Below are 53240 nucleotides of genomic sequence, written 5' to 3'. Positions count from 1 at the left end.
AGGGGGCTGCTGCGCAGCCCTTTCGCGACACAAGGCCGCTCCTACAGGACCGCGCAGGCCTTGAAAGGCTCAGCGCAACCGTCGGTTCCAATCCCCGCCATGATCACGCCAGCATGCCTCCTCGCTGTCGAAGCGCACATGCCAGGCGACATGGTCCAGCTCGACCCCCGCGTCACTCAGCGCCAGGGCCGTCAGCGCGATCATCCGCGCCTTGTCCGCGCCGGCCAGTGCCCGGGCCTTGTCGGTGTCGTCGGTGAACACCCAGGTGATGCGCAGGCTGGCGGGAAAGTCGTCGAGGTCCACCTGGTGGGTGAGCCAGGCGAAACCGACGATCTCGCCCTGGGCGGTGGCGCAGGCCTCGGTCAGGCAGGCGACCATCTCCCGCTCCAGACGTGCCAGGACACGCTTGCCACTGGCCATCAGCCCTTGGCCCTTTCAACCGACAGCGTTTTCAGAAGCGCAATGGCGCAGGCGAATTGCATGGTGGTGTCCTTGGCTCGAAAAAGTGCAGGGCGGTCACTGTAGCGCAGTTGTCCATCGCGCCAGGCACTTAAATTGCGCGTCAAGGCGCAACCGCTCTGGATCAAGGCAAAGACCATGACCACAGGGTTGCAAGTTTCATCTGCGTTCATCTGCGTAGTTGGCCCGCTACCTGCTATATCCAGCCAGCGAACATTGATCGGGTGGTCAGATCGGAGTGCCCGCGGGCAGTCGACCTCGACCACTGGACAGTGGCCTTCAGGCCACGAATTTCAGAGGCTACAGGATGTCAACGGCGCAGCAGATCGACTCACCACAGGCAGACGCGGGTTGGAGCGCGCATCTGCAGTTGCGCTTCGTCCAGCGCGAGGGCGTGACCCGCCTTGGTGCGCGTCGTCACGTCGGACCTCTTTTGGTGCAACGACCGTTCTATCCAGAGGGCGCGCCGTGCCACGTCTATGTCCTGCACCCGCCGGGCGGGATCGTCGCCGGCGACCGTCTGGAACTGGACATCCACCTCGACCCCGGCAGCCACGCCTTGCTGACCATGCCGGGAGCGAGCAAGTTCTATCGCAGCATTGGCCCCACCGCGTACCTGGCCCAGCACTTTCACCTGGCCGCCGACAGCGTGCTGGAGTGGTTGCCTCAGGACAGCATCTTCTTCAATGGTGCCCGCGCCAGCCTCGACAGCCGTTTCACCCTTGAGCCCGGCGCTCGCCTGCTGGCCTGGGAAACCCTGTGCCTGGGCCGCCCGGTGATGGGCGAGCGTTTCGAGCAGGGCGCGCTGGACAGCCGCCTGCGCATCGAACTGCCCGACGACCCCGGCCTGCACGAGCGCCTGCGTATCGACGGTGGGCAACTGGCCAAGGTCGGCGACCACCCGCTACTGGCGACCTTCTGCGCTGCCCCCGCTAACACCACGGTGCTTGAGCAGGTGCGCGAACTGCTCGACCAACTGAAGACCCCGGCCGGCGCCACCTTGCTCGGATCACTGCTGGTGATCCGTCTGCTCGACCACGACAACCAACACCTGCAACGCAACCTGCAGCGCCTCTGGCACCTGCTGCGCCCGGCCGTGCTCGGCCTGGCGCCGTGCCCGCCGCGCATCTGGGCCACCTGAGAGAGCCGCCATGGAGCTGACCCCGCGAGAGAAAGACAAACTGCTGCTGTTCACCGCCGCCTTGCTGGCCGAGCGGCGCCTGGCCCGTGGCTTGAAACTCAACTACCCGGAAGCGGTGGCGCTGATCAGTGCCGCGGTGCTCGAAGGCGCCCGCGATGGTCGCACGGTGGCCGAGCTGATGAGCCTGGGCCGCGAGGTGCTGGTGCGCGAGCAGGTGATGACGGGGGTGCCGGAGATGCTGCACGACGTCCAGATCGAGGCGACCTTCCCCGACGGCACCAAGCTGGTGACCGTGCATGAACCCATTGTTTGAGGAAGCCGGCATGATTCCCGGAGAAGTCCAGGTCGCCAGCGGCGACATCGAGCTCAATGTCGGTCGCGCGACGCTCAGCGTCAGCGTGGCCAACCACGGCGACCGCCCGGTACAGGTGGGCTCGCACTACCACTTCTACGAAGTCAACGACGCCCTGGTGTTCGAGCGCGAGCCGACTCGTGGTTTTCGCCTGGACATTCCGGCAGGCACGGCGGTGCGCTTCGAGCCGGGGCAGGCGCGTACCGTGCAGTTGGTGGCCTACGCCGGCAAGCGCGAGGTGTATGGTTTCCAGGGCAAGGTGATGGGCATGCTGGAGGGCAGGGCATGAGCCGCATTTCCCGGCAGGCCTACGCCGACATGTTCGGTCCCACCGTCGGCGATCGCGTGCGCCTGGCCGATACCGCGCTGTGGGTGGCAGTGGAAAAGGACTTCACGATCTACGGCGAGGAGGTCAAGTTCGGCGGCGGCAAGGTGATCCGCGACGGCATGGGCCAGGGCCAGATGCTCGCAGCCGAGGCCATGGACCTGGTGCTGACCAATGCGCTGATCATCGACCACTGGGGCATCGTCAAGGCCGATATCGGTGTCAAGCACGGGCGTATCGCCGCCATCGGCAAAGCCGGCAACCCCGATGTGCAGCCCGGTGTCACGGTGCCGGTAGGGCCGGGCACCGAGGTCATCGCCGCCGAAGGCAAGATCGTCACCGCCGGCGGCATCGATTCGCATATCCACTTCATCTGCCCGCAGCAGGTGGAAGAGGCGCTGACCAGCGGCGTGACCACCTTCATCGGCGGCGGCACCGGGCCTGCCACCGGCACCAACGCCACCACCTGCACCCCCGGCCCCTGGTACCTGGCGCGCATGCTCCAGGCCGCCGACTGCCTGCCGATCAACATCGGCCTGCTGGGCAAGGGCAATGCCTCGCGGCCCGAGGCCCTGCGCGAGCAGATCGCCGCTGGCGCCGTGGGCCTCAAGCTGCACGAAGACTGGGGCTCGACGCCCGCCGCCATCGACTGCTGCCTGGGGGTGGCCGAGGAGATGGACATCCAGGTGGCGATCCACACCGACACCCTCAACGAGTCGGGCTGCATCGAGGACACCCTGGCCGCCATCGGCGAGCGCACCATTCATACCTTCCATACCGAAGGCGCCGGTGGCGGCCATGCGCCGGACATCATCCGCGCCGCGGGCCAGGCCAACGTGCTGCCGTCCTCGACCAACCCGACGCTGCCCTACACGGTCAACACCGTCGACGAGCACCTGGACATGCTCATGGTCTGCCATCACCTGGACCCGAGCATCGCCGAGGACGTGGCTTTCGCCGAGTCACGCATCCGCCGCGAGACCATCGCCGCCGAGGACATCCTCCACGACATGGGCGCTTTTTCCATGACCTCGTCCGACTCCCAGGCCATGGGCCGGGTTGGCGAAGTGGTGCTGCGCACCTGGCAGGTGGCGCATCAGATGAAGCTGCGCCGAGGTCCGCTGGCCCCGGATGGCGACTACTGCGACAACTTCCGGGTCAAGCGCTACATCGCCAAGTACACGATCAACCCGGCGCTGACCCATGGCATCGCCCACGAGGTCGGCTCGGTGGAAGTGGGCAAGTTGGCCGACCTGGTGCTCTGGGCGCCGGCGTTCTTCGCGGTAAAGCCCGCGCTGGTGCTCAAGGGGGGGATGATTGCCACCGCGCCGATGGGGGACATCAACGGCTCGATTCCCACGCCGCAGCCGGTGCATTACCGGCCCATGTTCGGCGCCCTGGGCGCGGCGCGGCATGCCACGCGCATGACCTTCCTGCCCCAGGCCGCCCTGGACCGTGGCCTGCCCGATGAGCTGAAGCTGCAGAGCCTGATCGGCGTGGCCCATGGCTGCCGGCGGGTGCGCAAGGCCGATATGGTCCACAACACCCTGCAACCGCTGATCGAGGTCGATGCGCAGACCTACCAGGTACGCGCCGACGGCGAGCTGCTGGTGTGTGAGCCGGCCCACGAGCTGCCGCTGGCGCAGCGCTATTTCCTGTTCTGACGGCTTGAAAGTGGGGCGTGGGAGCGGGCTTGTCGGAACGCCGCACCGCCCGGATTACCGGCAGCGCCGGTGCCATTGATCGCGGGGCAAGCCCGCTCCCACGGTGCCTATCGTTGCAAACCTGGTTTTGTTTTTAAGGAGTGAACATGATCGTACTTACCCGCAGGCTCAGCGATGCCGTCACGGTGACCGGCAGTGTCACCCTCGCGGTCGACAGCCGGATCAAGAGCCGCCTGCGCGTCACCCTCGACGATGGCCGCGAGGCCGGGCTGATGCTCGAACGTGGCCACCTGCTGCGCGGTGGTGAGCTGCTCGCCGATGCCGAAGGCGAGCAGGTGATCCGCGTGCTGGCCGCCCCCGAGGCCGTGTCGACGGTGCGTTGCGCCGATCCACATCTGTTGGCCCGTGCCGCCTATCACCTGGGCAATCGCCATGTGCCGTTGCAGATCGAGCCGGGCTTGCTGCGCTACCAGCACGACCACGTGCTCGACGACATGCTGCGCGGCCTGGGGCTGGAGGCGATCACCGAACAGGCACCGTTCGAGCCCGAAGCTGGCGCCTACCAGAGCGCATCCCATTCCCACGGTCACGGCCATCCGTTCGTGCGCCTGCCCGCCCATTCCTGACCTCACCCCTTTGGAGCCTTCGATGAAAAAGACTTTCGCTCTGGTACTGCTGATGGTGGCCTTGCCGGCCTTCGCCCACCCCGGCCATGATGCCAACCCGTTGCAGGATGGCCTGCTGCACCCGCTGACAGGGCTCGACCATCTACTGATGCTGCTCGGCACCGGCGTGCTCGCCGCCCTGACCGGACGCAATCTGGCCTTGCCGCTGGCGACTTTGGCGGCGATGTTCGCTGGGGCTGTGTGCGGCCACCTGTTCGGCGGTGTGGTCGGCATGGAACAGATGATTCTCGGCAGCCTGCTGGTGGCTGCCGCCGCCATGTTGCTGCCGGGTCGCCAGCTGCTGCTGTCGCTGGTCATGCCGGTGTTCGCCCTGTTCCATGGCTGGGCCCACGGCGTGGAGGCCACGCCCAGCGCGTTCTGGCTGTTCAGCGCAGGCTTCGTCACGGTCAGCGGGTTGCTGCTGGCCGTGGGTTTCGGCGTCGGGTGCCTGCTGCGCCGCCATGCCGGCCTGCAGAAAGCCTTCGGCGGTGGCCTGCTGGCCGGTGCCGCGCTGGTGCTGGCCGGCTGATGAGCAGCGACCTGGCGCTGCTGCGCCTGCTGCAACTGGTCAGCCCCGGCCTGCCCGTGGGCGGATTTACCTACTCGCAAGGCCTGGAGTGGGCCGTGGAAGCCGGCTGGGTGAGGGACGCCAAGGGTTTCGCAGCCTGGCAGCGCGAGCAGTTGCACGACACCCTCGGTCATCTCGACTGGCCGTTGCTGGCGCGCCTCTACCGGGCGTGCCAGGTGGGCGATGCCGATGCCTTCGCGCATTGGAGCAGGTTCTTGCTGGCCAATCGCGAGACCGCCGAGCTGCGTCTGGAGGAGCGCCAGCGCGGCAGCGCCCTGGCCCGTTTGCTCGATGGTTGGCAGGTGGGGCAGGCCCCGGCCTGGCGTGCCAGCCTCGAACTCAGCCAACTGGGTGGCATGGCCTGGCTCGCGGCGCACTGGTCGATCCCACTGCGCCAGCTCGCCCTGGGCCACGGTTTTGCCTGGTTGGAAGGGGCGGTAATGGCGGGGGTGAAGCTGGTGCCGTTCGGCCAGCAGGCCGCCCAGACCTTGCTGCGCGACCTGGGCGAGGAGCTGCCCTCCGTGCTTGACCATGCCCTGACGCTCGACGACGACCAGCTCGGTGGCGGCCTGCCGCTGCTGGCCATTGCCTCGTCGCGCCACGAAACCCAATACACCCGTTTGTTCCGTTCCTGAGGACTGCCTCGATGCAAAATTATCAGCAACCCCTGCGTGTCGGCGTCGGAGGCCCGGTCGGTTCTGGCAAGACCGCGCTGCTCGAAGCCCTGTGCAAGGCCATGCGCGATCACTACCAGATCGCAGTGGTGACCAACGACATCTACACCAAGGAAGACCAGCGTATTCTCACCGAGGCCGGTGCCCTGGCGCCGGAGCGCATCGTTGGCGTCGAGACCGGCGGCTGCCCGCACACGGCCATTCGCGAAGACGCTTCGATGAATCTGGCCGCCGTGGAGGAACTGGCAAGTAAGTTCGGTAATCTCGAGGTGATCTTCGTCGAAAGCGGTGGTGATAATCTCAGCGCGACCTTCAGTCCAGAACTGGCGGATCTGACCATCTACGTGATCGATGTGGCGGAGGGCGAAAAGATCCCGCGCAAAGGTGGGCCCGGCATCACCAAGTCGGATTTCCTGGTGATCAACAAGACAGACCTGGCCCCATACGTCGGGGCTTCGCTGGAAGTGATGGAGCGGGACACTCGCAGAATGCGCCCGGAGCGACCGTGGACCTTCAGCAACCTGAAGAAGGGCGACGGGCTGCAGGCGGTCATTGACTTCATCGTCGAGAGGGGCATGTTGGGGGCGCGAAGCTGAACGGGCGTTGGTGTGACATGCCATCGTCTTGATGGCGTTCCTACAAGTCACAGCGCGACTTCTTACCGTTGCGGTGGTTGCGGGCTACAGCTTATGGCCAGGCTCGACGATAAAGTCCGTCGGGTTGCCGCGGGCCTGGTGTCCAGACCACTCGCCTGGCGTACATGTAGACCCAAACCTCACTCAAGGGAATCCGTATGAAATTGATCGCACTCGTCGCTCTTTTGGCAACCACCGGCATGGTCCAGGCTGCGAACATGGAGGCCGCCAAACTGTCCAGTCTTTCCCTCAAGTCCCCATGGTTGACCTGCCCCTAGGGCACGAAAAAAATCGGTGACGATTGCGTGCCCGCCAACATCGACTTCGAGTAATCCAATCCGCAGTCCAAGCCCGTTCATGGCGAACACCATTGCCGTCATGAACGGGCTTCTGTTCGTCTGGAATCAGCAGAGTCTGCATGATTGCCCGCGTCAGCCTGCTTTGCGCAAGGTGCTGGCGACACGGGAGAGTGTTTCCAGGTGATGCATGGGGCTTTTTGTCGAGGTGAATGATTCCCTCGACGGCTAAAGTCTGGCTGGCCGCCGCGGCTTGCCTGCGGCAGCGAGTCCACAACATCACTCAAGGAAACTTACATGAAATGGATTGCATTCTTTTCGGTGCTGGCTGCTGCAGCTCCAGCCCAGTTCGTGCTTGGCAATGAGCACACATTCGAGCCTGCCGTCGATACCGTTTCGCCGTTCGCCCAGGTCGACGCCGGGGTCGGGCAAAGCACGCGATTGGCCGGGGTTGGCCACTATGGCGGGGTGGCTCCGTTCGACTGCCCGCCCGGTACGTTCGCCACGTCGGTTGGGCACTGCCAGCCCTCTTTCGACTTCGATTGAGCACTGTGCGCAGGGCATGCGCTTGACTGAAATCCAACCGTGCGAGGCACGAGCACTGGCGGCGCTGCTGTCAGTGAGTGGGTAACGGCGGCATGGAAGTCAGCGAAACTGGCATTGGGAGAAATGGCGCATCGACTGAGATTGCAAACAGTCTCTTACACGACAGGTTCAATTTTCAGGGTTTGGCACAAGGGTTTGCCTAAGGATCATCGGTTTGGGTTGCAGGTAAAGTCGTTCTGGCTGACGGATCGAACAGTAGGACTTTTCGCCAGCTGCAGTTGAAACCGAATGAACCACGCAAGGAAACCATAATGAAGAAAATTGCCTTGATCGTACTGCTGGCCACCGCAGGCACTTTCCAGATCGCCCATGCCTCGAATCCACCTTCACTGCCTTGCGCGCCGGGCACCTATCCGACTTCGGTTGGTCTTTGCCAGCCAGCCTGGGATTTCGATTGATGGCTAAAGCAGGTCAGAGCGACTGATCTTGTGCCTATCGCCGTGCATGGAGCATCCTCCATGCACGGTTTTCTTGCTGGGGCGCCAAGGGGCCTGGCCATGAAGCCCCAGGTGACGTGAGTGGCGATCATCCAAATGTCTTCGAAACACCGTTGCGCGTGTCAGTCCGCGACCGTCGATCAACGCATGCGTGCGAGCTGGGCGGTACCCTTGTGAAAATATGCTCAAGCCTTAGGTAAATCATCCATCTCGCGAGGGTCCGAACGCTTCGGCATCAAGGTAAAGTGACAGCAAGATCCCAGGGCGTTGCAATATGCGCCAGAGAGGTGCCTGTGGCTTCCTATACCTTGCGTCAACTCAAGTACTTCGTCACCACCGTGGAAGCCGGCAGTGTCGCCGAAGCTTCGCGCCAGCTGTACATCGCTCAACCATCGATCTCCACGGCAATCAAGAGCCTGGAAGAAAGCTTCGGTGTGCAGTTGTTCATCCGTCACCACGCTCAAGGCGTATCACTGACGCCCAGCGGCAAGCGCTTCTACGCCAAGACCCGCGCGTTGCTGCAGATGGCCCACGAGTTCGAGCAGAATGCCCTGGCCGACAACGACACCGTGGCCGGGCAGATCGACATCGGCTGCTTCGAGACCGTGGCGCCACTGTACCTGCCGCGACTGATCGCCGGTTTTCGCGAGCGCTACCCGGGCGTGGACATCCGCCTGCGCGACGGCGAACAGCAGGACCTGATCCAGGGCCTGACCGCCGGCACCTTCGACCTGGTGTTCCTCTACGATCATGACCTCGATGGCACCATCGAGACCGAACCGTTGATGCCCGCGCAGAAACCCTATGTGCTGCTTCCAGAGAAGCACCGTTTCGCCAGCCAGGCCCAGGTGTCGCTGCGCGACCTGTGCCCAGAGCCGATGATCCTGCTCGACGTGGCGCCCAGCCGCACGTACTTCGTCAGCCTGTTCAACGAACTGGGGCTGACCCCGAACATCGTGTTCAGCTCGCCGTCCATCGAGATGGTCCGGGGCATGGTGGGCCAGGGATTCGGTTTCTCGCTGCTGGTCACCCGGCCATTTTCGGAATTCACCTATGATGGGCAGCGCCTGGTGACCGTCGACATCAGCGAACCGGTGGCACTGTCGGGGTTGGCGGCAGCCCACCTGAAGCGGGTGCAACTGACCAAGCCGGCGCAGCTGTTCGTCGAATTCTGCCGAGAGCAGCTGGCGAGCTTTTGACCTTGGCTTGCCGGTGGCCGTCCATTCGTCGCCCCGAGGCCAGGGGCTGTCGAACGATTCAGGTCGCGCCGGGCTCTTCCATCAAGGCGCCAGGGGATCGCGGGTGCTGTCATTGCTTTGGCGAATGGCCTGCTGCCAGGGCATGGGCAATATCAATTGGCATTGCGCCCTTGCACGGCGTAATCACACAGCAGGCCACCCAGTAGTGCGAGGGTCGTACCATGTCATTGATCGGTGTTTCGATGCTTGAAATGCGGCAGATGATCGAGCAAGCCTGCTTGCCTGACCGTTGCGAGGTCAGTTGCCCGGATGGCGAAAACCTTACCATTCGCCTGGGCCGGGGCGAGAGCCTGGACGACTGCCTCACCGTTACCGGGGTGCCAGTCGCCAGTCTCAAGAACTGTCATGACCTGCTGGAGCTGGTGACGCGCATCAAGGCGCAGCGGCACAGCCAGACACTTGAGTTCAAGGCCATCGCCTGAATGCCGCAGGTTTGGTCGGCGCTGCTCACTGCAGCTCCAGCAACAGATTGATTCCGCCATCACCGCATCTGACGTGTTCGCGTACCACGCCTCGATAGCTGCGTCCCTCCCAGACGAAGGCAACACTATGGGCACGCTCCACCTTGGCGGGCAGCGGCGGTTCGATGTGCAGGCGCAGGGCAGGGCGACCTTGCAGGCTAAGGGCAGCCAGCTGAACCTGGCACTCGGCGCGCTGCGCCACCGAACCGAACAGGGTGTCACGAATGAAGTCCAGCTCGAGGCGGGCGCAGGGCGCGCGGCAGGACATCTTCATGGCGGGCTCCTGACGAAAGGACGGAGTATCTCTCGTTGGAAGCCTAAAGCGCGTAAGCGTTCAAATTATTTCAGTCCGATGGCGCGCAGATCATCTTGTCACGGTCTTTGTGGCACAACCGAACTGCCGAAGCTGTTGCCCATGCGCGTCGACGTCGCCGCAGGTGTCGCCAGGCCCATCTGGTTCGGGGCCTTGCGTTGCAGTTGTCGCGCTGGATCGAGCTGCTCGCGCAGGCCTTGCGCTGCTTTCGGATCGCTGCCTTGCAACTGTTGTGTCAGACAGTCGTAGGCCAGTGCCCGGGACTGACCGACCTGCACGTCGATGCAGCCCTGGCCGGCTTCGCTGCGCTCGGCAAGCACTGGCAGGGCGTAGCCCAGCAGCAGGGGCAGGAACGCCAGTGGCAGTCGGCCCATGGTGAGTACTCCTTGCGATGGATCCAGAGGCAAGTCTAGCCCTGGCTGGTTTGTCCCTGGGTGAAGCTTTGGTTGCCGCTGGCTGTCACCACAGCGTCATACATTGGCCCCAGGATGACGTTTCCCCGGCGACGGCGGCCAGCAAGGAGGCCAGTCAATCCGTGCGTGCATTGCTTGTGGTCGGCATGCTGATGCTGGGGTGGCTGGTCGCGCCGCTGTCCTTGCGCGCGCAACCGCTGCTGACCCTGGAGATCCCGGCACAGCCGCTGGATCAGGCGCTGGACAGCTTCGGCCGGCAGAGCGGCCTGGCGGTGCTGGTGGACCAGGCCTTGCTCACCGGGCAGCGTTCCAGCCTGGTGCAAGGACGCTATACCGCGCGCGAAGGCCTGCAGCGATTGTTGCGGGGCACCGGGCTACTGGCCCGCTACAGCGGTAGCGGTGGCTTCACCCTGTTGCCGTTGCGTTTTCCGGTCGCAACACGGCGTAGCCCGGCGACGGGCGTGTCTGCCGGAGGTTACGGGCAGGCGTTGCAAATGGCGGTCGAGCGCGCGTTGTGCACCTCGGCATTGACCCGCCCCGGCAGCTATAGGGCGGCCTTGCAGATCTGGATCGATGCCCGTGGCCAGATCGCGCAGAGCCGCTTGCTGGCATCGACCGGCGATTTCGCCCGTGATGCCGCGGTCATCGAACGCTTGCATGCGGTACGCCTCGAGGGCGCGCCACCGACATCCTTGGCGCAGCCGATCACTTTGCTGCTACGCCCGGTACCTATGGATTGCCCACTTTCGCAAGGAGCTGCGGCGGCATGAACAAACCTCGGGACAGTGCGCTGGTCAAGCTGTTTCTGACGTCCTACGACGCGTTGCGGGTGCGCCTGAGGCGCAGGCTCGGCTCGGATGACCTGGCCAACGATGTGCTGCAGGAAACCTACCTGCGGGTCGATCGCATGGAGGCGGTGCACGATCTGCGCAAGCCCGATGCCTACCTGTACCGCATGGCCCTGAATGTCGCCGCCGATCGCCGCGAGGCCGACGCCCGGTTGCTGACCGGTGGCGAAATAGAGGCGTTGTTGCAGGTCGCCGAAGACCAGGATCCGGCACGTATCGTCGGTGGCCAGCGCGAAATCCAGAATCTGCTGGGCGCGCTTTACGAGCTGCCGGCACGGCGGCGACGGATTTTCATTGCGGCCCGCCTGGAAGAGGCCTCGCACCAGGAGATTTCCCAGCGTTTCGGCATTTCCACGCGCACGGTGGAGAAGGAACTCAAGGCGGCGCTGGGGCATTGCGCGCAGCGCCTGGATAGAAAAGTATTTCAGCGGTTCGGTCCGGGCGCGGGAAAACCGTCTTGATCAATAGTCGACTTTCTCATGTGAATGCCATGCCTCAGATTTCGCCCGATCCCGACTTGCAGCGCCAGGCCCAGGACTGGCTCGTGCGGCTGACTTCCGGTCAGGCCACCCATGCCGACGCTCAGGCCCTGCGACAGTGGTGCGCGCGCAGCCCGGCCCATGCCGAGGCGTTCGCCCAGGCTCGACAGCTCTGGCACCTGTTGGGGCCAGCGGCGCGTCAGGCCCGTCAGGTGGCGCCCATGCCTGTGCTGGGCAGGCGTGCCCTGCTGGGCGGCGCGGTGGCGGCTTCGGCGGCGCTGCTGGTCTGGCGTGGCGGCCTGCTGGAGGATCTTGCCGCGCCCCCCGTGGCATTCGCCACCGAGGCGGGCGAACAGCGCCGCGTCGAGCTGGCGGCGGGCATCGAACTGGAGCTGAACGTACGTACCCAGGTCAGCCGGGAGCGGCACGGCATCGCGCTGTTGGGGGGCGAGATCGAGGTCCAGGCCCGTCAGCCTGTACAGGTGCGTGCCGGGCAAGGGCTGATCAGTGCCGACCTCGCGCGGTTCAACGTGCGTGAAGACGACGAGGGGGTGTGCGTCACCTGCCTGAGCGGTGAACTGCGCATCGCCGCTCTGGGGCAGGTCGAGAACCTGCCGGCCGGGCTTCAGCTGCGTTACGGCGCGCAGCGAGTCAGCGCGCCGGCGGCATTCGATATTGGACAGGTGATGTCCTGGAGAGAGCGCATGCTGGTGTTTCGCGATGCGCCACTGGCCCAGGTGATCGATGAGATCAATCGCTATCGCCCTGGACGCCTGATTCTGCTCAACCCGTCACTGGGGCGCCGCCGGGTGCAGGCCCGGTTCAGTTTCGAGCAACTGGCCCAGGCCGCCGAACTGATCCGCAGCGCTTATGGCGCTCGTTGCCTCGAGCTGCCAGGCGGTGTGGTGCTGGTCAGTTGAACGGCCCCAGCACCTGACGATAGCGCTCTTCACCTTGACTGCCACGCCAGCCCAGACGTATCTCCAGACCTGCGGGAGCGTCGTGCGCCTGGCTGTCCGGTCCTTGCCAGCCCTTGTCGGGTTGCCAGCGGCGCAGGCTGAAAGTCGTCACGTTGTCCAATACGGCCACGGCCATCTCGGGGGCCGGTAGTGGATAGCGCTCGCGCAGCGGCGCGGCGGCACGATACAGGGTGCCTGCGCGCACGTACCAGCGGACCCGCTGCAGGCCGCTACCGGGGATGGCTCCCGCACGAACCAGTTCCAGGCGGTCGGCGCGGGCACGAATCGCTGGCAGTGCCGGCTTGCCCGGTGGCTCGCGACCGGGCAGGGGTGGTTCCAGCAGTTCCACGGTGGCGCGCAGGGCCAGGTCGCGCTCCAACTGCTGGAATACCCGCAGCACCGCCTGGTGCGCTTCGCTGGCCTGGCGTACATGGCGGTCGGCGCGGCTGACGCTGTCGAGCCCGCGCCAGGCGATCAGGCTGACCACCGCCATCAGCAGGATCGCGATCATCACTTCGATCAGGGTGAAGCCGCGTTGCCGGTTCATGGCTGGCTAACCCGGAATTTCCCGGCGCCGTCGCTGGCCAGGCGCACCAGCACCGGGCCGCTGCGCAGGCGCACGGTCAGCGGGGCGCCGATCCATTCGCCGTCCAGCCATACCGCCCCGCGGGGCTCGACCTGGACCTTGACGGTGTCGGCCTGCCAGCGGCGGTGCTTGAGCGGACCTTCGTCGACCAGCCGGCCATCGGCGCGCACGAAACCGTAGCCGTCGTGGTCGACTTGCCAGCGCAGGGGCTGGCCATCGGCCTGGGCCTCGCTGCGCGCCAACTCCAGCATGAGTGCCAGGCGCTCGCCATCGGCCCGCAGGTGTTTGCCAGGGTCGGGGCGGATGCTCAGGCTGATGGCGGCGCTGGCGATACCCACGATCACCAGCACCACCATCAGTTCGATCAGGGTGAAACCGCGTTGTCCGTTCACGGGGCTGCTCCTTGTCCTGACTGGCAGCTTGCCCGACGAAGATGATCGCGATGTGAAACAAAACCGTGAGAATTACCCGGTATGTTGGCTGGCAGGTACACAAGGAGCCCCTGAACATGCCCATCGCCCGTTTCGATCTTGCCCTGGGCCCGCTGCTGCAGGCGTCGGGCGCGCTGCTTGCGCTCGCCGGGCTGGCGACCTGGGCCATCGTGCTGCTGCAACCGGCGCAGGTGATGGCCGTGGCGCAGCCGAGCGTGGCCCAGGCGCCGGAAGAAACCCCGGCGGGTCGCTGGTTCGCGAACATCCCGCTGCAGGTGGACATCAAGGTCAGCGGGGTGATGGCCGGCAGCCAGGGCGCGGTGGCCATCGTCAGCCTCGACGGTGGCCCGGCCCGGGCGGTGCGTGATGGCGAGGAACTGGCCCGGGGCGTGCGTCTGGTCGCCATCGAGGCCAGCGGGTTGTTGATCGAGCGCGGCGGCCAGCGTAGCCGCGTGGAAGTGCCTGTGCTGGCACGCACGCCGTTTCCGGGTGAAGCGCCTCAGCCTTCGGCGAACTGACGCAGACGCTCGCCATCGAGGCGATAGCGAACCCACTCGTCCTGCGGCTCGGCGCCCAGCGAACGGTAGAAGCCGATGGCCGGCTCGTTCCAGTCCAGCACGCTCCACTCCAGGCGCCCGCAGTCGTTTTCCAGTGCCTCCCGGGCGATATGTCGCAGCAGCTTGCGCCCAGCGCCGTCGCCGCGTTGTTGCGGGCTCACGTACAGGTCTTCGAGGTAGATGCCGTTGCGTCCCAGCCAGGTGGAATAGCTGTAGAAATACACGGCAAAGCCGATGGCTTGGCCCTCACGCTCGCAGATCAGGCTATGCACGGTGCTGCCTTCATCGAACAGGCTGTGCTCGATATCGGCGAGGGTCGCCACCACTTCATGACGGGCGCGTTCGTAGTCGGCCAGCTCGGTGACGAAGGCGAGGATCTGTGCGGCGTCGCTGCGTACTGCGGGGCGGATGGTCACACTCATGGGGGCTTCCTTGTGATTGGGCTGGAGGCGATGGTAGCGGCAATGCCCTGGCTTGCCGATATGTAAAGCATGTTTGACATTGCAGGGTAGTGCCTCTAGTGTAAAGCACCCTTTACATGGAGGTCGTTACCATGCTGCACAAGCGTTATCGCAACCTGTTCATCGCGTCGATGCTCGCCTATTGCGCCTGCGTGCTGCTCAGCAGCCACTTCCTGCAGGCGATGTCCACGGGCGTGCTCAAGGTGGCTCTGGCGCTGCTGCCGGTGCCGGCCTTGCTGGTCATGGCCTGGGCTTGCATCGGTCAGTTGCGCCAACTGGACGAGATGATGCGCCGGATCCAGCTCGAAGCCCTGGGCCTGGCGTTCGTCATCACCGCATTGCTGACCTTCAGCTATGGTTTCCTGGAGACGGCGGGCTTCCCGCGCCTGTCGATGTTCATGGTCTGGCCGCTGATGGGCCTGCTGTGGATGATGGGAACCTGGGTGGGCGTAAGGCGTTATCGATGAACAACCATATGCGCGCCCTGCGCGCCGAGATGGGCTGGTCGCAGGCCGAGCTGGCCGAGCGCCTGGGGGTGTCGCGGCAGACGGTCAATGCCATCGAGACGGGGCGCTACGACCCCAGCCTGCCGCTGGCATTCACCATCGCCCGGGTGTTCGAGCGCGCGATCGAGGCGATCTTCGATCCAGACGAACCGGTTCAGTAGAGTGTATCTGTGCAATTTAGGTCAACTGTACCGGTCGCTGGCAACCAGGCTCCGCTAGTGTGGCGACACGACAATCCTAAAATGGAACCGCCGCCATGCTTGCCTCGCTCGACCTGCTCAGCGCCTTCGTGCTGTTTGCCTTCGTTTCGTCCATCACGCCCGGTCCTAACAACACCATGCTGCTGGCATCCGGGGTGAATTTCGGCGTGCGACGCAGCATTCCCCATGCCTTGGGCATCAGCGTCGGCTTCATGGTGATGGTGCTGGCGGTGGGCTTGGGGCTGGGCGAGGTGTTCAAGGCCTGGCCTGCGCTGTACAGCATCCTACGCTATGTGGGCGCGGCGTATCTGCTGTACCTGGCGTGGAAGATCGCCACCTCCGGGCCGATGTCGGGCGACGCCGTTGGCAGTCGCAAGCCTTTGGGCTTCTGGGGCGCGGCGGCGTTCCAATGGGTCAACCCAAAGGCCTGGGTGATGGCGGTGGGCGCGATCACCACCTATACCCCGGCCCAGGGCTACGCTTTCAACGTCCTGGTCATCGCCCTGGTGTTCGCCCTGGTCAACCTGCCCAGCGTCGGGGTCTGGGTGATGTTCGGCAGTGCGCTGCGTAACCTGTTGCGCAATCCGCGCGCGGTGGTGCTGTTCAATGTCCTGATGGCCGTGTTGCTGGTGATTTCGCTGTATCCGCTGCTGTTTGTAGAATCGGCGTTTTCCTAGAGCCGATGAGTGCAGTCGATGGAGTTGATTCCCTGGTCCCATGAATGCGCCGAAGGCTTTACCCTGCGCGGTTGGCGGACCCCAGCCAGTGGCCGGCCGTTGTTGCACTTCCTGCATGGCAATGGCTTTTGCGGCCTGGTCTATCAACCGATGCTCATGCGCCTGGGCGAGCATTTCGACCTGTGGCTGAGCGATGTCCAGGGCCATGGCGACAGTGATCACGGTGGTGACTTCCGTGGCTGGAACCGCACCGCGGCGCTGGCCGTGGAGGCCTTCCAGGCGGGGCGTGGCGAATATGGCGAGGTGCCGCGCCTGGCGCTGGGACACAGCTTCGGCGGTGTACTGAGCGGCCTGATCCTGGCGGCTGAACCGGAGTTGTTCGAGCGCGCCGTACTGCTGGACCCGGTGTTGTTCAGCCGGCCCATGATCGGGATGATGGGCGCCGCCGCCATGGTCGGCCTGCACCGCCGCCACGCACTGGCGCGCAAGGCCGCGACCCGGCGTAGCCACTGGCCCGATCGCGAGGCGGCGCTGGCCTCGCTGCAGGGCCGGGGCATCTTCAAGGGCTGGAGCGACGAGGCGCTGCGGGCTTACGTGGAGCATGCCATCGGCGACTGCGGTGAAGGCGTGGTGCTCAAGTGCAGGCCCAGCCGCGAGGTGGAAATCTTCAGCTCGTTCCCTGAGCGGATGTGGCATCAGCTGGCACAGATCCGCACACCGACGCAGATTCTGCATGGCGAGCGCACTTATCCGTTCGTGCCCCGCTCGGTGCGGCGCCTGGCAGGTTTGAACAGCCATGTGAGCGTACAGCAGGTAGCCGGCGGCCATTGTTTCATGCAGGAAGATCCGGCAGCCGCGACGCAACAGGTGCTGGCATTCCTGCTGCGCTGAAACGGCAGTCGAAGTCATGTTGATCTGCTGTCCATTTCGCGACGATCACCTGCTGATTCGCGAGCGAACGACAGCGTTGGATTCCGTACGCTGGCGCTCCCCTTCATCGGACGGAGCCCAGCATGAACCAGGCGGTCAGCCCAGATCCCCAGCACACCTTCGAACAAACCCGCGCCCGGCGCCGGCAGCGCCTGTTGCGCTTCGGCCTGGCCGGGGGACTGGGCTTGCTGGCGGCCGCCTATGGTGCCTATTGGTGGCTCGACGGACGCTTTCTGCAGCAGACCGACGACGCCTATGTGCGTGCCGACTGGGCACCGATCAGCGCCCGGGTCAGCGGTTACGTCGCCGAGGTGACGGTGGCGGACAACGCCACGGTCAAGGCCGGGGATCTACTGGTGCGCCTGGATGCCCGCGACTTTCGTGACCGCCTGCGCCAGGCCGAGGCGCGCCTGGCGGTGAGCGAGGCGGCGGTGCAGGTGCAACGGATGCGCCTGCGCATGTTCGCCGCCGAGCAGGACGAACAGGTGCAGGCCATCGCCCGGGCCGAAGCCGAGCGCGGCGGCAGCCGTGGCGAGGCGCAGCGGGCCGAGGCCGACTGGCAACGCTATCAGCACCTGGCGCAATGGCAGGCGGCGAGCGTGCAGCGCATGGAGCAGGCACGGGCTACCCGGATCCAGGCCAACGCCGTACAGCGCGCCGCCGATGCCGAGCTGGCCCGCCAGCGCGCGCGCCAGGCGGTGCTGGCCCAGCAGGGGCGCCAGTTGGAGGCCGAGTTGCAGCAACGCCTGGCCGACCTCGAGCAGGCGCGCGCGGAGGCGGACCTGGCCCGTAGCGCCCTGGCCGACACCGAGATCCGCGCGCCATTCGACGGCATGGTCGGCCAGCGCAAGGTACGCCAGCAGCAATACGTGACGCCCGGCCTGCCGCTGTTGGCGGTGGTGCCGGTGGCCGAGGCGTACGTGGTGGCCAACTTCAAGGAAACCCAGCTCGCGCATATGCGCCCCGGGCAAGCGGTGACGCTGGAAGTGGACACCTTCGGCCAGCACTGGCGCGGTACCGTGGACAGCGTCTCGCCAGGTTCGGGCGCGGTGTTCGCGTTGCTGCCGCCGGACAACGCCACCGGCAATTTCACCAAGATCGTCCAGCGTTTCCCGGTGCGCATTCACCTCGAACCCACCTCCGATGACACGCAGCGGCTGCTGCCGGGCATGTCGGTGATCGCCACGGTGGACACTCGGCATGAGCGCTGAAGAGAACGTCTCCGCCCGGGCCTGGGTGGCGGTGATCGGTGGCTTGTTCGGCTGTTTCATGGCGGGCATGAACGTGCATGTCACCAGCGCCGCGCTGCCGGAGATCGAAGGCGCGCTGGGGGCGAGCTTCGAGGAGGGGTCGTGGATTTCCACCGCCTACCTGGTGGCCGAGATCAGCATGATTCCGCTCACAGCCTGGCTGGTGCAGGTGTTCTCCCTGCGCCGGGTGATGCTGGTGGGTTCGGCGGTGTTCCTGGTCAGCTCGGTGAGTTGCGCGCTGGCGCCGAGCCTGGAGGCGATGATCACCTTGCGGGTGATCCAGGGCGCCTCCGGCGCGGTGCTGATCCCGTTGTCGATGCAACTGATCATCACCGAGCTGCCGGCCAGCCGCATTCCCTTGGGCATGGCGCTGTTCAGCTTGGCCAACAGTGTCGCCCAGGCCGCCGGGCCGTCGATCGGTGGCTGGCTGACCGACATGTATTCCTGGCGCTGGATCTTCCTGCTCCAGCTGCCGCCCGGTATCGCCTTGCTCGCCGCGGTAGCCTGGTCGATCAAGGGCCAGGCGGGTGATCGCAGCGCCTTGCGCCGGGCCGACTGGCTGGGAATCGTGGCCATGGCCCTGGGCCTGGGCGCCTTGCAGATCGTGCTGGAAGAGGGCGGGCGCAAGGACTGGTTCGATTCGCGCTTCATCGTCGGTTTCAGCATCGTCGCCGTGATCGCCCTGGGGCTGTTCATCCAGCGTCAGCTGTGGGGCGCGCGGCCGTTCATCAACCTGCGTCTTCTGGCCAGCTACAATTTCGGCGTGTCCAGCCTGGCCATGGCGGTGTTCGGCGCGGCCACCTTTGGCCTGGTATTCCTGGTGCCCAACTATCTGTCGCTGGTGCAGGGCTACAGCGCCAGCGAGATCGGCAAGAGCCTGATCGCCTACGGCCTGGTGCAGTTGCTGCTGGCGCCGCTGTTGCCGCGACTGATGCGCTGGCTCAATGCCAAGCTGCTGGTGGCCAGCGGCTTCGCCATCATGGCCCTGGGCTGCTGGCTGGGATCGCAGTTGACGGTAGACGCGGGCAGCAATGTGATCATCCCCTCGACGGTGGTGCGCGGCATCGGCCAGCCGCTGATCATGGTGGCGCTATCGGTGCTGGCGGTGAAGGGGCTGGACAAGGCCCAGGCCGGCTCCGCCTCGGCGCTGATCTCCATGTTGCGCAACCTGGGCGGAGCGCTGGGCACGGCGTTGCTCACGCAACTGGTGTCGCAGCGCGAGCGCTTTCATTCGGTACGCATCGGCGAAGGGCTGACGCTGTTCGACGGCGCGCTGCAGCAGCGCCTGCCGGGCGGTCTGGTCGACCCGCAGTCGCCCGAGGTGATGCAGACCCTGGCACTGATCGACCAGAGCGTGCGCGAGCAGGCTTACCTGATGGCGTACTCGGATGCGTTCTACCTGTCGTGCCTGGCTTTGCTGGGGTGCGCGGTGGCGTCACTGCTGCTGCGCAGCCGCTAGTGTCCTGTCTCGGAAACAAGCTGTTCACTTTTGGCGGCGTCTTGGGCGCCCGACCGGCGTTGCCACTCCTCGCCATAGCCCTGCTATGACTCGTCGCGGCGCCTTGGCCGAGCACCCAAGCCACTCGCCAAAAGAGAACGTATTTCCGAGACAGGACACTAGTGCTCACGGCTGGCGCTCCGCCACGGCACGCAGGGTGCGCAGGGTGACCATCGGCGCGTCCACCACGAACTGGTTGGCTAGCCAGCCCGGCACATCGCCGGCCGGGTCGGCGCGCAGCTGGTAGGTGACCTCGGTCTCGCGCTCGCCCAGCGGGCGCATGATCCACTCGCCGCTGAGCCGACGTACGCGAATCAGCCCGGGGTCGACCGGGACCCTGCCGGGCTCGGCGCTCAGGTGGCGGACCAGGGTGCCGTCGTCCAGGCGCTCGGTCTGGACTTTCAGCACCATGTCCCGTGGCTTGGCGGGCCAGGGCAGGGTGGTGGTGAGATAGACCCAGGTGCGGTCGCCGTCGACCTCCAGCAGGCGCATGTCGGCGCAGGCATATAGCCACTTGCAGGCCACCCGTAGGTTCTCCTGCAGGTCGGTAAGGGTGCGCAGGCTGGCCTTGATTCGGGCGACGCCTCGAAATTGCTGGTAGCTGGAGCCGTCGACGCGGCTCAGGTAGACGTCGATGCCGTCTTGCTGCTGGGCAAGTTGCCAGTCATCGGCCGACAGCACGGTGGCCGACAGCAGGAGCGGCAGGGCGATGAGCAATCGGGGCGGGCGCATGGCATCAGGCCGGGAGAGGACATCCGCTCAGTATGGCCGGGAATGCACGGCGGTGCAGCCATCGCCCACGAGGCAGCGAGGATCCTGTGGGAGCGGGTTTACCCGCGAATGCGTCGCCGCATTCGCGGGGGAACTTGCTCTCACAGGCAACATGCAGGGCCTGGCGGCATCTGCAGGGTCAAGCTGAAAGCATCAGCGCTGCGGGTTGAGGGTCAGGTGCACGTGGCGGTTGACGTCCTTGTACAGCAGGTAGCTGAAGGGGCCTGGGCCGCCGGAGTAGCAAGCCTGCGGGCAGAAGGCGCGCAGCCACATGAAGTCGCCGGCCTCGACCTCGACCCAGTCCTGGTTCAGGCGATACACCGCCTTGCCTTCGAGCACGTACAGGCCGTGCTCCATGACGTGGGTCTCGGCGAACGGGATCACGCCGCCCGGCTGGAAGGTGACGATGTTCACGTGCATGTCGTGGCGCATGTCGGCCATGTCGACGAAACGGGTGGTGACCCAGCGGCCTTCGGTGCCCGGCATCTCGATGACCGTGGCGTTGTCGCGGTGGGTGACGAAGGACTCGGGAACCGGCAGGCCTTCGACCTTCTGGTAGTGCTTGCGCAGCCAGTGGAAGGTGACGTTGGCCTTGCTGTTGTTGCGCAGGCTCCACTCGGCGCCTGGCGCCAGGAAGGCGTAGCCGCCCGGCACCAGGGTGTGGTGCTTGCCTTCGACGGTGATGTCGATCTGGCCTTCGACCACGAACAGCACCGCTTCGGCGTTCGGGTCCAGCTCGGGGCGTTCGCTGCCGCCTTCGGGGGCGACTTCGACGATGTACTGCGAGAAGGTCTCGGCGAAGCCGGTCAGCGGACGGGCGATGACCCACATGCGCATCTTGTCCCAGAACGGCAGATGGCTGGTGACGATGTCACGCATCACGCCCTTGGGAATGACCGCATAGGCCTCGGTGAACATGGCACGGTCAGTCAGCAGCTCGGTCTGAGCCGGGTGCCCACCGTGGGGGGCGAAGTAGGAGGATTTCGACATGAACGGTCTCGACTTGTTGTTCTCTCCCCGTGCCTTGGACCACACCGGCCGGTGCGTGCAGGGGATGCACGGACAGCATATGGGCCAGTCGATGGCATCCACAAATTAAATGTTGGAATACCCGGTATTTGCTTGCTGAATGCGTACAGGGTTATTGGCGTGAGTTTGGGATCGTCGATCGTCTGGGTTCCATCTTCCATCTTGTAGGGCGCATCCGATCGTTCATGGCAACGACATTTTTTTCACATCACCTTGCTAGCATCGCGGGCACTTCCTGGGAGTCGATCCAATGATGCATGTCCTGCGCAAGCGTGGTGTCCGCCTTACCCTGACCGCCTCGGCGGGCCTGCTGGCCGGTGCCCTGGGCTTTTTCGCCTGGCAGACCTTCTACCCGGTGCAGGCCGCCGAGGGCTGGGGCGTGCAGGTGCTGCACAATTCGGTGACTCGCGCGGCCTCGCTGCTGCCACAGGCCGATGGCAGCCTGCTGGTGAGCCGAGAGCTCAATGGCGGCAAGGGCAGCATCATGCGCATCACGGCCGAGGGCGACCGGGTGATCGTGCTCGACGGTTTGTCCAAGCCTGACGGCATGGTGGCCGTCGAGGGCGGCTGGGCGTTCAGCCAGGAGGTGGGCGGGGCGCCGGTCAGCCTGGCGCGCAATGGCCAGACCACCACGTTGTTCGAGGGCAACAATGTGCAAGGCCTGTTCAACGATGGCGACCACCTGTACGCCATCGAGGACCGCAAGGGCGATGGCCGCCTGATGCGCTACGACTGGCGCAGTGGCCATCTCGATGTGCTGCGGGCCGGCCTCACCGAAACCGAAGGACTGACCCGCTGCACCGATGGGCGCCTGCTGTATACCGAGAAAGCCAACGGCAGGGTTCGCGCCTACAACCCCGAGGGCGAAGACCCGGTGGTGGTCGATGGCCTGCGCAATCCTACCTTCCTGTTCTGCGATGCGCGCGGGTTGTGGATCAGCGAGGATTCGACCCACCGTGCGCGCCTGCTGCGCATCGATGGCAGCGGCACGCGGCACACGGTGCTCAGCTTCCTGAAGGCCCCGCAGGCCATCGTCGCCGATGGCAAGGGTGGATACCTGCTGGCCGAAGGTGGTCGCGACCGGGTATTGCGCCTGACACCGCCCGTGACCGTGGAGACAGCCCAGGTCGAGGCGCCGCCAGTTCCCGGGGCATGACCCGGGTCATGACGCAGGCCGGGCGGCTATCAGCAGCAGTGCCTGCGGTACCTTGCTTTGCGGGTGTTGCGGTTCGCTCAGTTCGAGCAACTGGAGTCCGGCCATCTGCAGGGCATTCAACCAACTGCCCAAGGTCCTGAAATACCAGGGCATCGGCTTCCAGTCCCCGGCGAAGCCGACGAAAGATTCTTCCCGCCAGCCATCCTGATAATCGCCGGCCGCCGCGGTCCACGGGTGCAGCGTCTGGATCACCAGCGCGCCACCTGGTGCCAAGCGCTCGCGCATGGCTGCCAACAAGGGAATGATGTCCTGCTGCAAGAGGGCGAAGTTGGCGCAGATCACATCGAAGGTTCCCGCGATCACCCGCTCGCCGCTGGCCAGTTGCTCATAACTGGCCAGATGTACCGCCATCGATCCCGCTGCTCGCGCGGCATCGACCAGCGTGGCATCTCCATCCACCCCGGTCGCCTCGATGCCTCGCTCGGCCAGCGCGCGCAGCAGCCAGCCTTCGCCGCAGCCGAGGTCGAGCACATGCGTGGGCTGGCGGCTGAGCACGGCGAAGAGCATGGCGTTGTCAGTGACCTGGCGGCGAGATTCGATTGCGCCGCCACGCACGGCTTCGATCCAACGCTGGGCATTGAGATGCCAGCTGTGTAAAAGCGGGTCTTCAGTCATTGGCGCAGGCTCCGTTCGCGGTCACTCCAGCTTATCTTTCCAGTCCTGCCAGTCCAACGCGTTGTCGGCGATGAACGCGTCCTCCCACTCGAACTCCCTGGCGTCCACGGTCACGACCACTGTTCGGCTGTTGGTCGTTTTTACCTCGAGGTGTTCCTCACCGTGCACGTGCAGCAGCCGTTCCTGTAGCTGGCATCCCACGCAATCGCATCCGCACCCCTGGCAGTCGTCGCAGAGCAACAATGTCAGGTCATTTGCGCGAGCGTGATAAATGTGGCGGAACGCTCCGTCCGGATGAGCGAAAATATAGATCTGCGCATCCTGTTCATGCATCGGCTCGAGGGTATCGAGCTGGTCCACCACGATGCAGCCTTTCATCAGTTTTCCAGCGGAATCGAACAGTGGGTCGACGACCACCTGAATGCCTTGATGACCACAGCGTTGCATGAGCCTGTCGAAGTCTTCGTCGCGCTCGATGATGTCGAGGGTGTAGGCGCTGGGCGAGAAGCCGATCCGCAGCCAGTTCTTCAGATACTGCTTCAGCTCGAACGGCGATGTGCTGAGGAACAATGCATTGTCGAAGGTGATCGGGCTGCCGTCTTGCCGATGCGTCAGCAAGGCCAGTGGGGTATAGAAATTCTTGACACGGTCGTGCAGCTGGGAAATCCCCCTGGTATAGGCGGCGCTTTGAAACTCGAGGCATTCGATCAGGTCCAGAGGGTGGTGGGCAAACTGCTCGATGTCCGCCTGGCCTGCCTGAAGCGAGCCGTCAGCCGAATAGCAAAGCGGATTGCCTTGGGCTTTGTTGCTTTCCCGCCATTCGTTCAGCCCCGCCGTGACCGTGGCGACCTGCTCGCTGTCGAAGCGCTGGACCTTGCCACGCTGTTGCACGTAGCGCAACGATCCATCCTCCAGGCGTACCTTGATGCAGTATTTGCCCTGAGTGTCCGAGGGTGACGGGTTGTTCCACCACATGTGCTTGATGGCTTGGTTGAGCAGCTCGGAGCCGTTCCAGACCGCCTGACCATGATCCAGGCTGAAGAACCAGCGTTGGTAGTCGAAGTTTTTCAGCTCCGGGTGCTTGGTCATCCCAGGGTTGCCAGCGACACCCAGCACCCTGTCGGAAGGCCGCAGACAATCCTCGTGAATGAAGCCCGCGTCAAAGGGCAGCTCGCACTCCTGGATCTCGATGGCCAACGCGTGTTCCGAAAGCCCTGCGTCGCAGTGGATGCATTTGGAGTACGTCGTGTTCTCCAGCAGTTTTCTTCTGATCTTTTCGCCATAGGCGACCGCCAACGGGGTGGCGTCTTCGTCACGCTCGCTATTCATCGGGCCCAGCATCAGCCGTGTCGTCTCCGGCAGCGGCTGTTCGAGGAGAAACCTTTCGGCGCCGGAGAACGTCGAGAATCTTGCCACAAGCGGATGGTGGCTACCGTCGCTCAACTCCAGGGTGTTCTCGTGAAAGCGCAGTCTGAAATCGCCCTGATCATCGAACCTGTAGAGCTCCAGTAACTGCAGATCAAACTCTTCTAGAAACGACTTGATGAGCACCACCTCACGACCGGCGCAGATGTCGTACTTTTCAGGGTCGAATGCTAGCTGGACGTGAAGTGGGTCGGCAGATGATGGCTGGCCGTCGTTCTGCTGATCATGGAACGTGTCCAGTATTGCCCGCACGCCCTGCAGATTGACGGACTGGCGCTGCTTGGACCAGTCCAGGGTTTTCGACCTCACATAGCCCCATAACAACTCGGGCGCGGTGTTCAGTTGATGGGAGATGGACAGCAGAAAGGCTTTTTCGTAGGACGATCCATGCTCGATGTCCAGGGTGATGATGTAGGTTTGCCTGAGAAGACGCTGTATGTCCTGTGGGCTGGCTGGAGTGCCGGCGTAGATCAGGAACGCCCTTTCGATACACCTGACCAGCAGGTCGTAAGCCGCTTGTTCGCTCAGGGTCAACGGGTTTTCCATCGCCGCTGCCGTGTTCAGCCGGGCGGAGGTGGTGATCTTGCGAAGGTCCGAGGTGATTTTTCTCGAAGTGTCCGGGGTGGTGACGATTGCATAGCAGTCGGCAGGGTTTCTTGACCCCAGTGACTGACGAACAAACTGCTCGATCGTCTTGCAGAAGTCGGATTGGGGTTGCTCCGAGAGCGACAACTTTCGCTTGACCTGCAGAAAGGTCTTGCAAGCCGCATGGGTCAGCACGACATCATCGATCGCGTCCGCCGTTTCATAGGCGATACCGTGAATCTCTGTTGCCTCGTTGCGTTCCAGTACATTGGAGCAGTCGAGCTTGAGGGCCATGGCCAAGGTAAAAAAAGCAGCGACGCGCTGTTGGTAATCGATGCCGCTGTTGGTGGCGGCACCACCACTGCTTCCTTTCATTTCTCTGGTCCTGAAGTGATCAGTCATTCTATCGACGCGTATTCAGCTGGCTTGGCAAACCGGGACGGGCAGGGCATGGGAGCGATCATCCAGGCGATGCGTCACTATTACCAGGGACATGGCCCAAGGATTGTTTCGCCCCAGCCCCGTCACTCTAACAGACAACAGAGGCCTGGCATGGCTCTGCCGCGGGCGTCAGCCAGCAAGCATGCGATCATCTCGACGCTTGCCTTCTTGTCTTCTGGTGGCGTGGCTCGGCACACTGGCGCCTGGCGAAGGAGCATGGCATGTCACTTGCGAAAGCGGATTTCACCACGCGGTTGTTGCTCGATGCCGGGATCGGCCCGGGCATGCGTGTGCTCGATGTCGGTTGCGGCCATGGCGATGTGAGCGTGCTGCTGGCCAGCCTGGTGGATGGCGATGGCGCGGTGGTGGGTATCGACCAGTCGGACGCGGCATTGACGGTGGCGCGGCAGCGCGAACTGCCCAAGGGCGCGGCGCGGCCTGAGTTCATGCTTGCTGACCTTCATGCGCTGCCGCGGTCGCTTGGCTTGTTCGATGCCGTCGTCGGGCGCCGGGTGCTGATGTATCAGGCCGATGCGGTGGGGGCGGTACGCGCGCTGGCCCGGCACTTGCTGCCAGGCGGCGTGATGGTGTTCCAGGAGCACGACACCACGCTGGCGCCGGCCAGCCTGGAGCCGTTTCCCGTGCATCGCAAGGCGACTCGCTGGCTGCAGCGCATGCTGGCCAAGGAGGGCGCCGATCTGCACATGGGGTTCAACCTGTACCGGACCATGAGCCAGGCTGGCCTGCTGGTGGAGGACGTGCGTGCCGAATGCCTGGTGCAGACGCCCGACAACGATACCGGTCTCGCCTCGATCATTCGTGCCTGCCTGCCGCGCATCGTGGCCCTCGGTGTCGCCACGGCCAGGCAGGTGGGGATCGATACCCTGCAGGCGCGGCTCGAGGCTGAGCGCAAGCAGTCGCAGGGCATCTACATCGGTGACCTGGCATTCGCCTGCCGGGCCAGGAAGCCCTAGGCCTCCATGGCCTCGGTCAGCAGCTCCACCGGGCCATGGCGGGGCAGCGAGGCGACGATGTTGTCGATCTTGGTCTGGTCGAGAATCGGCGCGGAACGCATGCGTTCCTTGGCGGCGGTATCGGTGACATCGATTTCGTTGAAGCGCCCGTCGAGTTTGCGGTAGTGGGCATAGCAGCCGATGTCCACGGCGAATGCCTGGAACGTGCCTTCCGCTGACTTGTGGGTGAGGGCCGTGGCGCAACTGTGGATGATGCGATAGTCGAGCAACCGATAGATCAGGGCGCGCAGGGCGTCGTTCTGCTGCAGCAGCTTTTCCTCGATGACGAAGATGTTGTTCTTCTTGTCCAGGCAGAAACTCTTGATGATGTAGATGCCCTTGACCAGGTCGTCCTGTTCATCGTCCTTGGAGTCCTGCTTGAGCTCCTCGATCTTGCGTTCGAAGTTGTTCCTCGAAAGCGTCCGCACCTCGTCCTTGCCGATCTTGCCGGCGTCATCCTGCACGGTTTCATTGAGCAGGTGCAGGAACAGCGACAGCACGTCGCGCGGCACGCCACCGCCGGCCATGACCAGGCGGTCGAAACCTTCGCCCTTGAACAGCCCCATGATCTGCGATTCGCTGATGTCCGCCTGGGCGCCGAACTGGACCAGGATGGCGTGGTTCTGCCTCAGGGTCCTGGGGAAGTTGCTGAAGGTGTAGTCGATGTCGATCGGTTGATAGTCGTGGCGCTCCTGGGCACCGATGGGCTGTCCGTCGCGATCGACGTACAAGGTGGAGGAGTGGCGCAGGGTGGCGATCTTGAAGTAGATGGGGATGTCCTTGCAGAGGCGATGGACGTAGTCGACGACGAAGGCCTGGTCGGTGCGCTTGAGGTGATAGAGGTCGTCGATCTGCAGGATGATGCCCTTCACCGTGCTCGAGGCGCCGAACAGCTCGCGAAGGTTTTCCTTCAGCTGGGGCAGCCAGAGATCGAGCTCTTGCAGCTTCTGGCGATGGATCTTGAACGACCTTTCCACCTCCTGGGTTTCCCTGGCCATGTTCTTGCCAGTGAAGGTGATCTGCTCGATCGCGATGCCGGCGTCGAAGCCACTGTTGTGTTCGGTGGCAGCCTTGCTTTTCACCTCTTCCTCATGGGCGTCGGCGTCCACGTGTAGGGTTTTCAGCTTGTCGAGGATGTCTTTGATGATGAGCTTGAGTTTCTTCTTCTTGCCGAACCAGCCGGAGATGTTCTTGTCGAGTTCGCGGAAGATCGACGCCAGGATTTCCACCAGCACATTGGGGAAGGAGTGGCGTTTGAAGTCCTCGCAATTGAGGTAGATGCTCTTGAGTTCGGGCTTGAGGTTCCTCGACGAGTGATGCAGCAGCAACGTCTTGCCGCAGCCGCGCCGGGCGAAGATGGCGTGGTTCTGCTTGGATATCGCATCCTGCAGGGCGGTGCCCACGCTGATGTATTCGATGGGGTCGTTGTCGCGCTGCACGCGCAGGTTTTCGGAGATGACTTCACGGAGCTTTTCAAGCTGGGCGGGTTTGAGCACAGGGGCCTCCTGTCATGGAAAAATGCCAGGGGCGTAGCAAAGCATGGCTATCCTTCCGAGATTTCTCTCAAGCGTGTGAGATTATTCCGATCAGGCGTCATCGAGGATAACTCGGGCCATCACAACCCCAGCTCTTTGGCCAGCTCGGGAGTGTTGGCCTTGATATGGTCGATGATGCGGGTCAGCGGTACTGCCTTGTTGAGCTTGTCTTGCTCTTCACAGGTCTGGGGATTGCGCCTGAAACCCAGGTGGTGCAGTGCGACCATCTTTCCTTGGGCATCGAAGACACCGGCCCCGGATGACCCATGCTCGGTATCGCAGTTATGGGTGAGCTCGGTCTGCGAGCTGTCCTTGAGCCAGTTCGCGTAGTTGAGCGAGCCGATCCTGCACTTGTCGCTCACCTGCTTGGTCTGGCACAGGGCGTGATGCACGACGAACGCATCGCCGAGCGCCGCGCTGGGCGTGCTGGACAGCCGCTCGTACACCGGTTCTCCTGCCAGGCCGCCAGTGCCCACCACCGGCTTCACGCGCAGCACCGCAAAATCCAGTGTCTCGTTTTTGACCACGACACCGGTGCAGTTGTACTGACGCCTCACATCACCGCCATCCCAGGCGAGATCAAGCGTTGCGTTGGCGCAGACATTACCCTCCCAGTAGTCCGCGGCCTGCATCCAACCGTTGTCGCCGCCACAATGCCAGTTGGTCAGTGCCAGGCCGCGGCCGATCATCACCACCGAACAACACCAGGCGCTCTTGCCGCCACCGGGGACCTGCAAACCGGTCATCAGCATGCCGACCTTGGCGCCGGCCTTGCGTGGCAGCGTGGCGCTGGTGCCGTGGTTATCCGGGAACAGCTTGCGCCAGCGCGGGTTGCTCGCGTCCTGTGCGGAGTACACGCGCTGGTCGCTGCTTTCCTTTGGCAGGGCAATGCCTGCGGGGATCTTGATGACGATGTCCGAGTCGGGGCGGGCGGTAACCAACTCGACCTGAACAAGGTCATGAAACATGCGCCCGGTCCAGCGCGACTGCGTGAGCTCCCCGCGCTCGTCGCTGAAGTCGTCCGGCCCGAGGCTGGCGAGCACTCGATAGTCGGGGTCGTAGATCAGTACGTGCCACTGGCGGTCCCTGCCAGAGGCAACCTCCAGGCGCAGTTTCATGCTGTCGGTGGGCCCTTGCGCCGCTTGCGCCTGGATCGACTGGAACGGCTTGGCGGCGGTCAGGCGGGCACCACTGGCAAACCAGCTCCCGAAAGTGGTGACCGACTCCTCGGTCTTGCATTGCTCGGCAATGGCCAGAGGAGCCAGCAGCAGGGGGGCCAGCAAGGCAAGCAGTTTAAATGCACTCATTGTCCTGGACTCCTTGCAGGGAAATGATGAGGTCCTGGACATTGGCCAGGGGCAGTGCAGTCGCGCTGTCGCACAGCGTCACGAAGCCCTCGGTTACCTGACTTGGCCCCACGCGGCGGATGGTTCCGGGAGGGCTGGCACCTTCGAATGTGCTATCGACGTAAGCCACTTGCTGTTTACCTGGCAGTGTCAGGATACGGCTCAAGGCGTCGCGGCCGATCTGTGCGGGTGCGCCGGTCTTGTCGGTGAAACGAATGTATTCGGGCTCTATCCGCTTGATCTTCACCGCCCTCCATTCGCCGCCCTCCTTGAGCCAGTGCTTGTCGGGGTCGAGCAGCGCCAGTACCGGATCCACAACGCCCGTGGCGATCTTTGCCGCGTCCGGATTGATCGTGCCGTCGGCATTCGGGGCGATCGGGCGAGAGGTCACCTGCAGGCGGGTCTTGATCCATTGCGGATCGTCGTAGACCTCTGGCCTCGTGCCAAGCATGGCTGCCGCTACACTGGCCACGAGCGCGGTTGCCTGGGAGGTGCCACGCGCGGAACTGACATTGTCCGTGCTCACCCATCCAGGGATCACCTGCCCGCCGGGCGCCGCGACTTGAACGATGGGCATCGGGCCGGTACCAAAATTGGCGGAAGGCAAAAGTGTTGTCTTGTCACGCCGGCAATCGCTGCATGCGGTGACCACGATGACATTGCGTTGATCGCCCAGGCTTTGCAGTAGGTGAGTGGAAACGTTGGTGAGCTTGACCGGCGGCTCGCCCTCCTTGGCCGATTGACCTGCCGCCACGACGAACAACGATGAGTAGGACCTGATCGTGTCGAGCAGTGGCTCTTGCCAGCGCAGGCTTTCATTGTCCAGCTGGTCGCTGGTCGGGGTCAGGTTGTAGAACGAGAATGAGCTGGCCGCGACGTAGATGGCGCGCCGAAAGCCTTTCTTCGGATAGGCGTTGCGCAGCAGTCGCTGCCTCAGGGTGTAGTTTCGGTTGTTGGAAGCCTCCGCCAGCTCGCCGTCTGCTCTCACCACATTCCAGACATGGGAGACAATCGCCGCATTGGTCGAGATGCTGCGAAAGCCATAACCCTGGCTGGCGATCAGTCCAGCCAGGTGGGTACCGTGAAACTTGTTGGTAAACGGGGATTTCCAATTGCAGGTAAGAGGTTGCGTCGGCTTCGTATCACTGTAGGCAGGGTACAGGTTGGGGGACTTTTCCACCGGGGTGTCGATCAGGACCACCGGCACGACCCGAGGGATGATGTCCACGCCGTCGGGTGACAGGCTCTCGTGCACGGCGGGCATGGCATCGCTGTCATAGTCGAACAGGTCTATGTAATTGAATGGCGTCTCGTCGCTCAGCCCCTCGGCGCAAGTATTGGGCGCCCCGGGGCCGCTTTCGGCGTACTGGCGCAGCTCTGCGCCAGAGGGGTGGGGTATCACGTCGAAGCGCACGTTGGTGGTTTTCGATCGCTCAAGTTCGGCGCGCAGTTGCCGGGTTGCCTCGTCGGTTTCCGTTGGCACCACGAACTGGTAGGCACGATACTGCACGATCGAGACAGGTTGTGGGTTGACCGTGGAGGATGGCAGACAACTCACCACCTCCGGCTCCAGGCGTGACCAGTACGTGAACATGCCATCCGAGCCGGGCTGGCAATCGCCTGCCTTGCGCGAAGCCACCCCCACCACCGGTTTGCGCGCGATCGCGGGCCAGAGTGTCAGCGTCGGCAGGCTGAGGACTTCGCCAACCTGCAGGGGTTGGCTCGTCGAGCGTTCGGGGTTGAGTCGATGAACGACCTCGAGCAACGGCGGGCACGGTGGCGGATAGCCGCGCTGGTCAAGCAGGCCGCACAGGGTCTCCCCGGCCTGCACGGTATGGCGTGCGCTCGGCAGCTTGCCGTCCTCGTTCAGACCGAGCATCACCCGTGCCAAGGTCTGACCGACGTTGCCTCCTTCGAAGGACACCAGCACGCCGCTGTTCAGCTGGTCGGGTGGGCGAGGGATTTCACGGTCCGCCAGGTCGATCTCTTCGCGCAGTTGCCTGAAGGCGGATGCATCAGGTGTCGGCAACAGCGCACGCCCAGGCTCGCCGGCGACCGCCGCGGTGAGGGTAAGGCCGAGCAGCCAGAGTGGGCGCATGCTCCGTTACTCCCCGTAGGTGGCGCGGTGTCCGGCCTTGTCGGAATCTTGCAGTGCCATCTGCTTGGTTCCACCGCCGCCGCACAGGTAGTGCATGACCGACTTCGGATCGTAAGGGGACACTTCGGTCCAGTTGTTGCCTTCGCGGGCACACCCTGGGACACCGACGACCTGTTCGTGCTGATAACCCAGTACGTGGCCGAGCTCATGACGCAGAATGCCGACAGGGTTGTAGTCGGTGGTGAAGTAGCGGGGGGTGATGTAGATGTAGCGCAACGCCACAGGATAGCTGGGGAAGAAAGCAACGGCGAAGTAGCCGTCGATACTTGTCGAGTAGCGCACGATGAAGGTGACCTGTCCGGATTTCGGGTTGGAATCCTGTGCGCTCTGGTGGACAAAGCTGACGCCGCATTCGCTACAGAACATCCAGTCCTTCGCCGCTGTGCGCATGTTCTGCACCACGGTCTGGTACTGCTGCTGGGTAGGGAAGCTGGCGCGGTCCACGGCGTAGGTCAGCTTGCGTTGGTCTTTTGACCAGATCACCTTGCGGCCTTGTTCGGTCATGACCCTCAGCTCCCCACCTCGGGCGGGCGCCGGACCGTTGCGCAGGCCCATGAGGTAGGACTGGACACCTTCCTCGTCGAGCAGCAGGTCGCCTTCGACGATGTAGTAGATGGCATTTCCCGCCTCCGGGACCTCCACCTGCGGCAGTTTGCCGAGGAACTGCTTGAAGCCCTGGTTGAACGATGGCGCCGCGATAGCCGCTTGGATGTCGTCCCGGGTAAGTGAGGATTCGGCCTGCGCCTGGGCGGTGATCCACAGGCTTGCCAGTAGCAGGAAGAGCAGGTGACCCGAGCGTCGGCCAAGCATGGCGGTTCCCTTCTTGATTGGTCGCCGAACGCGTACTACCGACGAAAGCTGTGGGTTCGTATACCTGGGTATAGATATGGCTTTTTGGCGGCGCAATGCCATTAGTCGGATATGGACGCCTTGATCTTCAGGTGCTCGCACCTGCGGCGCCGGCGCGATTCAAATGGGCTATACCCGGTAGTGGCAAATTGCAACTTTCTGCAATGAGCCTCAGGGGAGTATCTCGATGCGCAACTCTATGGCAATGGCTATGTCATGTGTGGTGTTGAGTGGTTGCCAGACATGGACGATCATGACGAGCTCCAAACTGGAGCCAGCAAGCGGTGACCAGGAACGCGTGGTGCTGATTCCGGTGACGCAGAGCCTTTTCGACGTCGGCGAGGGTCGTACCACACCCGAGTGGCGGCAGCTGTTCGGCAGCGAGGACGAAAAGGTATGGAAAGGGCTGTGTGTTCCGCAAGCCAATGTGGGCATGGCACCGGCCGTCGCTTCCGCCCTGATTGCCGCAGGCAATGCGGCATGGGATCTGGGCGTGTCGGCGGTCAACAGCAAGATCGATGAGTTCCAGCAGCGCTCCTTCAAGTCGTGGAACGCCTCGTGGTCCGGCCTTCCGGCCGCCTGGGACAGTCTGCAGTGCGTGGTGCTGGCCAGGGTGAGTGGCGGTACCGAACCGCAAACGCAGATGGCCATCCTCCTGACCACGATGAAATTCCAGACCGGCGACAAGGATGTGTCCGCATTCCAGTTCGCGCCTGCACTGGTGTCCTCCAGGACCAGCCGAGCCCTGACCGAGAACGAGGGGCAGGGGAAAGGCCGTATCGGCTTGAGCGTCGCAGCTGCGGTCACAGGGTACAAGGCGGGTGTGGAGCAGAAGGACGCCTCGGATGCGGTCAGCATCGGCGGTGTTGCCGTTTCCGCGCCCGCGAGCGATGCGCCGCTGCACTACAAGCCCGTGGCGAAAGACTACTTCAACTACACCAAGCCGGTGAAATACCCGGCAGGCAGTTCGATGTACATCAACTTCTCGGTTGTGGAGACAGGCATGCTGGCAGGGCTGGACAGCCAGAGCAAAGCCGAGATCAAGGCCATGACCGACGCGCTTGGCCCGGTCGCCAAGGCCGCCTGGAAGAGGTTGCTCGAGAAGGCGAGCAGCCAGGAGAAATAGCACGAGTGGCGGCTGTCCCGCGCTGACAGGCTGACCTGGGCGGCGCGGGCCTGCGTGCCCATACGGCGTTATACTGCGCGTCCGTTCGACTGTTATCCGAGTATCCCGATGGGTCTTTCCGCTACCGCCACACCCCAACCGCGTCGCTTGGGCGCGCCACTGATTGCCCTGGCCTTGCTGCTGGCTGGCGCCTGGTTCCTCAACCTCAACGCCGGCTTCAAGCAGGTGCTGTTGCTCCTGACCGGCGCGGCCCTGGGCCTTACGCTCTATCACGCGGCATTCGGTTTCACCTCGGCCTGGCGGGTATTCATCAACGAGCGTCGTGGCGCTGGCCTGCGGGCGCAGATGGTCATGCTGGCGCTCGCCGTGCTGTTGTTCTTCCCTGCGCTGGCCGCGGGCAATCTGTTCGGCAATCCGGTCACCGGGCTGGTGGCGCCAGCGGGTGTTTCGGTGGTGTTCGGTGCCTTTATCTTCGGCATCGGCATGCAACTGGGTGGCGGTTGCGCTTCGGGCACGCTGTTCACCGTGGGCGGCGGCAACGCGCGGATGCTGGTGACCTTGCTGTTCTTCATCATCGGCTCGGTCACGGCCACCCACCATGCCGACTGGTGGTTCGCGCTGCCGTCGTTGCCGGCGACCTCGCTCGTCCAGGCCTGGGGCGTGGGGCCGGCGCTGCTGGCGAGCCTGGCGGTGTTCGGGCTGATCGCCTGGGGCTCCGTGGTGCTGGAGAAGCGACGCCATGGCGTGCTGGAAGCACCGGCAGTCAGCGCCCACCAGGGCTGGCGGCGTTTCTTGCGTGGCCCCTGGCCGTTGCTGTGGGGCGCGATCGCGCTGGCGCTGCTGAATTATGCGACCCTGGCGCTGGCCGGTCGCCCCTGGGGTATCACCTCGGCGTTCGCCCTGTGGGGCGCCAAGACCCTGAGCGGCCTGGGCGTGGATGTGGGCAGCTGGGTGTTCTGGCAGGCTCCGGCCAATGCCAAGGCGCTGGCTTCGCCGCTGTGGCAGGACATCACCACCGTCATGGACATCGGTATCGTCCTGGGAGCGCTGCTTGCCGCTGGCCTGGCCGGTCGTTTCGCCCCGAGCCTGAAGATCCCTTTGCCGTCACTGCTGGCCGCGGTGCTCGGTGGCCTGCTGCTGGGCTACGGGTCGCGCCTGGCCTATGGCTGCAACATCGGCGCCTACTTCAGCGGCATCGCTTCAGGCAGCGTGCACGGCTGGTTGTGGTTGATCGCCGCGTATGCCGGCAACCTGATCGGCGTGCGCCTGCGTCCGCTGTTCTTCGCCGGTGAGCGACCGGCGCCGGCCCTGAGTGGCTGCTGAGCCCTTCGATTCGTCGAGGAGTCAGGTATGATGCGGGCCCCACCCTAGCAACGAGGCCCGCACCATGTCCCTGAGCGCAGAGCAGATCGGCGAATTCCGCGCCTTCGCCGAACAGTTGGCCGATGCCGCTGCCGCGGCGATCCAGCCGTATTTTCGCGCAAGCCTCGATGTCGAGGACAAAGGCGGGCGCCTGTACGACCCGGTGACGGTCGCCGACAAGGCCGCCGAAGATGCCATGCGCGAGCTGATCCAGGCCCGTTATCCCGAGCACGGCATCCTCGGCGAGGAGCACGGCGCGGCCCAGGGCACCAGCCCGCTGACCTGGGTGCTCGATCCGATCGACGGCACTCGCGCCTTCATCACCGGCCTGCCGCTGTGGGGCACGCTGATTGCGCTCAACGACGGTCAGCGTCCGCTGGTCGGCGTGATGAACCAGCCGTTCACCGGCGAGCGCTTCGTCGGCACGCCCGCAGGCGCCTGGCGCAGCGGCACGCCGCTGAAGACCCGGGCCTGCGCCGACCTGGCTTCGGCCACGCTGATGTGCACCACCCCCGACATGTTCGATACCCCGGCGCGCAAGGCGGCATTCGAGAACGTCGCCGGCAAGGCCCGACTGATGCGCTACGGTGGTGACTGCTATGCCTACTGCATGCTGGCCTCGGGCTTCGTCGACGTGATCGTCGAGGCGAGTCTGCAGCCTTACGACGTGCAGGCACTGATGCCGATCATCGAAGGCGCGGGCGGAGTGATCACCGCGTGGGACGGCAGCTCGGCGCAGGATGGGGGTTGCGTGGTGGCCTGTGGCGATCCGGCACTGCATGCGCAAATGGTGGAGCTGCTGCGCCACGCCCTGTAGTCACATTGGCCATGCAGCGTCGCACTTTTTCGCATTTGCGCGCTCTATGCATGGCCAGGTCGCGCCGATTCCCGGCGCGACCGATGATTTCCCTCGGTGCCGATGGCTGTACGACGACTCGCTTTTTTCTCCCACGGCCTGCTGCTGGCCGGTACGCTGACGTGCCTTGCCGCCTGTACCCAGCAACAGGGCCGCGACATGCTTACCCAGTTCGGCAACGGCAAGCCCGACGAGCTGTTCCAGACCAGCGTCGATCGCATGGCCACGCTGTCCATGCGCGACAACCTGCAAAGCCTCTACCTGTTGATGAACAAGCTGTACCTGCGCAATCCCAGCCAGTGGAAGCAGTCCGGTTACCTTGATTCCACCACCGCCGCGCGGCAGATTCGCATCGCCATCGAGCAGCGCCAGCCCCTGCCGCAGTTGGGCGAGCGCCGCGATCTGGCGGCACTGAGCTACGCGCTGAGCCCGGAGTTTCGCGGCGATCGGGTGGGCGCGTTCATCTATGCCATCGGCAGCATGCTGGTCACCGCCCACGGCGGGCGCACCGAGTTCTACATGACCGATACCCTGGACCCGCTGTTCATCAACAACGCCGCGCGCAACATCGAGAAAGCCACCTGGATGCTGAGCCAGCGCCAGGACGCCAACGGCGTGCTGCTGCTGTTCTCCAACGAGATTTCCGAGCAGGGCAGCAACCTCAGTTTCGCCGTGGAATTCGGCAAGGTCGTGGCCCGCCTGGACCTGTTGGCGCAGATGCTCGACGAACGCTACCGGCGCATTGGCCTGAACTATGCGCAGAGTCTGTTGCTGATGAACTTCCTGCCGGTTCAGTGAGACGTGTGCGGTAATCGCACCGTCCTGGCGCGCACGATGTTCGCTATCCGCCCGACGTTTGAAGTGCGTGCATTGCCTGCTGCCCGCGCTTTTGCTTAGTGTGGTTCTGTCCACCGACCGTCGACTGCCCCGACATGCCCTGGTCGGCCAGATAGAATGACCGTGAACCCTCGCATGCACAGGCCGAAATAGGTTGTGCGGCGTCCATAACAATAACGATGGCGAGTGCCTTGCCCATGGAAAGCCGCCTGTTGAGCGAGCAAAGCTGCGTGTTCCATCGCGCCGACCCGTACGCGGTGTCCGACTACGTGAACCGGCATGTGGGCCAGCACCACATTGGCCTTTCGCGTACCACTCATCCCCAGGCGAGCCTCAGCCACCGCAAGTTCGCCGAACTGGACCTGTGCCGCATCAGCTATGGCGGCAGCGTGCGCGTCACCTCGCCGGCGCTGGAAACCATCTATCACCTGCAGGTGCTGCTCAAGGGCAACTGCCTGTGGCGTGGTCACCAACGCGAGCACCACCTGGTGCCTGGCGAGCTGCTGCTGATCAACCCGGACGATCCCGTCGACCTGACCTATTCCGAAGACTGCGAGAAATTCATCCTCAAGGTGCCGGTGCGCCTGCTCGAGGCGATCTGCGACGAGCAGCGCTGGCAGCGGCCCAGCGATGGTGTGCGCTTCCTGCGCAACCACTACCGGCTGGAAGAGCTGGGCGGTTTCATCAACCTGCTGGGCATGGTCTGCATGGAGGCCGAGGTGGGCGATTCGCTGCCTCGGGTACAGGGACACTACAGCCAGATCGTGGCCAGCAAGCTGCTGACGCTGATGAGCACCAATGTGAACATGGAGGCGCTGGGGGGCGCGAACCTGGAGCGCATTCTCGAGCATATCGAGCGCAACCTGAAACTGGAGCTGACGGCCGAAGGGCTGGCGGAAAAGGCCAGCATGAGCCTGCGCTCGCTGTATGCGTTGTTCGATCGGCACCTGGGTACCACGCCGAAGCAGTACATCCGCGAGCGCAAGCTGGAACGGGTACGGCAGTGCCTCGTCGATCCAAGCTGCCGGGTGCGCAGCGTGACCGAGCTGGCGCTCGATCATGGTTTCCTGCACCTGGGGCGGTTCTCGGAGATTTACCGGCAGAGATTCGGCGAGCTGCCTTCGCAGACCTTCAGGCGGCGGGAATGATCCAGCCAGACCCATTCGCGGGCAAGCCTGCGAATGGGTTGAATGGCCACGGCCGTGTCAGGCCACATCCACCAGCACGATCTCGCTGTCTTCCAGTGCGGTCACCTTCAGCAGGCTTTCCTGTTCGATCGCCAGGCCGTCGCGTGCCTTGACCGGCAGACCGTTCACCTCGACCCGTCCCTTGGCCGGCACCAGGTAACCCCGGCGACCCTCATCGAAGCGGTACTCGGCGCTGTCGCCGGCGCGCAAGGTGGCGGCGACCAGGCGCGCATCGGTGCGGATGCGCAGGCTCTGCTCATCGCCGTCCCGACCGCTGGCCAGGGTCACGAAACCTTCACCGCGCTCACCCTTGGGGAATGGCCGCGAGCCCCAGGACGGCGCATCGCCGACCTTCTCGGGCACGATCCAGATCTGGAAGATCCGGGTGTCGACCTGCTCCAGGTTGTACTCGCTGTGCACGATGCCGCTGCCGGCGCTCATCACCTGCACATCGCCCGCTTCGGTGCGGCCCTTGTTGCCCAGGCTGTCCTGGTGGGTGATGGCGCCTTCGCGGACGTAGGTGATGATTTCCATGTCGCGGTGCGGGTGCGGCGGGAAACCGCTGCCGGCGGCGATCAGGTCGTCGTTCCAGACCCGCAGGTTGCCCCAGTGCATGCGCGCCGGGTCGTAATACTCGGAGAACGAGAAGTGGTGATGGGCGTCGAGCCAGCCGTGGTTGGCATGGCCAAGGCTTTCGAAGGGTCGCAGTTGCAGCATGTCGATGCTCCTCTAGAAGTGCTGGAATGAGGCCATGTTGCGCCTTGGAACTATCTAAAAAAAGCGTAAATTTCGACTTTTTAATATCTATTTTTTTGATTTAAAACTTGCACCCTGGCATGCGATTCATCGCCTAATTGCCTGATCCATAAGCATTAGCTGGCGCTTTGAGGCGGATGAGGCGAACATGCTCGCTGTTTCGATCTTCAATGGAGTGACCGTGCCCAACGAGCATCCCCAGGCCCCGGCCAACCTGACCCCGCCCGCCCAGTTGCCCTGGTTGCGCCGCCTTGCCGCGCGCCTGCTGGGCCGAGGCTTGAGTCGCCTGCGAGCGCAGCACCGCGATTCCTGGTTCCTGGGCCACGCCACCGGCCAGCGCAACGGCCATGCCGACGGCTTGCGCGAAGGCTACGAACAGGGGCGGGTGGATGGTTACGAAGCGGGGCGCCAAGTGCTGGTGATCCGTGACACTCGACCCGAGGCCGCCAGTGTGCCGGGCCAGGATGACAAGCTGTTCGACGACTGGCGCCTGCCGCTCGGCACCGAGCTCAAGAAGCGCTTCAAGGCCGACGTGGCCCAGCGCCTGCCCGCCGAAGCCCAGCCCAGTGCGGCCCAGTGGAAGCTGATCTTCAGCGAGACGCCGTCCACCTGCGTGGTGGCCGGGGCGGGGGCCGGCAAGTCGACCTCGCTGGTGCTGCGCATCCTGCTGTTGCGCCATTACCTGGGCTTCGAGCTCGACGCCATGACCGTGGTGACCTTCACCCGCGAGTCGCGCAAGGATTTCATCCAGCGTCTGCTGCAGGTGTTCGCCCTTTGGCAGATCGAGCTGTCGGCGGCCCAGGGGCGTGAGCTGGTGCGTACCTTCCACTCGCGCATCCTGCCGCTGGTGCGCAGCCTGCCGGGGTTCAGCCAGGTGCGTGCGTTCGAGACCCTGGGCAATGATCTGCCTGCCGGTGCCGAAGCCACCGCCGACAGCAACCCTTTCGACCTGCGCCTGAACGATGCCCAGCGCCAGCAGCTCAACCTCTGCTACCGCGATCTGCTGGGCGAGAATCCACGCTTCGCCGAACTGGTCGCCGCCATGCGCCAGGAGGCGTTGTTGCTCAAGCCCATGGACCCGGATCACCCTGATGTGCAGAAGCGCGCGCAGGTGACGCAGCTGGCGGCTCAACGCGACGAAGAGCTGTGCGACGTGATCGAGGACCTGTGGTTCGCCGCTGGCGCCTGGCCGATCAAGGGCATCGAGCCTTGCCGCGAGACGGTGCAGATCCGCGGCAGCCGTTTCCATGTGCAGGGGCGTCTGGAAGGACTGGATGCCTGGGTGGTGCTGGGCTTCGATCCGTCCGAGAGTGCCCAGTACCAGCGCCCGGGCGCCAAGCTGACGGTCCGTGCGGAATGGGCCGTGAAGCGCACCTTGTTTCAAGCTTTCTGCGATAAGCCATTGATATGGTTGGATAGTTACTCTTCGGCAAAACGCCTTGCTGCCGCCTTGGCCGGTGATGCCGTGGCCGGCCCCGGTTTCGAATTCAAGGTCAAGGGTGAACTGGCGCCAGCGCCCTTGCTCGATGCCTTCGTCAGTGCCGCCAGTTTCATCGAGAACCTGGGGCTGGACGTCAACGCGGCAGTGGCGGCCATGAGCTTCGCGGCGGGTGACAGCGACGGGCCTTTCTTCGAGGCCTTGGCGCTGTTCTGGAAGGCCTTCGAGGGCCATCTGCTGGCCCAGTCGCCACCTGTGATGACCTACAACCGCATGTTCGCCCTGTTCGGCGAGAACAACCCCGAGAACCTGGCGCTGTTGCCGGACCCGTTGCTGCGTCCGCTGGCGCACCTGATGATCGATGAGTTCCAGGACGTATCGCCGCAGATCGTCAGCTGGCTGCGTGCCTGTCTGGGTGAGATTCGCCGCCGTGGGCCGACCCTGCATGCCGGGCGAGCGGCCCGGCATTCGTCGCTGATGTGCGTGGGTGACGATTGGCAGTCCATCTACGGTTGGCGCGGCAGTTCGCCGAAGTACTTCATGGCGTTCACCAAGGCGTTTCCATCGCCTGCCAATACCCGGGTGATGCTGGTGGAGAACTACCGCAGCCAGCAGCACATCATCGATGCCGCCGAGCACCTGGTCAAAGGCGCGCCGGCCATCGCCGGCAAAAAGGCCAAGGCCAGTGGTGCCGCTGCCGAGCTGCCACTGTCGGCGGTGAAGGTGTTCGATCGCGATGAAGCGGCATTGGCGCAGACCGTGATAGAGCACTACGAGCGCGGCGAATCGGTATTGATGTTGTTTCGAAGATCGAGCGATAAGTTATTGATTAGTAATTATTTAAATGAAATTGTTGAGGCTGATTCTAGGTTGCCGGCAGGCCAGCGTCGCCTGCGTCAGCTGACCTATCACAGTGCCAAGGGGTTGCAGGCCGACGCGGTGTTCATGCTCGGTGACTGCCAGTATCTGACCAGCTCGCCGTACAAGAACCAGCTTTATCGCCTGGTTGGCCTGGGCGAGCCGGGCGATGCCCAGGCGTTCGACACGGCGCAGCGCGAAGAGGTGCAGCGCCTGGCCTACGTGGCGGTCACGCGGGCAGTCAGGCACTGCTACTGGCATGTGGAAAGGCCCAATGGCGAAACGACGGGCCAGTCGCGCGCATCGGGCCGGGTGGAGGGGCGGCAGGCCTTCTTCGAAGACCTGCGCGGGCAGTGATGATCAGTTGTTGGGGTCGCGACGGGTGGTGAGGCTCAGGTAGAGGGCGTCCTCGTCATTTTCCAGACCGATGGCCATGCGGTTCATGCCGTCGACGTACAGCTGTTCGGTGATCGCCAAGCGACGCAAGTGGCCTTGCGCGTCAAAGGGGCTTTTGCCCAATGTGCGCTCCAGGGCCTGGGCCACCTCCGGCTCGAGCGAGTCTGGCGCTTGCGCGTCCATGTGGCAGTACTCCAGGTAGTCCACGCCCGCGTCCCAGCGCGGTCTGAGGGCGCTGAACCGGCTGGGGAACTCGGCACGCAGCAGACGCCGCCAGGTCGGATGTCGTGATATCCATTGCCGCCTCGGCAAGGGCTTGTCGTCTTCCACCTCGACCTGCTCACCGATGGCTTCCTCGGTGCGAAAGGATATGTCCGCGGTGTCTCGGTACAACATGTCCAGTTGTGGTTCCGGATAGTCGAGCATGTCGGCCAGGTTGGTGCGCAAGGCCAGGCGCACTTCGATCAGATCCAAGCCTTGGCCCAGACCGTTGCGCAGCACATCGTCGGAAATATCATCACCTTCGTACAGCGGCGCCAACGTCGGTTCTGCGCCGCGCTCGGCCAACGGTAGCGACCACCAGAGATCACGCTCCTGCAAGGTGGTGCGTCGTGCGTTCCGAGCGTTGTAGAGCGCCTGGGCCCGCTCGTTGACCTGGTCACGGCGAAACAGTCGGCGGAAGAAATTGAACAGCGGGGCCGTCGTCTCGGCTGAGCTGGCAGACTCGTCATAGGCCATGACTTCGATCTGCAGGGTGCTGAAGCCATCGGCGCCGGCGTCGCCGCAGGTGACCGGGAATTCGCCGGCCACCTGGTCGAGGCGTTCGCGCAGCTGGCTGTCGGCGGCGGCGCGATCGAGCAGTTCCCAGATCTGGCGAGCGAAGCTCGTGGGGTTCTGACGGGCGGCACGGGACATGCCGACCAGCTCGACGACCTGACGCAGGTCGGCATGTTCGTCCTGATCGAACAAGGCGTTCCAGGTATCGCGCTGGGTCTCGTTGGCCCCATCGAGCCAGCTCACCTGTTGTACCTCTGCTTCTGGTGCCGGTTCGGGCAGCGGCTCTACCGACCCCCCCACGCGTTCCAGGCGTCGCTGCGTGAGTTCGTTCAACGGGTTGCGGTCGAAGCGCCAGCGGTGCAAGGGCTGCCAGCGCAGGCGCTGGGCATAATGCGAGCCGGTGACTTGCTCGAGTGTGGGTATCTGTTCGATCTGGTTGTCGCTGAGGTCGATCGAGCGCAGGGCGCAGGGATTGCGCTGCATCAACGAATCCAGACCGGTCGGCCAGTCGTGGAGCTGGGTATTGTTCAGGCGCAGCGTCGCCAGGTTGTCCAGCCCTGTCAGGTCTGGGGCATTGCCCAGAGGGTTGTCGCCCAGGTGCAAGCGGCGCAGCTCACGCATTGGTCGGAACAGCCCGGCCGTTTCCGTGCTCAGGGCTATCTGGTTGGCATGCAGGTCGAGTGTTTCCAGATGCAGATCGGCGAGCATGTGTAAGTCCGCCGCATCGAGCGTGAGGTTGTTGTGGCGCAGTGACAGGCGGCGCAGGTTGCGCAGTCGAGGCCGTACCGAGGCGAGCGCGTCCGGGAGTCGTTCCAGGTTGCAGCCGATCAGCCCCAGCTCCTCAAGGTTCGGGGCGTCGCGCAGCGCGCCAATCAGGGCGGTCGTTCCCAACTGCGGGCTGGCGCGCACGACCAGGCCGCGCAGGTTGGGGAAAGACTGCAGGAAGCCGTTCGGCAGCCGCGGTAGGTTGACCGTGTCCAACTCCAGCTCAGTGATGTGGTCGAAGCGGCTGGTCAGAGACGGTAGCGTATCCAGAGCGACGTTGCTGAGACTCAGGCGAGGCCCGTCCAGGCGCTGCCAGGCACGGTTCAGTGCAACGGCTGTGCGGTTGTAATCGTTGGCTGCGGCCGCGCCCCATTCGCGCCTCCCTGCGTCGGCCCATTCCGTCAGTTGTTCGCGCAAGCGGTGGTGTTGGACTCGCAACGCCTCGATCTGGCCGGTGGCGTCGCCCCGGGTACGCAGGGTCGCGAGCAGTTGTCGAAGCTCGCGATCGGTCATGCCTGGATACAGGGCATGCAGCTCGTGCTCAGCCCTGGAGGCGAATATGCCAGGGCTCAACGGGTAGCCACGGCGTCCGTCGCTCAGGCGCAGCGGGGAGCGAAAACCTGTGCGTGCGGGTTGCTGGCCGATCATCCGCGCGGTGCCCGGGCGATCGGCCAGCGCCGCGTCGTAGCACTGTTGGGCAGTCCATTGCGGGTGGCGGGCCAGCAACTGGTCGCCGATCAGTCGACTGTCGGCATTGGCCAGGCTGTTTCTGTACAGGCCAAGCAGGGCACGGTCCAGGCGCGTGCGGGCCTGCAGACGGCGGGCTTCTTCGGCGATGCGCAGAGGCACCCTGCCGGCCTGCAGGGCCGTACGCTCGGTGTTGCCTGCCCCGTTGGCCAGTTCTGCCACGACTTGCGCCGGCAGGCTGGGGAACTGCTGGCTGATCGTCTGGGCGTTAGCCGAGGTCGGTTTGGGCTGGTTGTCATACAGGCTGTCCAACAGCGAGGCGCGTTTGGACTCCAGCTGCTTGGCCATCAAGTCTTGCAGGGCCTGTTGTCGCTGCGCGGGCTCCACTTTGCCTGGCAGCAGTTCGGCGATATCGTCTTCGTTCAGGTGGTCCAGGACGATGCGCGCCAGGTTGCCACTGTCCAGGTCGGACCGGGTAAGCTGGATCACTCGATCGCCCGGACGGTTGCGGCCATAGCGTTTCGCGCTGCCGGTGACCTCGCCGGCTTCGAATACCTCAAGCACCACATCCTCTGGCCAGCCGGGCAGCTCGCCGAGGACGGTCGCGGCAAATTGCTTGTAGGCCGCCAAGGGGCGGCCGTCGCGGGTTCTGGCGATGATATCGGTGGCGGTGTCGTCAAGCTTCAAGCGCAGCAGCGCATCCTCCAGCAGCGCAGGCGGTGGCTCGCCGTTGGCGTGCAGTTGCTCCAGTACTCCGCGATCCAGGCCTGTGCAGTCGAACGCGGCGAGTATCTGTGCGTCGTCAAGACCTTTGCAGATCCCACCGAGCCGACGCAACAACTTGACTCGGCTCCAGCCCTGTGGACGCTCGTGCTCCAGGCGCCATGCCCCTTTGCCATTGCCCTCGAGCCGCGGCTGGTAGGCCTTGGCATCGTCAGGGTGAACCAGGCGCCAGGCATTTTGTGGGTCCTGGCGGATCTCGTGGAGGTTGCCGTCGAGTTCGACGAAGTGTCGATCGTTGACGTGCAGCAGGCCCTGTTCGTCGGGCCGTACGTCGCTGGTCACCTTGACAGTGCTGCGGTAGTTCTCCAACTCGGCATGCCACAGGCGTGGCTCGTTTTCGACCTCGATGCTTTCCATCCAGTCGACGAACCCGGACGCCTTGATCAGTTTGGCGGCGCCGCCGATGACGAGCATGCCGCCCAAGTTGACCAGCAGCGACTCGACCTGGTCCACCGCCTCGGCGTTGTTGCCCTCGGACCAGGCTTCAAAGCCATGGAAGATGCTGGACATGATCTGCACGGCGCCCACGGCCAGCATGACGACATCGAGGCCGGGCACGAACATCGCCGCGACATTGAGCAGTGTCAGGCCTTGTTCACCCCAATGCGCCAGCCGTTTTTTTTGAGCCTTGGCGTCGAGGTCGGCGGTCGGCACGGCGATGCGGCGGGCATCTTCCTTGAGACGCTGGGCATGTGCGTTGAACAGCTTGGGCCAGACCGGAAAGGCGATGTTCACTTCATGCACGGCCAGTGCCGGAAAACGAGCCGCATGCGGTGCCTCGCTCGGCTCGGGGGCACTGGGCGGCAGCTGTCCTTGCCAGGGGTGAGTGCCAGGTTGGGTTTCACCGAATGCCGGTGTCGGTGTCTCCAGTGGCGTCGGGCCGGTATGCGTGCTTTCGAACAGGTGGGCTTGCAGCTTTTTGGCCATCCGCACCCGGTCCTCGAGCGCCACATGCTCCAGGAACCGGTGGCGATAGCTCGGTTCCAGCAGCCGTTTGCGCAAGTATTTACCCAGGGCTAGCAGGCTGGTGAACTCCTGCACCGGATGCTCGTGATCGAATGGCAGGTAGGCCAGGTAAGGGGGGATCGACGAGCCTTTGGGCGTCAGCAGCAACAGGTCGTGCAGCTGGATGTCGAACATCCGCAGGGTGCGTGCGAGGACCGGGTGGGTGTCATAATTTGGCGCCGCGTCGTTGCCACAGAACTGCAGCAGCGTCTGGTGGCCATGGGCCGACAGCTTGCCGCGCAACTGGGCGACTTCGATCTGCACCTTGAGCTCGTCACGTCGAGCCTGTGTCCAAAGGGCCTGGATCCGCGCCCTGCGTGAGCCATCGTAGATTCCTTGCAGGTGCTCTTGATAGCGCTGACCGAGATCCAGTGCCCGACAATGCGTGACGAATTGAGCCGTGCTCAGCCCGGGAAATTTGGTGCTGTCCGTGGCGCTCATTTGCAGGGTGCTCAGCGGGCCGACCACCGTCATATCCTCGAAGTTGTGCAGCGCGGCCTCCAGCAGGCTGGTCAGCGTGGCCGGGCCTGCCGGTTGGTAGGTCCAGACCGGCGGGTTGGGCACACCATGCGAGGCGTCGGGGTCGGGGAAATGATGAACAAGGCTCGAGGTGAAGGGTTGCAGGCGAAATTGCGCCTGGGTCAACGACAGCGCAGTGCCGAGGCGCGCCTGTAGCAACGGCTCGCAGAACTCACTGATGCCTCGTAGATCCTCGAGTCCCTTGGCCAGCGCCTTGCGGCTGGCGGAGCGGCGGGCGATGGCGGCGCGCAGCTCGGCCTGGCGCGTGGCCGGCGCCTGGGCGAACCAGTCTGCAGGTTGTCCGTGCGCGTTGATGTGCTCGTGCTGCGCGGGGCGCAGCACGCGGCCGGCCTGCGTGGGATGCAGGTGCTTGGTCCAGCCAGGCAGGCTGCGCAGGATCTGTTGTTGATGGTAGGGGGGAGTGTCGTCGAGCATGGTCGTCATCCGTGTTGAGAGGCGGCCATTCAACGGCAGTGGCTGGCGCAATGAGCGGTACATAGTTGGCGGTGGGGCTGCTAAGGTCGCAGGCACAGCCTGAACCGGGAGCTTCGCCATGCCTGCCTTCACCATTCGGCAAATCGACCATATCGTCCTGCGCGTCGCCGACCTGCGGCGCAGCCTGGCGTTCTACGAGCAGGTACTGGGCTGCCCGGTGCGCAGGCGGCGTGACGACCTGGGCATGATTCACCTGGGGGTTGGCGCGAGCTTGATCGACCTGGTCGCGGTCGATGGCCCGCTTGGGCGCCAGGGCGGTGTCGGCCCCGGCCCTGTGGGGCGCAACCTCGATCATTTCTGCCTGAGCATCGAGCCCTTCGACGAAGCGTCCTTGACCCAGTACCTGGCCAGCGCCGGGGTGAAGGTGGACCCGGTCGAAGTGCGCTATGGCGCGCAGGGCGAGGGCCGGTCGCTGTACTGCTACGATCCCGACGGTAATCGCGTCGAACTCAAGGGAGTCGTCGCCCAGGCCGGGGCAGTGGCGCGGGAGTCGGCATGACCGCTGTCAACTTGCGCCAGCATTGGATCGAATGTCCTGAGGGGCGGCTGTACGCCCAGGCGTGGGAGCCCGCGGGGACGCAAGGGGCGCCTGTCGTGCTGTTGCACGACTCGCTGGGCTGTGTGGCGCTCTGGCGCGATTTTCCCGCGCACCTGGCACAGGCTACCGGTCGCACGGTGATTGCCTACGACCGCTTGGGCTTCGGCCGTTCCGACGCTCACCCCGGCCAGTTGCTCCCCGGCTTTGTCGAGGCCGAGTCCAGGACCGGCTTCGCCGTGTTACTGGAGCAGCTGGCAATCGAGGACTTCCTGGTCTTCGGGCACAGTGTCGGCGGCGGCATGGCCATCGCTTGTGGCGCCGCGTTCGTCGAGCAGTGCCAGGGGGTGATCACCGAGTCGGCCCAGGCCTTCGTCGAGCCCCTTACGCTACAGGGCATTCTTGCCGCAGATCGCCAATTCGCCGAGCCGGAGCAAATGGCCCGGTTACGGCGTTACCACGGCGACAAGGCTCAGTGGGTCTTGCGCGCCTGGGTCGACAACTGGCTGTCGACAGCATTTTCCGGGTGGAACCTCGACGAACCACTCGCGCGACTGCGTTGCCCGTTGCTCTGCCTGCATGGGGATAACGACGAGTTCGGCAGCCTGGCCCACCCCGAGCGTTTCATGCGCCTGGCCGGGGGGGCGAGTCGCATGCAGGTGCTGGCCGATTGCGGGCATGTGCCACACCGCGAGCAGGAGCGGCAGGTCGTGGAACAGGTCATGGATTTTCTGTGTTGATCGGCCGCTCCGCCTTCAGGAATGCAGACTGGCCACTGTTCCGATCATTTGCCGTGCCACTGTGCTTGACGGCGCGGCCTGCCGGGCGCGACTCTGCCGGCGTCCGTGAAGGAGAAGAACAATGGACCTGTCGAGCCTGCTGCTGTTCATCCCTGCCTGTTTCGCCCTGAACATGGCGCCTGGCCCCAACAACCTGCTGTCCCTGCACAACGCCAGCCGCTATGGCCTGCGCACCGCCTGCGTGGCCGGCGGCGGACGCCTGCTGGCCTTCAGCGGCATGATCGCCCTGGCCGCCATGGGCCTGGCGGTGGTGCTGCATACTAGCGAATACCTGTTCCTGGCGATCAAGGTGCTGGGCGCCGGCTATCTGTTCTACATCGCCTGGCAGCTGTGGCGGGCGCCGGTTGGCGCAGCGCTGGAGACGGGTGAGCAGCCGCGAGGAACCTGGCGGCTGGCGCGCCAGGAGTTCTGGGTGGCGGCTGGCAATCCGAAGGCGATTCTCATATTCACCGCCTTCCTGCCGCAGTTCGTGTCTGTCGGCAGCGCCACGCCGGTCGGTGAGCAGTTCCTGCAACTGGGCGTGCTGTTCCTGCTGCTGGAGTGGGCGGCCATCGCCATCTATGCAGGGCTCGGCGCGTACCTGCAGCGTTGGTTCGAGCGCCCCGGGCCACGCCGGCTGTTCAATCGGGTCAGTGCCGCGCTGCTGGGCTGTGCGGGCCTTGGGCTGCTGGTGGCGCGCCGCTAGAACTGCCAGCGCACTCCCAGGTTCACACCGCTGGCCTCCTGCTGGCGGCTATCGAGGTTGCTGGTGTACTGCACGCCACCGTGCAGGCTCAGCGCTTGGGTCACCTGGGCGACCATGCCGCCTTCCACTTGCATCGAGGTATAGCGGTAGTCGGTCTTGATCCTGTCCACCCCATCGAAGGTCAGGGTGTCGCGGCCACCGTCAGCGTGCCACAGGTCGAGCTGAACGTAAGGTTGCAGCAGGCGCACGCGGCTCTGGTTGAATGTCCCTTCCAGGCGCAGGCCCAGGCGCCCGGTCAGCTCCACCTGGGCGTCATGGCTGATGCGCGAGACGCTGTCGTTGGCGCTGTCGAGCGAGACCTTCTGGGCGATGAGCTGCGCCTGGGGCTCCAGGGTCCAATGCTCGGACAGGGCGATCGGGTAGCCAGATTCCGCCGATGCGGTCCAGGCGTGGCCGTCGATGTTTATCCTGTCGCCGCGTTGCGAGCGCGCGCGACCATCGAACTTGGTGTACTGCAGGACGATATCGAGGTAGGCGCGCTGCGCGCCCACCAGGGTCCAATAGGCACCGACGCTGTCGCCGTCGAGCTTCAAGTCGCCGACACTGCGGTCCTTCATGGCCAGGGCGAAGCCCTTGACGTCGGCATCCAGACGGGCGTGGCTCAAATACACTCCGATCTGCTGGCGGTAGCCGTCGTCGCCGACCTTGGCGAACACATCCTGGCCTACCTTGAACCCGTAGAGGTTGCCATCCAGGCTCGGGCTGACAGTGCCGCTCCACTGTTGGCGCAACGCGCCGCCATAGGCCTGGCCCCAGCTGGCCGGCAGCGCGCCTTGACCAGCCAGCAAGCGCTGGTCGCCCTGGCGCTGGTGGAATGTGCCCAACGCCTGTCGGGCGATGAGCGCCGCCGCCCTTGGCGCGGCGGCATAGACAGGTACCTCGGGCCGGTACAGCGGCAGGGACTGGCCGGGCACCGGGTCGGGCAGATCGGGCTGGCCTGGCGCGAGGGCTGCCACGGGAGAGGGAAGCTCGGGCGTGGACGGCGCCACCAGGGTCGAACGCAGGTACCAGCTGTTCTCGCTGCCTGCTGCCACGCCGCCTTTGAATAGGCGGTAGTCGTAAGCGCCGACCGAGAGAGTCTGGGTCTGCACGAAGGCGGTGGAGGTGCTGCTGGCGCCGTCGCGGGCCTCGACTACCTGGATGCCGTTCTGGCTTGTGGCGGCACCCGTGCCGCCAAGGTTGTTGATCTGCAGCAGCGTGGTGCCGGTGATGCTGCCTTGGCTGACCACCAGGCGATCGGAGGGCGCTCCGTCAGCGCCGAGTTCGCTGTTGAGCCTGAGCGTGCCACCATCACCGGTATAGTCACCCACGATCGTCAGGCGTCCCTGTCCATCGCCGCCAGTACCCAGGTCGATTGTCCCTGCGTTGCGCAGGCCTGCTCTCTGACCGCTGGCAAATGCCGATACCGTGCCCTGGCTCGAGCGCAGCGTGCTGCCGGTACCTATGCTCAGCACGCCGTTGAGGCTGCCGGCGTCACCCAGGACCAGGGTGTCGTCCAGGGTCAGCTGGCTGTTCCCGCTCAGGGTGATGGCCTCCCAGTTGACATATCGCGCGGCACCGACCAGCCGGCTGTTCTCGAACAGCAGGCTGTCGTTGCCCTGGCCGCCGTCGAGCGCGATGGACAGGGTCTGGGCACTCAGGTTGCGCACGCTGGCAAGGTCGTTTCCCTCGCCCATGTCGACCCTTGCGCCGATGCTGCCGCCGGACCAGTCGAAGACATCGTTTCCTGCGCTGGCCAGGACACTGCCGGCCACTCGGCCACCGCTGATGCTGATGCTATCCACGCCGCCGCTGGTGCTGATGTTGCCGCCAATGGTGCCGCCACGCAGGATGATGGTGTCGTTGCCGAAGCCGCTCACCAGGTTGCCGTCGATGCGCGTCTGCACCGCGCTGTCCTGGGACATCTCGAAATAGTTGTCGGCGAGTTTCAGATCGACCCGGCCGATCCGGCCACCGCTGAAGATCGCGCCGTCACCATCCTCGAAGGCACCGATGATATGGCCGTCGGACATGGTGAAAGAATCGTATCCTTGGCCTTGGTTCAGTGACTGAACGGTGCCACCGGTCATGGTGAATGTGTCGATGTCCTGGGACTGTACGACAGCGCCGAGCGTGTCACCGGCGGACACCGTCAACGATTCGGCGAAACTTGGCGCAGGCAGGGCGAATACTACCAGTGAGGCGGGGAAGAGCAGGCGGGCACGGCGCATCGGCAGGTCTCCATTCCATTGGATAGGGACCAGCGCGTGATTGCGTGCAGCTCTGTTGTGCGTCGGCCTTGGCCGACGTTGTAGGTGAACACCACACCAGGGGCAACTGGCAAAAATGCCAGGTGCCGTGGCGTCAGTCGCGATAGAACGTCTGCACCAGGTGATAGCCGAACTTGCTCTTGATCGGTCCATGCACCACGCGCAGAGGTTTCTTGAAAATCACCTGGTCGATCGCGCCCACCAATTGGCCCGGGCGCACCTCGCCCAGATCACCACCGCGCTTGCCCGACGGGCAGGTGGAGAACTTCTTCGCCAGGACGTCGAAGGCCTCGCCGTTGGCGATACGCTGCTTGAGCTTTTCGGCTTCGTCAGCGGTCTTGACCAGGATGTGGCGGGCTTGGGCTTTCATGGGGAGATACCTGTGTTTCGCGGCAAAAAGGACGCCATTATGCCTGATCGCGCAACTCCGCGCGGTCGCGGAACTGCTCCAGCGCCTCGGGGTTGGCCAGGGCGTCGGTATTCTTCACCGGCAGGCCATGCACCACATTGCGAATCGCCAGCTCCACCAGCTTGCCGCTGAGGGTGCGCGGGATATCACCGACCTGGGCGATCACCGCCGGCACATGGCGCGGCGTGGCGTACTGGCGGATCACCTGGCGGATGCGCAGGCGCAGGGCGTCGTCCAGTAGCAGGCCATCGCGCAGGCGCACGAACAGCACCACGCGCACATCGCCGTGCCAGTCCTGGCCGATGGCCACGCTTTCCAGCACCTCTTCGACCTTTTCCACCTGGCGGTAGATTTCCGCGGTGCCGATGCGCACGCCGCCAGGATTGAGCACAGCGTCGGAGCGGCCATGGATGATCAGGCCTCCCCCTGGGATCTGCTCGGCGTAATCGCCCTGGCACCAGACCCCCTCGAACTGGCTGAAGTAGGCGTCATGGTAGCGGCTGCCGTCGCTGTCGCCCCAGAACCCAAGGGGCATCGATGGAAACGGTTGAACGCAGACCAGTTCGCCTTTCTCGCCGCTGACCGCCTCGCCCTGGTCGTTCCATACCTCCACAGCCATGCCCAGGCCCTTGCCAGCGATTTCGCCACGGCGCACCGGCAGCAGCGGATTGCCGAGCACGAAGCAGGCGACGATATCGGTGCCACCGGACATGGAAGCCAGGCAGACATCGGCTTTTACCTTGGCGTAGACATAGTCGTAACTGTGCGGTGACAGCGGCGAACCGGTGGAGAGGACCTGACGCAGAGTGTCGAGACGATGGGACTTCGCCGGTTCGACACCGGCCTGCTCCAGGGCGGCGAGGTACTTGGCGCTGGTGCCGAAGGCGTGGATACCCTCGGCGTCGATCAGGTCCAGCAGGCGCTCGGGGCCTGGGTGGAACGGCGAGCCGTCGTACAGCACCAGGGTGGCGCCGACCGCCAGGCCGCTGACCAGCCAGTTCCACATCATCCAGCCACAGGTGGTGTAGTAGAACAGCACGTCGTCGGCCTTGAGGTCGTTGTGCAGGCCGTGTTCCTTCAGGTGTTGCAGCAGCACGCCGCCGGCACGATGGACGATGCACTTGGGCACGCCGGTCGTGCCGCTGGAGTAGAGAATGTAGAGCGGATGATCGAAGGGCAGGGCAGCGAACTCCGGAGCGCCGCCTGGCGTGAAGTAGTCAGCCCACAGGGCGGTCTGCTTGGCGCTGAACTCATCGGCGCGGGTCTGCGACCGGGTATGGGGCACCACCAGCAACAGCTCGACACTGGGGAGCTGAGCGGCGACCTGGTTGATCTTCTCCACCTGGTCGATGGTCTTGCCGGCGTACTGGTAACCGGCGCAGGCCACCAGCAGCCTGGGCGCGATCTGGCCGAAACGGTCGATGATGCCCTGGGTGCCGAACTCCGGCGAGCAGCTGGACCAGACCGCGCCAAGGCTGGTGGCGGCAAGCATCGCCACCAGGGTTTGCCAGGTGTTGGGCATCACCGCGGCGATACGGTCGCCGGGCTGGATACCGGCCTGCCTGAAGGCCTGTTGCAGCCCCGCGACCTGAGCGGCCAGCTGGTTGTGGGTGAGGCTGTGGCGAGTGCCATCCTCGCGCACGGCGACCACGGCCGGGCGGTCGTCGCGGCGTTGCAGCAGGTGCTCGGCGACATTCAAGGTGGCGCCTTTGAACCAGCGGGCGTCGGTCATGTGCTCGCCTTGCTCGAGCACGCTCGCAGGGGGCGTGTGCCAGCGCACATGGAAGTACTCGGCCAGCGCCTGCCAGAACTGTGGGCGCTGCTCGATGCTCCAGCGGTGCAGGGCGGCGTAGCCGTCGAGCTGGAGGTTGAAACGCCGGTTGACCCGGCGGCGGAAGGCGTCCATCCGGCTGGCTTCGATACGGGTGGTGGAGGGGCGCCAGAGTACGTCGTTCATGCCGGGACCCTCGGTGATAGTCGATGGTGGGTACTATGCGTTTCTTCAGTCCAGCGCAATTCCTG

At 64.4% G+C, this 53240-nt stretch carries 54 protein-coding genes; 33 read left to right on the top strand and 21 right to left on the bottom strand.

What is annotated here, in order from left to right; translation table 11 throughout:
• Positions 1-69 precede the first annotated feature (69 nt).
• Both N5D48_RS10250 and N5D48_RS10245 read right to left on the bottom strand, forming a co-directional pair.
• A complete protein-coding gene (locus N5D48_RS10250) occupies positions 70-423 on the bottom strand; it encodes a hypothetical protein (RefSeq protein ID WP_279883749.1) in 354 nt (117 codons plus the stop codon).
• Positions 420-632: a hypothetical protein gene (locus N5D48_RS10245; protein WP_279883745.1), complete on the bottom strand. Its 213-nt coding sequence runs from the start codon at positions 630-632 to the stop codon at positions 420-422. The genes N5D48_RS10250 and N5D48_RS10245 overlap by 4 nt, the downstream gene beginning before the upstream one ends.
• 134 nt (positions 633-766) lie before the next feature.
• Between N5D48_RS10245 and N5D48_RS10240 the strand changes: the two genes are divergently transcribed.
• The 8 genes from N5D48_RS10240 to ureG all read left to right on the top strand — a co-directional run bounded on the left by N5D48_RS10240 (position 767) and on the right by ureG (position 6444).
• Complete coding sequence (locus N5D48_RS10240; RefSeq protein ID WP_279883743.1) at positions 767-1600, top strand: urease accessory protein UreD; 834 nt, start codon at positions 767-769, stop codon at positions 1598-1600.
• A 10-nt stretch (positions 1601-1610) separates the two neighbouring features.
• Complete coding sequence (locus N5D48_RS10235) at positions 1611-1913, top strand: urease subunit gamma (RefSeq protein ID WP_279883741.1); 303 nt, start codon at positions 1611-1613, stop codon at positions 1911-1913.
• 10 nt (positions 1914-1923) lie between these two features.
• Positions 1924-2241: an urease subunit beta gene (locus N5D48_RS10230; protein ID WP_279883747.1), complete on the top strand. Its 318-nt coding sequence runs from the start codon at positions 1924-1926 to the stop codon at positions 2239-2241.
• Positions 2238-3941 carry an urease subunit alpha gene (gene ureC / locus N5D48_RS10225; RefSeq protein WP_279883739.1) on the top strand — a complete coding sequence of 568 codons (1704 nt, stop codon included), beginning with the start codon at positions 2238-2240 and terminating at the stop codon, positions 3939-3941. Before N5D48_RS10230 ends, ureC begins: the two co-directional genes overlap by 4 nt.
• Positions 3942-4087: 146 nt before the next feature.
• The gene (gene ureE / locus N5D48_RS10220) at positions 4088-4567 is read left to right on the top strand and encodes an urease accessory protein UreE (protein ID WP_279883737.1); all 480 of its coding nucleotides are present in this window, start codon (positions 4088-4090) and stop codon (positions 4565-4567) included.
• A 22-nt stretch (positions 4568-4589) separates the two neighbouring features.
• A complete protein-coding gene (locus N5D48_RS10215) occupies positions 4590-5135 on the top strand; it encodes a HupE/UreJ family protein (RefSeq protein WP_279883735.1) in 546 nt (181 codons plus the stop codon).
• Positions 5135-5809, top strand: a complete 675-nt coding sequence (locus tag N5D48_RS10210) for an urease accessory protein UreF (protein ID WP_279883733.1) — start codon at positions 5135-5137, stop codon at positions 5807-5809. The genes N5D48_RS10215 and N5D48_RS10210 overlap by 1 nt, the downstream gene beginning before the upstream one ends.
• Before the next feature lie 11 nt (positions 5810-5820).
• Positions 5821-6444, top strand: coding sequence for an urease accessory protein UreG (gene ureG / locus N5D48_RS10205; protein WP_279883731.1), 624 nt, complete (start codon positions 5821-5823; stop codon positions 6442-6444).
• A gap of 179 nt (positions 6445-6623) precedes the next feature.
• Here ureG and N5D48_RS10200 read toward each other — a convergent pair whose 3' ends face one another.
• Complete coding sequence (locus N5D48_RS10200; protein ID WP_279883729.1) at positions 6624-6863, bottom strand: hypothetical protein; 240 nt, start codon at positions 6861-6863, stop codon at positions 6624-6626.
• Positions 6864-7076: 213 nt separating this feature from the next.
• Here N5D48_RS10200 and N5D48_RS10195 point away from each other — a divergent pair, with 213 nt between their 5' ends.
• The 4 genes from N5D48_RS10195 (at position 7077) to N5D48_RS10180 (ending at position 9503) form a co-directional block, all read left to right on the top strand.
• Positions 7077-7325, top strand: coding sequence for a hypothetical protein (locus N5D48_RS10195; protein ID WP_279883727.1), 249 nt, complete (start codon positions 7077-7079; stop codon positions 7323-7325).
• A 311-nt stretch (positions 7326-7636) separates the two neighbouring features.
• Complete coding sequence (locus N5D48_RS10190) at positions 7637-7783, top strand: hypothetical protein (protein WP_279883725.1); 147 nt, start codon at positions 7637-7639, stop codon at positions 7781-7783.
• Positions 7784-8115: 332 nt separating this feature from the next.
• Positions 8116-9021: a LysR family transcriptional regulator gene (locus N5D48_RS10185; RefSeq protein WP_279883724.1), complete on the top strand. Its 906-nt coding sequence runs from the start codon at positions 8116-8118 to the stop codon at positions 9019-9021.
• 221 nt (positions 9022-9242) lie between these two features.
• Positions 9243-9503 (top strand): DUF1652 domain-containing protein, encoded by a 261-nt coding sequence (locus N5D48_RS10180; protein ID WP_279883723.1) that lies wholly within the window; start codon positions 9243-9245, stop codon positions 9501-9503.
• 25 nt (positions 9504-9528) lie between these two features.
• Here N5D48_RS10180 and N5D48_RS10175 read toward each other — a convergent pair whose 3' ends face one another.
• Together N5D48_RS10175 and N5D48_RS10170 are read right to left on the bottom strand one after the other, a co-directional pair.
• Positions 9529-9816 carry a hypothetical protein gene (locus N5D48_RS10175; protein ID WP_279883722.1) on the bottom strand — a complete coding sequence of 96 codons (288 nt, stop codon included), beginning with the start codon at positions 9814-9816 and terminating at the stop codon, positions 9529-9531.
• A 98-nt stretch (positions 9817-9914) separates the two neighbouring features.
• The gene (locus N5D48_RS10170; protein ID WP_279883721.1) at positions 9915-10229 is read right to left on the bottom strand and encodes a hypothetical protein; all 315 of its coding nucleotides are present in this window, start codon (positions 10227-10229) and stop codon (positions 9915-9917) included.
• 161 nt (positions 10230-10390) lie between these two features.
• Here N5D48_RS10170 and N5D48_RS10165 point away from each other — a divergent pair, with 161 nt between their 5' ends.
• Genes N5D48_RS10165 through N5D48_RS10155 form a run of 3 tightly spaced genes read left to right on the top strand, consistent with a single transcriptional unit; the run spans position 10391 to position 12515 of the window.
• Complete coding sequence (locus N5D48_RS10165; protein ID WP_279883720.1) at positions 10391-11038, top strand: STN domain-containing protein; 648 nt, start codon at positions 10391-10393, stop codon at positions 11036-11038.
• Positions 11035-11577: an RNA polymerase sigma factor gene (locus N5D48_RS10160; RefSeq protein WP_279883719.1), complete on the top strand. Its 543-nt coding sequence runs from the start codon at positions 11035-11037 to the stop codon at positions 11575-11577. The genes N5D48_RS10165 and N5D48_RS10160 overlap by 4 nt, the downstream gene beginning before the upstream one ends.
• Before the next feature lie 29 nt (positions 11578-11606).
• Entirely contained in the window at positions 11607-12515 is a 909-nt protein-coding gene (locus N5D48_RS10155; protein WP_279883718.1) for a DUF4880 domain-containing protein, read from the top strand.
• Here the strand turns inward: N5D48_RS10155 and N5D48_RS10150 are convergent.
• Together N5D48_RS10150 and N5D48_RS10145 are read right to left on the bottom strand one after the other, a co-directional pair.
• Positions 12508-13101 carry a prepilin-type N-terminal cleavage/methylation domain-containing protein gene (locus N5D48_RS10150; RefSeq protein WP_279883717.1) on the bottom strand — a complete coding sequence of 198 codons (594 nt, stop codon included), beginning with the start codon at positions 13099-13101 and terminating at the stop codon, positions 12508-12510. The two genes, N5D48_RS10155 and N5D48_RS10150, sit on opposite strands and share 8 nt — an antisense overlap.
• Entirely contained in the window at positions 13098-13532 is a 435-nt protein-coding gene (locus N5D48_RS10145) for a GspH/FimT family pseudopilin (protein WP_279883715.1), read from the bottom strand. The genes N5D48_RS10150 and N5D48_RS10145 overlap by 4 nt, the downstream gene beginning before the upstream one ends.
• Positions 13533-13648: 116 nt before the next feature.
• Between N5D48_RS10145 and N5D48_RS10140 the strand changes: the two genes are divergently transcribed.
• Entirely contained in the window at positions 13649-14089 is a 441-nt protein-coding gene (locus N5D48_RS10140; protein ID WP_279883714.1) for a general secretion pathway protein GspC, read from the top strand.
• Here N5D48_RS10140 and N5D48_RS10135 read toward each other — a convergent pair.
• Complete coding sequence (locus tag N5D48_RS10135) at positions 14071-14550, bottom strand: GNAT family N-acetyltransferase (protein ID WP_279883712.1); 480 nt, start codon at positions 14548-14550, stop codon at positions 14071-14073. The genes N5D48_RS10140 and N5D48_RS10135 overlap by 19 nt on opposite strands.
• A gap of 131 nt (positions 14551-14681) precedes the next feature.
• On the opposite strand from N5D48_RS10135, the gene N5D48_RS10130 reads away from it, so the two are divergent.
• The 6 genes from N5D48_RS10130 (at position 14682) to N5D48_RS10105 (ending at position 19611) form a co-directional block, all read left to right on the top strand.
• Positions 14682-15056 (top strand): hypothetical protein, encoded by a 375-nt coding sequence (locus N5D48_RS10130; RefSeq protein WP_279883710.1) that lies wholly within the window; start codon positions 14682-14684, stop codon positions 15054-15056.
• Positions 15053-15256: a helix-turn-helix transcriptional regulator gene (locus N5D48_RS10125; RefSeq protein WP_279883708.1), complete on the top strand. Its 204-nt coding sequence runs from the start codon at positions 15053-15055 to the stop codon at positions 15254-15256. The genes N5D48_RS10130 and N5D48_RS10125 overlap by 4 nt, the downstream gene beginning before the upstream one ends.
• Before the next feature lie 95 nt (positions 15257-15351).
• Positions 15352-15972 carry a LysE family translocator gene (locus N5D48_RS10120; RefSeq protein WP_279883706.1) on the top strand — a complete coding sequence of 207 codons (621 nt, stop codon included), beginning with the start codon at positions 15352-15354 and terminating at the stop codon, positions 15970-15972.
• An 18-nt stretch (positions 15973-15990) separates the two neighbouring features.
• Positions 15991-16863, top strand: coding sequence for an alpha/beta hydrolase (locus N5D48_RS10115; RefSeq protein WP_279883705.1), 873 nt, complete (start codon positions 15991-15993; stop codon positions 16861-16863).
• A 122-nt stretch (positions 16864-16985) separates the two neighbouring features.
• The gene (locus tag N5D48_RS10110) at positions 16986-18113 is read left to right on the top strand and encodes an HlyD family secretion protein (protein WP_279883703.1); all 1128 of its coding nucleotides are present in this window, start codon (positions 16986-16988) and stop codon (positions 18111-18113) included.
• Positions 18103-19611: an MDR family MFS transporter gene (locus N5D48_RS10105; RefSeq protein WP_279883701.1), complete on the top strand. Its 1509-nt coding sequence runs from the start codon at positions 18103-18105 to the stop codon at positions 19609-19611. The genes N5D48_RS10110 and N5D48_RS10105 overlap by 11 nt, the downstream gene beginning before the upstream one ends.
• 165 nt (positions 19612-19776) lie before the next feature.
• Here the strand turns inward: N5D48_RS10105 and N5D48_RS10100 are convergent, their stop codons facing one another.
• Positions 19777-20382 carry an START domain-containing protein gene (locus N5D48_RS10100; RefSeq protein ID WP_279883699.1) on the bottom strand — a complete coding sequence of 202 codons (606 nt, stop codon included), beginning with the start codon at positions 20380-20382 and terminating at the stop codon, positions 19777-19779.
• Positions 20383-20574: 192 nt separating this feature from the next.
• Entirely contained in the window at positions 20575-21411 is an 837-nt protein-coding gene (locus N5D48_RS10095) for a bifunctional allantoicase/(S)-ureidoglycine aminohydrolase (protein ID WP_279805832.1), read from the bottom strand.
• A gap of 289 nt (positions 21412-21700) precedes the next feature.
• On the opposite strand from N5D48_RS10095, the gene N5D48_RS10090 reads away from it, so the two are divergent.
• Positions 21701-22606: a hypothetical protein gene (locus tag N5D48_RS10090; RefSeq protein ID WP_279883697.1), complete on the top strand. Its 906-nt coding sequence runs from the start codon at positions 21701-21703 to the stop codon at positions 22604-22606.
• 6 nt (positions 22607-22612) lie between these two features.
• Here N5D48_RS10090 and N5D48_RS10085 read toward each other — a convergent pair whose 3' ends face one another.
• Both N5D48_RS10085 and N5D48_RS10080 read right to left on the bottom strand, forming a co-directional pair.
• Complete coding sequence (locus N5D48_RS10085; protein ID WP_279883695.1) at positions 22613-23281, bottom strand: class I SAM-dependent methyltransferase; 669 nt, start codon at positions 23279-23281, stop codon at positions 22613-22615.
• 21 nt (positions 23282-23302) lie between these two features.
• Positions 23303-25666, bottom strand: coding sequence for a hypothetical protein (locus N5D48_RS10080; RefSeq protein ID WP_279883693.1), 2364 nt, complete (start codon positions 25664-25666; stop codon positions 23303-23305).
• Between the two features lie 287 nt (positions 25667-25953).
• On the opposite strand from N5D48_RS10080, the gene N5D48_RS10075 reads away from it, so the two are divergent.
• Positions 25954-26706: a class I SAM-dependent methyltransferase gene (locus N5D48_RS10075; RefSeq protein ID WP_279883691.1), complete on the top strand. Its 753-nt coding sequence runs from the start codon at positions 25954-25956 to the stop codon at positions 26704-26706.
• On the opposite strand, the gene N5D48_RS10070 is transcribed toward N5D48_RS10075, so the two are convergent.
• From N5D48_RS10070 to N5D48_RS10055, 4 genes are all read right to left on the bottom strand, one after another.
• Positions 26703-28241 carry a hypothetical protein gene (locus N5D48_RS10070; protein ID WP_279883688.1) on the bottom strand — a complete coding sequence of 513 codons (1539 nt, stop codon included), beginning with the start codon at positions 28239-28241 and terminating at the stop codon, positions 26703-26705. The two genes, N5D48_RS10075 and N5D48_RS10070, sit on opposite strands and share 4 nt — an antisense overlap.
• A gap of 119 nt (positions 28242-28360) precedes the next feature.
• A complete protein-coding gene (locus tag N5D48_RS10065) occupies positions 28361-29587 on the bottom strand; it encodes a serine protease (RefSeq protein WP_279883686.1) in 1227 nt (408 codons plus the stop codon).
• Positions 29574-31724: a S8/S53 family peptidase gene (locus N5D48_RS10060; protein WP_279883684.1), complete on the bottom strand. Its 2151-nt coding sequence runs from the start codon at positions 31722-31724 to the stop codon at positions 29574-29576. Before N5D48_RS10060 ends, N5D48_RS10065 begins: the two co-directional genes overlap by 14 nt.
• Positions 31725-31730: 6 nt before the next feature.
• Positions 31731-32594: a hypothetical protein gene (locus N5D48_RS10055; RefSeq protein ID WP_279883682.1), complete on the bottom strand. Its 864-nt coding sequence runs from the start codon at positions 32592-32594 to the stop codon at positions 31731-31733.
• A gap of 292 nt (positions 32595-32886) precedes the next feature.
• On the opposite strand from N5D48_RS10055, the gene N5D48_RS10050 reads away from it, so the two are divergent.
• The 5 genes from N5D48_RS10050 to N5D48_RS10030 all read left to right on the top strand — a co-directional run bounded on the left by N5D48_RS10050 (position 32887) and on the right by N5D48_RS10030 (position 37962).
• Positions 32887-33759, top strand: coding sequence for a hypothetical protein (locus N5D48_RS10050; RefSeq protein WP_279883680.1), 873 nt, complete (start codon positions 32887-32889; stop codon positions 33757-33759).
• Positions 33760-33867: 108 nt separating this feature from the next.
• Positions 33868-35082 (top strand): YeeE/YedE family protein, encoded by a 1215-nt coding sequence (locus N5D48_RS10045; protein ID WP_279883678.1) that lies wholly within the window; start codon positions 33868-33870, stop codon positions 35080-35082.
• A gap of 64 nt (positions 35083-35146) precedes the next feature.
• Positions 35147-35938: a histidinol-phosphatase gene (hisN, locus tag N5D48_RS10040; RefSeq protein ID WP_279883676.1), complete on the top strand. Its 792-nt coding sequence runs from the start codon at positions 35147-35149 to the stop codon at positions 35936-35938.
• 102 nt (positions 35939-36040) lie between these two features.
• On the top strand, positions 36041-36775 hold the full coding sequence (locus tag N5D48_RS10035; RefSeq protein ID WP_279883675.1) for a hypothetical protein: 735 nt from the start codon (positions 36041-36043) through the stop codon (positions 36773-36775).
• A 236-nt stretch (positions 36776-37011) separates the two neighbouring features.
• Entirely contained in the window at positions 37012-37962 is a 951-nt protein-coding gene (locus tag N5D48_RS10030; RefSeq protein WP_279883674.1) for an AraC family transcriptional regulator, read from the top strand.
• A 57-nt stretch (positions 37963-38019) separates the two neighbouring features.
• Here the strand turns inward: N5D48_RS10030 and N5D48_RS10025 are convergent, their stop codons facing one another.
• Complete coding sequence (locus N5D48_RS10025; RefSeq protein ID WP_279883672.1) at positions 38020-38718, bottom strand: pirin family protein; 699 nt, start codon at positions 38716-38718, stop codon at positions 38020-38022.
• Positions 38719-38905: 187 nt separating this feature from the next.
• Here N5D48_RS10025 and N5D48_RS10020 point away from each other — a divergent pair, with 187 nt between their 5' ends.
• Complete coding sequence (locus N5D48_RS10020) at positions 38906-41410, top strand: UvrD-helicase domain-containing protein (protein WP_279883670.1); 2505 nt, start codon at positions 38906-38908, stop codon at positions 41408-41410.
• A 3-nt stretch (positions 41411-41413) separates the two neighbouring features.
• On the opposite strand, the gene N5D48_RS10015 is transcribed toward N5D48_RS10020, so the two are convergent.
• The gene (locus tag N5D48_RS10015; protein ID WP_279883668.1) at positions 41414-46420 is read right to left on the bottom strand and encodes a DUF6543 domain-containing protein; all 5007 of its coding nucleotides are present in this window, start codon (positions 46418-46420) and stop codon (positions 41414-41416) included.
• A 118-nt stretch (positions 46421-46538) separates the two neighbouring features.
• On the opposite strand from N5D48_RS10015, the gene N5D48_RS10010 reads away from it, so the two are divergent.
• The 3 genes from N5D48_RS10010 (at position 46539) to N5D48_RS10000 (ending at position 48500) form a co-directional block, all read left to right on the top strand.
• On the top strand, positions 46539-46979 hold the full coding sequence (locus N5D48_RS10010) for a VOC family protein (RefSeq protein WP_279883666.1): 441 nt from the start codon (positions 46539-46541) through the stop codon (positions 46977-46979).
• A complete protein-coding gene (locus N5D48_RS10005; RefSeq protein ID WP_279883664.1) occupies positions 46976-47755 on the top strand; it encodes an alpha/beta hydrolase in 780 nt (259 codons plus the stop codon). Before N5D48_RS10010 ends, N5D48_RS10005 begins: the two co-directional genes overlap by 4 nt.
• 121 nt (positions 47756-47876) lie before the next feature.
• Positions 47877-48500 carry a LysE family translocator gene (locus N5D48_RS10000; RefSeq protein WP_279883662.1) on the top strand — a complete coding sequence of 208 codons (624 nt, stop codon included), beginning with the start codon at positions 47877-47879 and terminating at the stop codon, positions 48498-48500.
• Here N5D48_RS10000 and N5D48_RS09995 read toward each other — a convergent pair.
• The 3 genes from N5D48_RS09995 to N5D48_RS09985 form a co-directional block, all read right to left on the bottom strand.
• Entirely contained in the window at positions 48497-50770 is a 2274-nt protein-coding gene (locus tag N5D48_RS09995; RefSeq protein ID WP_279883660.1) for an autotransporter outer membrane beta-barrel domain-containing protein, read from the bottom strand. The genes N5D48_RS10000 and N5D48_RS09995 overlap by 4 nt on opposite strands.
• 133 nt (positions 50771-50903) lie before the next feature.
• Positions 50904-51179, bottom strand: a complete 276-nt coding sequence (locus N5D48_RS09990) for a peptidylprolyl isomerase (RefSeq protein ID WP_008095636.1) — start codon at positions 51177-51179, stop codon at positions 50904-50906.
• Positions 51180-51216: 37 nt separating this feature from the next.
• A complete protein-coding gene (locus N5D48_RS09985) occupies positions 51217-53175 on the bottom strand; it encodes an acetoacetate--CoA ligase (protein ID WP_279883658.1) in 1959 nt (652 codons plus the stop codon).
• Positions 53176-53240: the final 65 nt, after the last annotated feature.

The organism is Pseudomonas sp. GD03858 (genome assembly GCF_029840925.1).
GTDB lineage: Bacteria > Pseudomonadota > Gammaproteobacteria > Pseudomonadales > Pseudomonadaceae > Aquipseudomonas.
Note: the sequence above shows the minus strand (reverse complement) of the source record. Positions and strands in the feature narration are given on the sequence as shown.

What these genes read in the sequence shown, in the direction of transcription:
- N5D48_RS10195 (WP_279883727.1), top strand. Translation starts at nt 7,077, where the DNA reads ATGAAATGGATTGCATTCTTTTCGGTGCTGGCTGCTGCAGCTCCAGCC.
- N5D48_RS10200 (WP_279883729.1), bottom strand. Translation starts at nt 6,863, where the DNA reads ATGACGGCAATGGTGTTCGCCATGAACGGGCTTGGACTGCGGATTGGA.
- N5D48_RS10075 (WP_279883691.1), top strand. Translation starts at nt 25,954, where the DNA reads ATGTCACTTGCGAAAGCGGATTTCACCACGCGGTTGTTGCTCGATGCC.
- N5D48_RS10135 (WP_279883712.1), bottom strand. Translation starts at nt 14,550, where the DNA reads ATGAGTGTGACCATCCGCCCCGCAGTACGCAGCGACGCCGCACAGATC.
- N5D48_RS10055 (WP_279883682.1), bottom strand. Translation starts at nt 32,594, where the DNA reads ATGCTTGGCCGACGCTCGGGTCACCTGCTCTTCCTGCTACTGGCAAGC.
- N5D48_RS10015 (WP_279883668.1), bottom strand. Translation starts at nt 46,420, where the DNA reads ATGCTCGACGACACTCCCCCCTACCATCAACAACAGATCCTGCGCAGC.
- N5D48_RS10065 (WP_279883686.1), bottom strand. Translation starts at nt 29,587, where the DNA reads ATGAGTGCATTTAAACTGCTTGCCTTGCTGGCCCCCCTGCTGCTGGCT.
- ureE (WP_279883737.1), top strand. Translation starts at nt 4,088, where the DNA reads ATGATCGTACTTACCCGCAGGCTCAGCGATGCCGTCACGGTGACCGGC.
- N5D48_RS10105 (WP_279883701.1), top strand. Translation starts at nt 18,103, where the DNA reads ATGAGCGCTGAAGAGAACGTCTCCGCCCGGGCCTGGGTGGCGGTGATC.
- N5D48_RS10010 (WP_279883666.1), top strand. Translation starts at nt 46,539, where the DNA reads ATGCCTGCCTTCACCATTCGGCAAATCGACCATATCGTCCTGCGCGTC.
- N5D48_RS10180 (WP_279883723.1), top strand. Translation starts at nt 9,243, where the DNA reads ATGTCATTGATCGGTGTTTCGATGCTTGAAATGCGGCAGATGATCGAG.
- N5D48_RS10210 (WP_279883733.1), top strand. Translation starts at nt 5,135, where the DNA reads ATGAGCAGCGACCTGGCGCTGCTGCGCCTGCTGCAACTGGTCAGCCCC.
- N5D48_RS10095 (WP_279805832.1), bottom strand. Translation starts at nt 21,411, where the DNA reads ATGTCGAAATCCTCCTACTTCGCCCCCCACGGTGGGCACCCGGCTCAG.
- N5D48_RS10175 (WP_279883722.1), bottom strand. Translation starts at nt 9,816, where the DNA reads ATGAAGATGTCCTGCCGCGCGCCCTGCGCCCGCCTCGAGCTGGACTTC.
- N5D48_RS10150 (WP_279883717.1), bottom strand. Translation starts at nt 13,101, where the DNA reads ATGAACCGGCAACGCGGCTTCACCCTGATCGAAGTGATGATCGCGATC.
- N5D48_RS10215 (WP_279883735.1), top strand. Translation starts at nt 4,590, where the DNA reads ATGAAAAAGACTTTCGCTCTGGTACTGCTGATGGTGGCCTTGCCGGCC.
- N5D48_RS10090 (WP_279883697.1), top strand. Translation starts at nt 21,701, where the DNA reads ATGATGCATGTCCTGCGCAAGCGTGGTGTCCGCCTTACCCTGACCGCC.
- N5D48_RS10115 (WP_279883705.1), top strand. Translation starts at nt 15,991, where the DNA reads ATGGAGTTGATTCCCTGGTCCCATGAATGCGCCGAAGGCTTTACCCTG.
- N5D48_RS10000 (WP_279883662.1), top strand. Translation starts at nt 47,877, where the DNA reads ATGGACCTGTCGAGCCTGCTGCTGTTCATCCCTGCCTGTTTCGCCCTG.
- N5D48_RS10100 (WP_279883699.1), bottom strand. Translation starts at nt 20,382, where the DNA reads ATGCGCCCGCCCCGATTGCTCATCGCCCTGCCGCTCCTGCTGTCGGCC.
- N5D48_RS10035 (WP_279883675.1), top strand. Translation starts at nt 36,041, where the DNA reads ATGGCTGTACGACGACTCGCTTTTTTCTCCCACGGCCTGCTGCTGGCC.
- N5D48_RS10140 (WP_279883714.1), top strand. Translation starts at nt 13,649, where the DNA reads ATGCCCATCGCCCGTTTCGATCTTGCCCTGGGCCCGCTGCTGCAGGCG.
- N5D48_RS10110 (WP_279883703.1), top strand. Translation starts at nt 16,986, where the DNA reads ATGAACCAGGCGGTCAGCCCAGATCCCCAGCACACCTTCGAACAAACC.
- ureC (WP_279883739.1), top strand. Translation starts at nt 2,238, where the DNA reads ATGAGCCGCATTTCCCGGCAGGCCTACGCCGACATGTTCGGTCCCACC.
- N5D48_RS10120 (WP_279883706.1), top strand. Translation starts at nt 15,352, where the DNA reads ATGCTTGCCTCGCTCGACCTGCTCAGCGCCTTCGTGCTGTTTGCCTTC.
- N5D48_RS10245 (WP_279883745.1), bottom strand. Translation starts at nt 632, where the DNA reads ATGAACGCAGATGAAACTTGCAACCCTGTGGTCATGGTCTTTGCCTTG.
- N5D48_RS10230 (WP_279883747.1), top strand. Translation starts at nt 1,924, where the DNA reads ATGATTCCCGGAGAAGTCCAGGTCGCCAGCGGCGACATCGAGCTCAAT.
- N5D48_RS09985 (WP_279883658.1), bottom strand. Translation starts at nt 53,175, where the DNA reads ATGAACGACGTACTCTGGCGCCCCTCCACCACCCGTATCGAAGCCAGC.
- N5D48_RS10025 (WP_279883672.1), bottom strand. Translation starts at nt 38,718, where the DNA reads ATGCTGCAACTGCGACCCTTCGAAAGCCTTGGCCATGCCAACCACGGC.
- N5D48_RS10130 (WP_279883710.1), top strand. Translation starts at nt 14,682, where the DNA reads ATGCTGCACAAGCGTTATCGCAACCTGTTCATCGCGTCGATGCTCGCC.
- N5D48_RS10080 (WP_279883693.1), bottom strand. Translation starts at nt 25,666, where the DNA reads ATGAAAGGAAGCAGTGGTGGTGCCGCCACCAACAGCGGCATCGATTAC.
- N5D48_RS09990 (WP_008095636.1), bottom strand. Translation starts at nt 51,179, where the DNA reads ATGAAAGCCCAAGCCCGCCACATCCTGGTCAAGACCGCTGACGAAGCC.
- ureG (WP_279883731.1), top strand. Translation starts at nt 5,821, where the DNA reads ATGCAAAATTATCAGCAACCCCTGCGTGTCGGCGTCGGAGGCCCGGTC.
- N5D48_RS10030 (WP_279883674.1), top strand. Translation starts at nt 37,012, where the DNA reads ATGGAAAGCCGCCTGTTGAGCGAGCAAAGCTGCGTGTTCCATCGCGCC.
- N5D48_RS10085 (WP_279883695.1), bottom strand. Translation starts at nt 23,281, where the DNA reads ATGACTGAAGACCCGCTTTTACACAGCTGGCATCTCAATGCCCAGCGT.
- N5D48_RS10160 (WP_279883719.1), top strand. Translation starts at nt 11,035, where the DNA reads ATGAACAAACCTCGGGACAGTGCGCTGGTCAAGCTGTTTCTGACGTCC.
- N5D48_RS10125 (WP_279883708.1), top strand. Translation starts at nt 15,053, where the DNA reads ATGAACAACCATATGCGCGCCCTGCGCGCCGAGATGGGCTGGTCGCAG.
- N5D48_RS10005 (WP_279883664.1), top strand. Translation starts at nt 46,976, where the DNA reads ATGACCGCTGTCAACTTGCGCCAGCATTGGATCGAATGTCCTGAGGGG.
- N5D48_RS10045 (WP_279883678.1), top strand. Translation starts at nt 33,868, where the DNA reads ATGGGTCTTTCCGCTACCGCCACACCCCAACCGCGTCGCTTGGGCGCG.
- N5D48_RS10060 (WP_279883684.1), bottom strand. Translation starts at nt 31,724, where the DNA reads ATGCGCCCACTCTGGCTGCTCGGCCTTACCCTCACCGCGGCGGTCGCC.
- N5D48_RS09995 (WP_279883660.1), bottom strand. Translation starts at nt 50,770, where the DNA reads ATGCGCCGTGCCCGCCTGCTCTTCCCCGCCTCACTGGTAGTATTCGCC.
- N5D48_RS10155 (WP_279883718.1), top strand. Translation starts at nt 11,607, where the DNA reads ATGCCTCAGATTTCGCCCGATCCCGACTTGCAGCGCCAGGCCCAGGAC.
- hisN (WP_279883676.1), top strand. Translation starts at nt 35,147, where the DNA reads ATGTCCCTGAGCGCAGAGCAGATCGGCGAATTCCGCGCCTTCGCCGAA.
- N5D48_RS10235 (WP_279883741.1), top strand. Translation starts at nt 1,611, where the DNA reads ATGGAGCTGACCCCGCGAGAGAAAGACAAACTGCTGCTGTTCACCGCC.
- N5D48_RS10190 (WP_279883725.1), top strand. Translation starts at nt 7,637, where the DNA reads ATGAAGAAAATTGCCTTGATCGTACTGCTGGCCACCGCAGGCACTTTC.
- N5D48_RS10050 (WP_279883680.1), top strand. Translation starts at nt 32,887, where the DNA reads ATGACGAGCTCCAAACTGGAGCCAGCAAGCGGTGACCAGGAACGCGTG.
- N5D48_RS10240 (WP_279883743.1), top strand. Translation starts at nt 767, where the DNA reads ATGTCAACGGCGCAGCAGATCGACTCACCACAGGCAGACGCGGGTTGG.
- N5D48_RS10020 (WP_279883670.1), top strand. Translation starts at nt 38,906, where the DNA reads ATGCTCGCTGTTTCGATCTTCAATGGAGTGACCGTGCCCAACGAGCAT.
- N5D48_RS10170 (WP_279883721.1), bottom strand. Translation starts at nt 10,229, where the DNA reads ATGGGCCGACTGCCACTGGCGTTCCTGCCCCTGCTGCTGGGCTACGCC.